At 65.2% G+C, this 57,671-nt stretch carries 43 protein-coding genes and 1 tRNA gene (2 of these 44 running past the window's edge); 17 read left to right on the top strand and 27 right to left on the bottom strand.

The features are described from left to right. From AOZ53_RS10605 to AOZ53_RS10595, 3 genes are all read left to right on the top strand, one after another. Positions 1-1,713 carry the 3' portion of a TonB-dependent siderophore receptor gene (locus tag AOZ53_RS10605; protein ID WP_054487769.1) on the top strand. 576 nt of this gene lie to the left of the window's left edge, so the window shows 1,713 of its 2,289 coding nt (coding positions 577-2,289); its start codon lies off the left edge, out of view; the stop codon is at positions 1,711-1,713. Between the two features lie 370 nt (positions 1,714-2,083). Next, on the top strand, positions 2,084-3,226 hold the full coding sequence (locus AOZ53_RS10600) for an STY4528 family pathogenicity island replication protein (protein ID WP_054487767.1): 1,143 nt from the start codon (positions 2,084-2,086) through the stop codon (positions 3,224-3,226). 601 nt (positions 3,227-3,827) lie between these two features. Then, complete coding sequence (locus tag AOZ53_RS10595; RefSeq protein ID WP_054487766.1) at positions 3,828-4,691, top strand: integrase domain-containing protein; 864 nt, start codon at positions 3,828-3,830, stop codon at positions 4,689-4,691. A 47-nt stretch (positions 4,692-4,738) separates the two neighbouring features. On the opposite strand, the gene AOZ53_RS10590 is transcribed toward AOZ53_RS10595, so the two are convergent. The 18 genes from AOZ53_RS10590 to AOZ53_RS10505 all read right to left on the bottom strand — a co-directional run bounded on the left by AOZ53_RS10590 (position 4,739) and on the right by AOZ53_RS10505 (position 31,483). Next, the gene (locus AOZ53_RS10590) at positions 4,739-6,454 is read right to left on the bottom strand and encodes a DUF262 domain-containing protein (RefSeq protein WP_054487764.1); all 1,716 of its coding nucleotides are present in this window, start codon (positions 6,452-6,454) and stop codon (positions 4,739-4,741) included. 55 nt (positions 6,455-6,509) lie between these two features. Further along, a complete protein-coding gene (locus AOZ53_RS10585; protein WP_054487762.1) occupies positions 6,510-9,242 on the bottom strand; it encodes a DEAD/DEAH box helicase family protein in 2,733 nt (910 codons plus the stop codon). Beyond that, the gene (locus tag AOZ53_RS10580; RefSeq protein WP_003808518.1) at positions 9,242-10,975 is read right to left on the bottom strand and encodes a site-specific DNA-methyltransferase; all 1,734 of its coding nucleotides are present in this window, start codon (positions 10,973-10,975) and stop codon (positions 9,242-9,244) included. The genes AOZ53_RS10585 and AOZ53_RS10580 overlap by 1 nt, the downstream gene beginning before the upstream one ends. A gap of 10 nt (positions 10,976-10,985) precedes the next feature. After that, the gene (locus tag AOZ53_RS10575; protein WP_054487760.1) at positions 10,986-12,779 is read right to left on the bottom strand and encodes an AIPR family protein; all 1,794 of its coding nucleotides are present in this window, start codon (positions 12,777-12,779) and stop codon (positions 10,986-10,988) included. A gap of 1 nt (position 12,780) precedes the next feature. Next, positions 12,781-15,867: a TrlF family AAA-like ATPase gene (locus AOZ53_RS10570; RefSeq protein ID WP_054487758.1), complete on the bottom strand. Its 3,087-nt coding sequence runs from the start codon at positions 15,865-15,867 to the stop codon at positions 12,781-12,783. Further along, positions 15,864-18,740, bottom strand: a complete 2,877-nt coding sequence (locus AOZ53_RS10565) for an SNF2-related protein (protein ID WP_082385589.1) — start codon at positions 18,738-18,740, stop codon at positions 15,864-15,866. Before AOZ53_RS10565 ends, AOZ53_RS10570 begins: the two co-directional genes overlap by 4 nt. Beyond that, positions 18,740-19,801, bottom strand: coding sequence for a Fic family protein (locus AOZ53_RS10560; RefSeq protein ID WP_054487756.1), 1,062 nt, complete (start codon positions 19,799-19,801; stop codon positions 18,740-18,742). The genes AOZ53_RS10565 and AOZ53_RS10560 overlap by 1 nt, the downstream gene beginning before the upstream one ends. Before the next feature lie 348 nt (positions 19,802-20,149). Beyond that, complete coding sequence (locus AOZ53_RS10555) at positions 20,150-21,361, bottom strand: tyrosine-type recombinase/integrase (RefSeq protein ID WP_054487754.1); 1,212 nt, start codon at positions 21,359-21,361, stop codon at positions 20,150-20,152. 196 nt (positions 21,362-21,557) lie between these two features. Then, positions 21,558-22,649, bottom strand: coding sequence for a redox-regulated ATPase YchF (gene ychF / locus AOZ53_RS10550; RefSeq protein ID WP_054428953.1), 1,092 nt, complete (start codon positions 22,647-22,649; stop codon positions 21,558-21,560). Between the two features lie 95 nt (positions 22,650-22,744). Continuing rightward, complete coding sequence (locus tag AOZ53_RS10545; RefSeq protein ID WP_054428954.1) at positions 22,745-23,524, bottom strand: CPBP family glutamic-type intramembrane protease; 780 nt, start codon at positions 23,522-23,524, stop codon at positions 22,745-22,747. After that, positions 23,524-24,120 carry an aminoacyl-tRNA hydrolase gene (pth, locus tag AOZ53_RS10540; protein ID WP_026384832.1) on the bottom strand — a complete coding sequence of 199 codons (597 nt, stop codon included), beginning with the start codon at positions 24,118-24,120 and terminating at the stop codon, positions 23,524-23,526. Before pth ends, AOZ53_RS10545 begins: the two co-directional genes overlap by 1 nt. Before the next feature lie 97 nt (positions 24,121-24,217). Then, a complete protein-coding gene (locus AOZ53_RS10535; protein ID WP_054428955.1) occupies positions 24,218-24,832 on the bottom strand; it encodes a 50S ribosomal protein L25/general stress protein Ctc in 615 nt (204 codons plus the stop codon). A gap of 127 nt (positions 24,833-24,959) precedes the next feature. Then, positions 24,960-25,910, bottom strand: coding sequence for a ribose-phosphate pyrophosphokinase (locus tag AOZ53_RS10530; RefSeq protein WP_006227587.1), 951 nt, complete (start codon positions 25,908-25,910; stop codon positions 24,960-24,962). Between the two features lie 135 nt (positions 25,911-26,045). Next, positions 26,046-26,122 (bottom strand) — tRNA-Gln (locus tag AOZ53_RS10525). Between the two features lies 1 nt (position 26,123). Continuing rightward, positions 26,124-27,053 (bottom strand): 4-(cytidine 5'-diphospho)-2-C-methyl-D-erythritol kinase, encoded by a 930-nt coding sequence (gene ispE / locus AOZ53_RS10520; protein WP_054487752.1) that lies wholly within the window; start codon positions 27,051-27,053, stop codon positions 26,124-26,126. 98 nt (positions 27,054-27,151) lie between these two features. Beyond that, a complete protein-coding gene (locus tag AOZ53_RS10515; protein WP_054428957.1) occupies positions 27,152-28,750 on the bottom strand; it encodes a methyl-accepting chemotaxis protein in 1,599 nt (532 codons plus the stop codon). Between the two features lie 235 nt (positions 28,751-28,985). Continuing rightward, a complete protein-coding gene (gene lolB, locus AOZ53_RS10510; protein ID WP_054429257.1) occupies positions 28,986-29,555 on the bottom strand; it encodes a lipoprotein insertase outer membrane protein LolB in 570 nt (189 codons plus the stop codon). A gap of 41 nt (positions 29,556-29,596) precedes the next feature. Further along, positions 29,597-31,483 (bottom strand): tetratricopeptide repeat protein, encoded by a 1,887-nt coding sequence (locus AOZ53_RS10505; RefSeq protein WP_054428958.1) that lies wholly within the window; start codon positions 31,481-31,483, stop codon positions 29,597-29,599. On the opposite strand from AOZ53_RS10505, the gene mutM reads away from it, so the two are divergent. From mutM to AOZ53_RS10485, 4 genes are all read left to right on the top strand, one after another. Further along, positions 31,482-32,309 (top strand): bifunctional DNA-formamidopyrimidine glycosylase/DNA-(apurinic or apyrimidinic site) lyase, encoded by an 828-nt coding sequence (gene mutM / locus AOZ53_RS10500; protein WP_054428959.1) that lies wholly within the window; start codon positions 31,482-31,484, stop codon positions 32,307-32,309. The genes AOZ53_RS10505 and mutM overlap by 2 nt on opposite strands. Before the next feature lie 226 nt (positions 32,310-32,535). Further along, the gene (locus tag AOZ53_RS10495; RefSeq protein WP_054428960.1) at positions 32,536-33,489 is read left to right on the top strand and encodes an MBL fold metallo-hydrolase; all 954 of its coding nucleotides are present in this window, start codon (positions 32,536-32,538) and stop codon (positions 33,487-33,489) included. 129 nt (positions 33,490-33,618) lie between these two features. After that, complete coding sequence (locus AOZ53_RS10490) at positions 33,619-35,298, top strand: FAD-dependent oxidoreductase (RefSeq protein WP_054487750.1); 1,680 nt, start codon at positions 33,619-33,621, stop codon at positions 35,296-35,298. Between the two features lie 17 nt (positions 35,299-35,315). Next, positions 35,316-35,534, top strand: a complete 219-nt coding sequence (locus AOZ53_RS10485; RefSeq protein WP_054428962.1) for a DUF2783 domain-containing protein — start codon at positions 35,316-35,318, stop codon at positions 35,532-35,534. Here AOZ53_RS10485 and AOZ53_RS10480 read toward each other — a convergent pair. Next, positions 35,500-36,417 (bottom strand): LysR family transcriptional regulator, encoded by a 918-nt coding sequence (locus AOZ53_RS10480; protein WP_054428963.1) that lies wholly within the window; start codon positions 36,415-36,417, stop codon positions 35,500-35,502. The two genes, AOZ53_RS10485 and AOZ53_RS10480, sit on opposite strands and share 35 nt — an antisense overlap. Positions 36,418-36,582: 165 nt before the next feature. Here AOZ53_RS10480 and hmgA point away from each other — a divergent pair, with 165 nt between their 5' ends. Next, the gene (gene hmgA, locus AOZ53_RS10475) at positions 36,583-37,881 is read left to right on the top strand and encodes a homogentisate 1,2-dioxygenase (protein WP_054428964.1); all 1,299 of its coding nucleotides are present in this window, start codon (positions 36,583-36,585) and stop codon (positions 37,879-37,881) included. A gap of 118 nt (positions 37,882-37,999) precedes the next feature. Next, the gene (gene fahA, locus AOZ53_RS10470) at positions 38,000-39,319 is read left to right on the top strand and encodes a fumarylacetoacetase (RefSeq protein WP_054487748.1); all 1,320 of its coding nucleotides are present in this window, start codon (positions 38,000-38,002) and stop codon (positions 39,317-39,319) included. Between the two features lie 10 nt (positions 39,320-39,329). Here the strand turns inward: fahA and AOZ53_RS10465 are convergent, their stop codons facing one another. The 3 genes from AOZ53_RS10465 to AOZ53_RS10455 form a co-directional block, all read right to left on the bottom strand. Beyond that, positions 39,330-40,244 (bottom strand): acyltransferase, encoded by a 915-nt coding sequence (locus tag AOZ53_RS10465; RefSeq protein WP_054429258.1) that lies wholly within the window; start codon positions 40,242-40,244, stop codon positions 39,330-39,332. A 179-nt stretch (positions 40,245-40,423) separates the two neighbouring features. After that, complete coding sequence (locus AOZ53_RS10460) at positions 40,424-42,319, bottom strand: LTA synthase family protein (RefSeq protein ID WP_054487746.1); 1,896 nt, start codon at positions 42,317-42,319, stop codon at positions 40,424-40,426. Between the two features lie 265 nt (positions 42,320-42,584). Continuing rightward, positions 42,585-43,313 carry a FadR/GntR family transcriptional regulator gene (locus tag AOZ53_RS10455; protein WP_054428967.1) on the bottom strand — a complete coding sequence of 243 codons (729 nt, stop codon included), beginning with the start codon at positions 43,311-43,313 and terminating at the stop codon, positions 42,585-42,587. Positions 43,314-43,442: 129 nt separating this feature from the next. Here AOZ53_RS10455 and AOZ53_RS10450 point away from each other — a divergent pair, with 129 nt between their 5' ends. From AOZ53_RS10450 to AOZ53_RS10430, 5 genes are all read left to right on the top strand, one after another. Further along, positions 43,443-44,282 carry an NAD-dependent epimerase/dehydratase family protein gene (locus tag AOZ53_RS10450; protein ID WP_054487744.1) on the top strand — a complete coding sequence of 280 codons (840 nt, stop codon included), beginning with the start codon at positions 43,443-43,445 and terminating at the stop codon, positions 44,280-44,282. 17 nt (positions 44,283-44,299) lie between these two features. Further along, the gene (locus AOZ53_RS10445) at positions 44,300-45,181 is read left to right on the top strand and encodes an SMP-30/gluconolactonase/LRE family protein (protein ID WP_054428969.1); all 882 of its coding nucleotides are present in this window, start codon (positions 44,300-44,302) and stop codon (positions 45,179-45,181) included. A 120-nt stretch (positions 45,182-45,301) separates the two neighbouring features. Continuing rightward, positions 45,302-46,279, top strand: coding sequence for a TRAP transporter substrate-binding protein (locus AOZ53_RS10440; protein WP_054428970.1), 978 nt, complete (start codon positions 45,302-45,304; stop codon positions 46,277-46,279). A gap of 9 nt (positions 46,280-46,288) precedes the next feature. Next, on the top strand, positions 46,289-46,852 hold the full coding sequence (locus tag AOZ53_RS10435) for a TRAP transporter small permease (protein WP_082380458.1): 564 nt from the start codon (positions 46,289-46,291) through the stop codon (positions 46,850-46,852). Beyond that, entirely contained in the window at positions 46,843-48,126 is a 1,284-nt protein-coding gene (locus AOZ53_RS10430) for a TRAP transporter large permease (protein WP_006391382.1), read from the top strand. Before AOZ53_RS10435 ends, AOZ53_RS10430 begins: the two co-directional genes overlap by 10 nt. On the opposite strand, the gene AOZ53_RS10425 is transcribed toward AOZ53_RS10430, so the two are convergent. From AOZ53_RS10425 to AOZ53_RS10405, 5 genes are all read right to left on the bottom strand, one after another. After that, a complete protein-coding gene (locus AOZ53_RS10425; RefSeq protein WP_054487743.1) occupies positions 48,078-48,869 on the bottom strand; it encodes a phosphatase PAP2 family protein in 792 nt (263 codons plus the stop codon). The two genes, AOZ53_RS10430 and AOZ53_RS10425, sit on opposite strands and share 49 nt — an antisense overlap. A gap of 117 nt (positions 48,870-48,986) precedes the next feature. Beyond that, the gene (locus AOZ53_RS10420) at positions 48,987-50,315 is read right to left on the bottom strand and encodes a sensor histidine kinase (protein WP_054487741.1); all 1,329 of its coding nucleotides are present in this window, start codon (positions 50,313-50,315) and stop codon (positions 48,987-48,989) included. After that, entirely contained in the window at positions 50,312-51,025 is a 714-nt protein-coding gene (locus tag AOZ53_RS10415; protein ID WP_054429260.1) for a response regulator transcription factor, read from the bottom strand. The genes AOZ53_RS10420 and AOZ53_RS10415 overlap by 4 nt, the downstream gene beginning before the upstream one ends. Positions 51,026-51,065: 40 nt before the next feature. Further along, positions 51,066-52,481 (bottom strand): FAD-binding oxidoreductase, encoded by a 1,416-nt coding sequence (locus tag AOZ53_RS10410; RefSeq protein ID WP_054428973.1) that lies wholly within the window; start codon positions 52,479-52,481, stop codon positions 51,066-51,068. 84 nt (positions 52,482-52,565) lie between these two features. After that, positions 52,566-53,195: a BPTD_3102 family carboxylase-like protein gene (locus tag AOZ53_RS10405; RefSeq protein WP_054487738.1), complete on the bottom strand. Its 630-nt coding sequence runs from the start codon at positions 53,193-53,195 to the stop codon at positions 52,566-52,568. 322 nt (positions 53,196-53,517) lie between these two features. Between AOZ53_RS10405 and AOZ53_RS10400 the strand changes: the two genes are divergently transcribed. From AOZ53_RS10400 to AOZ53_RS10390, 3 genes are all read left to right on the top strand, one after another. Next, the gene (locus AOZ53_RS10400) at positions 53,518-54,909 is read left to right on the top strand and encodes a phosphomannomutase/phosphoglucomutase (protein WP_006391388.1); all 1,392 of its coding nucleotides are present in this window, start codon (positions 53,518-53,520) and stop codon (positions 54,907-54,909) included. 12 nt (positions 54,910-54,921) lie between these two features. After that, positions 54,922-56,487, top strand: a complete 1,566-nt coding sequence (gene pgi, locus AOZ53_RS10395; RefSeq protein WP_054487737.1) for a glucose-6-phosphate isomerase — start codon at positions 54,922-54,924, stop codon at positions 56,485-56,487. Positions 56,488-56,585: 98 nt separating this feature from the next. Further along, a protein-coding gene (locus tag AOZ53_RS10390; protein ID WP_231689718.1) for a gamma-glutamyltransferase family protein crosses the window boundary here: on the top strand, positions 56,586-57,671 show its 5' portion. The gene runs 600 nt beyond the window's last position; the window shows 1,086 of its 1,686 coding nt (coding positions 1-1,086); its start codon is at positions 56,586-56,588; the stop codon falls past the right edge of the window.

Below are 57,671 nucleotides of genomic sequence, written 5' to 3'. Positions count from 1 at the left end.
GGCGCGAGCCTGATCCTGCGCACCGGCAGCTGGAACAAGAAGAATGCCGTCGGCGACATCAACATACCGCTGGCGGCGGACGGCCGCGTCCGCTCGCGCCTGGTGTTCAGCGGCGAGAACTCCGACGGATTCCGCGACCGCTCCGGCATCGAACGGCAGGGGTTCCTGGCCAGCGTCGCCATGGATGTCACCGCCCGCACGCAGGTGGGGCTGGGCTTCCAGTACGAACACAGCATCTTCCACGGCGCCTCCTGGGGCGCCAACGTGCCCGCCTGGTTCGCGGACGGCTCGCCGACCCATTTCCGCCGCAGCCTCAACCTCGCGGCGGACTGGAGCAAGAGCGACATGGAAGCGAAGACGCTGTTCGCCTCGCTCGACCATCGCTTCGACAACGACTGGAAGCTGCGCGCCGACTATGCCCACACCTCGCGCGCGGACCTGAGCAACAAGGGCGCCATCAAGGTCAACAACGGCAAGGTCCGCTGGCCCCATTGGAAGCAGGACGGCAGCGGCGCCTACCTCAATGCCATCCACTCGGAAACGGAAGGCGAAACCGACGCCTTCTCGCTGGATCTGTCGGGCCCGCTGGAACTGCTCGGACGCCGGCATGAACTGCTCGTCGGCCTGAACGGCTCCCGCATGGACGAACCGTCCTGGACCTTCAACAGCAGCAACTGCAGCATCGATGGCATCGCCGGCTTCAAGGGCCGCTGCCAATACCGCACCGAGTTGCCCGTGGCGGATTGGCGCGCCTGGCGCGGCGACGAATACGGCAACATCCGCGCGTTCCGCACCGACGCCCGCCGCGTCACCCGGACAACGCTATATGGCGGCTACGTCGCGGGCCGCTTCGAGCTCGCCGACGACCTGACCCTGATCACCGGGCTGCGCCGCAGCGTCTACCAGATCCACAGCGACAACTACAACGCGGCGGGTGTCCGCGGGGCGCGCACCGGCGAAAACGCCGCCCACGCCTGGACGCCCTACTACGGCCTGGTCTATGGGCTGACACCGAACTACTCGGTCTACGCCAGCTACACCGATGTCTTCACGCCGCAGACCGGCAAGAACGAAGGCGGCGACACCCTCAAGCCCATCACGGGCGCGAGCTACGAGGCCGGCATCAAGGGCGAATGGTTCAATGGCGCGCTCAATGCCGCCGTGTCGGCATTCCGCAGCCTGCAGAAGAACGTCGCCCTGAAAGACGGCGACAGCTTGACGCCCGATGGCGACCAGGCCTACCGGCCCGGCACCGGCGTCATCGTCAAGGGCGTCGACGCCGAAATCGCCGGCGCCATGACCGCCGCATGGAACGTCTATCTGGGCTACACCTACCTGGACGTCGGCAACAACGACACCGCCGACCGTCCCGACCCGCGCCATCTGCTGCGGCTGAACACCACCTACCGGCTGCAGGGAATGCTGCGGGGGCTGACCATCGGCGGCGGCCTGACCTGGCAAGGCAAGACGGTGTCCGAGCCCTATCCCGGCCAGCCGGATGGCCACGGCGGCTTCGACAGCTCGCCGATTCCGCTGAAGGGCTATGCGCTGTTCAACGCGATGGCGCGCTACGACATCAACCGCCATCTGTCGGCCATGCTCAACGTCAGCAACCTGTTCGACAAGACCTACTATCGGCAGTATGGGTTCTATAACGGCTTGATCTACGGCGAGCCGCGGCGGGTGACGTTGAGCCTGCAGGCGAAGTTCTAAATGAACGGGGCAGGCCCTTGTTGCCAAGGGCCTGCCCCGTTCACATTCATGAAGCGCGACCGAACGCGCTTGGGAACAACGATCAGACGTTGATCACACGTTTAAACGTTGATCGGTCGGCAAAGGGCCGTGAATGCTAGGTTTCGCGGGGAAATCGGGCCACGGCCTTTGCGGGAATCGCTGGAAGTACCCCCAGTTGTACCCCCATAGGGGTATCGGGATGATAGATCAGTCTGGATGCCGGTGCCAGCGCTGCGCCTGCCGGATAAAACGGTTGTGGCGCAGACCGCATTGTTGGCTGACGCCTGGAACGGTACGCGATGAGATGCAGGGGAACGGGCCGCTGTGGCCCAGACCCTGGAGAACGCTCATGGCAGACCATCACACCCGCCACAACCCGCTGGGGCAAGACTCCCTGTTCACCACGCCGGCATCGCTCATGCTCGATGCTCGCCTCACGCCGCTGGAGCGCAATGGTTGGCAAGTTCTGCGCATGCTGCGCTCTGCGGAGGGCATCAGCCCGCTGGCGAATCTGGGGCAGTTGCGCCGCTATCTCACCTCTACCCCGCTGGGGCACCGGGCCGGGTACGAGACGGCCCGGCGCGTTCTCGTCGTGCTTCGGCTGACGGGGTGGATCAGTCTGGTGGGCCAGCAACGCGATCCTCTGACCGGCCATGTGCTCAGCGAGCTGTATCAGGTGCACGAAAGCGCCCTCGTCTTCCAGCAGGCCTGCACGCTCGATGCCAGTCTGTCCGCGCTTCTGCAAGCCTCTATCGGCCACGAAAACAACCAGGTGGATCGGGTGGCCGTGCACATTCAGGCAACGCTGGCGCAGGCACCTGAAGCCGCCTCCATTGCGACCCACGATCAGCGCCACAATGACGATGATTTGCCCCCTACGCCGCCGTCGCAGGCGAGCGAAGCAGCCGACCCACTGCCATTGTCTGGCGATTCCGCTGGCAGCACCCTTGTTCCGCAACAGACCGGACACGCTCGTCACATGACGGCTGAGCCGGGCAGTACGTATAAGACGTATATGTATAAAAAAGAACGTACGTACCGCGCGCGCGAAGGCGATGGCGATCCGGCATCGCAGTCGGTGAGCTTGCCGCCTTGCCTGAGCAATGCCCAGGCAGATCAGCAAAAGGACGTGCAGGCCGCCTTGCGGCGGCTGCCGCCGCAGCATCGCCAGGAAGTACTCGATGAGTTGCAAGCACGCAGCCAGAGCGGCACCGTACGCAATGTCGTGGCCTACTTCTTCGCCTTGGTAAAACGCGTTTTTGCGGGCGAGTTCCGCTTGTGGGCAGGTCGTAAGGAGACGTCTGCCGCGAACCGGCCTACAACTCCGCCGCGCACCGAAGCCCGCCCGGAACCGACTGCGCCACCGGCATCGCGTGAAACTGCCCTGGCGCACATCGCCAACATCCGCAAGATGCTGAACGCCTCGACGAACGCTGGGGACATCGCAGCACAGGCAATGCAGGCCAAGGGATGGCAGCCGCATCCTGCGTAGCAAATGCTGCCGCGAAACGGGTCGTCACTGCACACCGCAGTGACGACCCGCGCAATGCCGCCAACAATGCGGGCGAAAGCCAGTTCCTATTGCGTGCGGCAGACATGATGATGGCCGCCCTACACTGACCGGGCAGTTGCCAAGACCGATGGGCTTCGTACATCGGCATCCCCAACAGCGCAGGTTCCTGCAAGCGCTGGCCCGACAGGGTGGAACCGCCCCAGGTATGCCCAGGCTCCGACCGCATACCAGCCCTACCCAGGGCGGAGCCTTCTTCGTCTGTTTGAACTCATCCCTACCGCGCCACCTGGCGCACTGCCCCTTGCGGTAATTACCTGTGCGCAACGCACAGGGTTCCCGCTGCATTTCTCATCCCACTCACTTCATAGGAGGATTTGTCCACGTTCGCATCACTTTCGTCTTGCAGTACCTCCGTCCGGGCTTCCAACAGGGAGCAAGACGGACGCCTCATTCGAGGCTCTGGTGTCTCCTGAACACCATGCCCTTGCCCTCACGGGATCTCGCCTTGGCGAGCTGGCACCAACACTAACCACTGAATTTCAGGACAACGCAGTACGGCGCTTTGCTTGGAGGCCGGACGATGGACGACTTGACCTACACCCTGCGGCAGCTTTGCCAGCGCAACCGTGACGGCAGCCACAACACACAGGCTGACCGGATGCGCTCGCTGTCGCTGGCCGCGCGGCAACTGCGCGAGGCCGGTTTCCGGCAGATGAAGGCGTCGTCACTCAAGGGCAAGCACGTCCAGGCGCTACTGGAGCGCTGGCAAAGCGAAGGTTTGTCGTCGGGAACCATCAAGAATCGGCTCTCTCACCTGCGCTGGTGGGCAGAGAAGATCAGCAAGTCTGGCATCCTGCCAGCGGACAACATGCAGCTTGGCGTGGCCGAGCGCCGCTATGTGACCAACGTCAGCAAAGCCAGGGAACTAGGCACAGGTCTTGAACAGATCTCCGATGCCCACGTGCGCATGAGCCTTCAGCTACAGGCCGCCTTCGGATTGCGTCGGGAGGAAGCGATCAAGTTCCAGCCCAGTTACGCAGATCGGGGCGACCACATCGCCCTCAAGGGATCGTGGACCAAGGGCGGTCGGGAGCGAACTGTGCCCATCACCACGACAGAGCAACGCGACGCGCTCCACGCAGCACACCGCCTGGCAGGCACAGGATCACTGATCCCGGCAAACAAGACCTACATCCAGCAGCGGCACGTCTACGATGGACAATGCAAGGCGGCAGGTCTGAGTCATATGCATGGCCTTCGCCATCAGTACGCGCAAAGCCGTTATGAGACGTTGACAGGGAGGCCGCCGCCAGCGGCAGGTGGACCGTTAGCCACGGAGTTAAGTCCAACCCAGCGCATAGAAGACCGCCATGCTCGTCAGACCATCAGCCGTGAGTTGGGACACGAGCGCGTTCAAATCACTGCCATCTACCTCGGTAGCTAGGTCAGGCAGTATGAGCCCCCTGGCTACATACACAGCCGTCCATCGGCTCAATCTGCAGGCCCAACAAACGTATTCAGCGCCGTTGCAATCCTCTTGCGTCGCTCAAGCAAGAAAGCCTTGTAGCTTTCCACATCCAGTAGCGATGCCTCAACCGGGATGCACTGTGCTGAGAACGCTGGCTCGCCAAGCTGGTCCACCAGCGGGGGCAGGTAAACCGCCGGGGCCTTATCGCTGATCGCGCGATTCGTCTTGCCGCCGATGAAGGCCAGATTGGCGATGTCATCCGCCTCGCGGGCAGTGAAGCTGGTCTTCAGTACGGCTTTGGGAAAGATGTGATGGAACTGCAAGCGATGCTGGGCGCCCGAATGATCCAGAGCAATGGTCAGATGGCTGCTCCAATCTTTCGCACCGGCAGCGCGGAAAGCCAGGAACATGGTCTTGAACAGCGCGCTGCGCTGGTTTCGGCCTTCCAGCTCCTCCGCGGTAATGTCCAGGCGGCCGAACTGCAAGCGCAATCGGTCGATCAGCTCGCTCACCGCTCCGCCCTGACGAATACTTGCCAAATCCTGATCCAGAATGGTTTCGCTGGAGCCTCGGGAGAAGCGGCCTTTGGCATTGGCCATCAGCGCCCAGTAGCGCAGCTGGCGGGCCTCATCGTTGCTCAGCGCATAGTTGCGGCTGTGTCCGAAATACGCCAGCACCACCAGCAGGAAGGGCGACGACAGCAGCGCCGGGCTATCGATGCCCAGATTGCTGCGCAGGAAGTTGAGCGCGAATTCCATGCCCTCGCAGGCTTCTTTCCATGCCTTCTGCAGCTTCTCCACATTCAGGCTACCCACGATCTGGAAACGTGATTGACCGGTGGCAAACGCCATCAGATTCTTCAAGTGCAAACCGAGGTCAAGATCAAAGCCCGTCTTGGCGCATGCCTTCTGGAAATCCTGGAACGTCTGCAGTGAGTGCCGCCACTTGGCGGTGATCTGAGCCAGAGCCAAGTCGGAACTGCGCAGCTTGGCTCCCAGTGAATTGACCCGGACGAAGATTTCCGTGACCTCATCGTAAGAAAGCGTGCGTTCCAGCACGTCCATCCGATAAACGTACTTACGGATGCCACGTAGCCGGGCCAAGCGCTGGCTGTACTTCTCGTACCGCGGATCGTCAAAACCACTGATACCGGCACGTTTGAGGAAAGGCGCATCGTTGTCGGTCTTGAACACTTCCGACACTTTCACCCAATGCGGCAACTGCTCCAGCTTCCTCGTGGCCACCACGAAAGTCATCTTGTTGAAGCGCTTGAGCAGTTCGTCCTCGGTCGAGTCCGTCTCATCGCCAATCAGTTCGCTATCGTCGTCGGCATCGTCCTCGTCGTCGCCGTTCTCTTCCACTTCGGTCACGACCGCCAACTGGTCGGGATGCTCCAAGTTGAACAGCAAGTCGATAGGCCGACGACGGCCGCGCACCGATACTGGCTCGCCACGAATGACGGCAGAGAGCGATGTCAGACGCTGCTGACCATCCAGCAGAAGCCGCGTGCTCTGGTAAGGATTCGTGCTCTGGCTGACCGCGAAATCCTGCAGCGGCACAGCTTCATCCGTTTCCCAAAGCAGGATTGCGCCGGATGGGTAGCCGCGATACAGCGAATCCAGCAGATCGCGCACTCGCGTGGAGCGCCACACATACTGGCGCTGCATCTCTGGCAAGCGCAGTTCGCCCCGCTCGATCATTGATACCAGTTCTTCAACGCTTGCTTCGGCCTTGGCCATGGTTATTCCTTATTGCGTCATCTGAAATGAGCAAGTCGCCAGATACGGTAGTGCCTCAAGCCTTCACAAACCTCAAAAAGTCGGCCAGCCGCCGCGACTCATTGACTTCATCGTGAGGTACGAGCAGATACCGCCACGGTTTTCCGCCGACGCTCACCGTGAAGTCCGACGCGTGCTGACACCACTGCAAGGCAGCAGCAGCTTTGGCCTGCACCTCTTGCGTGTTGATATCGCCGCGTGCTTTGGTTTCCACAATCAAGATCGTCGAGTCCGTTTCGGCGACGAAATCCGGGATGTACTCCGGCTGCTCGGTGCCAAGCTTGTAGTAGATCTGGAACTGCCCCTTCGCAGGCTTGAACCACTTCAGGGCATCGCGCTCCAGGATGATGGCGAAGCGCCGCTCAGTGTCCGAATCGAACTTCTGTAGCGGGTACAGACAACGCGCGAAGCCCCCGAAGAGCATCTGCTTGATGCGGCCAGTCTCTGCAACCGTCTCCCGGAAGTGATGGGCCGTCTGGCCCGCCGTGGCGGTGTAGTTGCACGGCTTGAGTTCGGTGAAGCCGCGACTGACCTGCACCTCGTACTCCGTCGCCTCTTCCCAGAAGTGGGCCATCATCTGCGCGTGGATCTCCCGTGCGATCAGGCGGCGGTCACGATCGAGGACGTTGACGGTCTCGTCCTCGGACAGATAACCGCGCAGATGCTGCACCATCTGGCCTGCGAGGTCGTAGAGCAGATCGGCGTGGGTGAAGTAGTCGATGTCGTCAAAGTCCACCAGCGCGTGGACGATGTAGTCCTCCGGCCGTTGCTCCTTGAGCCCAACTTCGGCGGCCAGAGTGTCCTGCTCATTGGTACGCAGGTTATGGATGACGATCTCGCGCTCACCCGGCTGGAGGTGGAGCTGGCTCACGTCCAGCTTGAAGGCGTGGAACCCCGTCGTGACCTCGCCAGTCGGCACCACCGCGATGCGCGGGATGTCGATGGTCTGCTGCACCACGATTTCGGTGGTCTTCGCCACCACGGCGGACAAGTCAAGTGCGGGGACGGATTCATCCACGCTCGCCAGCAATTCGCCTTGCAGGGGCTTCAACCGCTCCGCCACCTCCGCGAGGATTTCCTTCTGCACTTCGGGTTTCAGCAGCGCGCTGCTGGTAGGCACCAGATCGCGCTTGACCTCGTACTTGCCGATGACGTCCATGACCACGCGCGCGGCCTTCTTCTCCGCCTCCGTGGTGAACACCGGTTCGGGCACTGGGACTTCCGCTCCACTTTCGGCGGATGAAACCCCTGTAACCAAGACCGGTGCATCCGTCAGACCGAGACGCGCCGTCGCTCCGGACTCGACCTGTACGCTGACCTTCTTATCGTCGGCGCTCGGCGCATCAAGGATGACCTGCTTCAGGCGAATCGGCGAGTCGCCCCGGTTGGCCTCGTCGATGATCTCCTGGAACTTGTCGTGCGCGACGATGTTCAAGCGATCCACCGCCGCGACGCCCGTGCGCCTGCCGTAGGGCAGTCGCAGGCCACGCCCGATGGACTGTTCGATCAGCGTGCGGGCATTGGCGGCGCGCAGCGGCACGATGGTGTAGAGGTTAGTCACGTCCCAGCCCTCCTTGAGCATGTTGACGTGAATCACGATCTCGGTCGGCTCGTCCACGCTCTCCACGGCCAGCAGACGCGTGATCATCTCCTCTTCTTCCGCGCCGGTACGGCTGGAATCGACCTGAATCACCTTGCCCTGATAGCGGCCCTCGTAGAAGGCTTCCGACTCCAGAAGCGCGAGGAGTTGCCCTGCGTGCGTGGTGTCGCGAGCAATGACAAGCATGAAAGGCTTGATCAGCTTGACGCTGTTCTCGCGAGCGTAGGTGAGCAGCTCGACTTTGGTCGTCTCGTGCAGGCGCACACCGTCTTCCAGCTTGGTCTTCTCGATCTCCTCGGGCGTATGCGCCTTGGCGTCGAAGTTGCGCTGGGTGACCACGGCAGGCTCCTTGACGAAGCCATCCTCCATCGCCCGCGCCAGGGGGTAATCCATCACCACGTTCTTGAACGGCACCGGCCCCTTGCTGGATTCCACAAATGGCGTCGCTGTCACCTCCAGGCCAAACAGCGGCCTCAGCTCATTGATGGCGCGCACGCCCGCGCTAGCGCGGTAGCGGTGCGATTCGTCCATCAGCAACACAAGGTCAGGCAGGTTCGCCAGATGGTTGAAGTAGCTGTCACCCAGCACTTCCTTCATCCGCTTGATGCGCGGCTCCTTGCCGCCGCGCACCTCGGAGTTGATTTTGGAGATGTTGAAGATGTTGATGCGCACGTCGTGGGCGAAGCCCTGTGGCTGATCATCCACCGCCGCGCCGGTCTGGTCGTAGTTGTCACCGGTGATGATCAGCGGCGGTTGCTGTGCGAACTCGGCAATCCCCTTGAACACGTACTTCGGCGTGTTGCGCGTGAAGTCCGTGATGAGCTTGTTGTAGATCGTCAGGTTGGGCGCGAGCACGAAGAAGTTGTTGATGCCGTGGGCCAGATGCAGGTAGGCGATGAAGGCTCCCATCAGGCGCGTCTTGCCCACGCCGGTTGCCAGCGCAAAGCACAGTGACGGAAACTCGCGCTCGAAATCCTCAAGCGTGCTGAACTCGGCCTTCAGCGTGGAAAGAATCGCTGGGACATCTCGCTCGTGGCCTAAAAGTTCAGGCGCGGCATCAAGCGCGCGAACCAGTTTGATGAGCGAATCCGCCTGGGGCGGCCGAAGAGACAGACGACCGGTGACGGCGTGCAGGACACGGCTGTTCATTATTCGTTCTCCCCAAACAAACCGCCCTGATTCGAATTCGCAGCGGGCACTTTCCTGCTCTTGGCTTTCTTGTTCGCTTCGGCGGCTGCCGAAGTCTCAACGGGGTCGGGCTTTGCCATCGGCAGGTTCGCCACATTCAGGCTGTAATCGTCATGCCCCCATTCACAACGGGCCAGCACCATCTTCGGAATCTTCTTCAGCGTCAGGTTCGGCCAGCGTTCGTTTGCTTTGGCGGCAGTCACGCCGTGGAAAGCAGCGCAGCAGACCAACAGGCTGCGGTCGGAACCCACTTCATCGGACAGCGCCTGCAACTGGTCGGCAGACAGGTTCTGCGTGGTGACGTAGATGAAGTCACGCTCGCTGGAGTGACCATGCTGCCACCACTGCACCTCGGAAGGCGCGTAGCTGAAGCCTTCCAGCTTGGCCAGCGCCTCGGCCAGTTGCGCGGCGTTGTATTCGGGGTTGATGACCGGGTTGCCCCAGCGGTCGTTGATGATCAGACTGGGTGCGAGGCTGTAATAACGGAAGCCACCACCACCTTCCCAGCCGACGCTTTCCGTAACGCCTCCGCCATCCTCACCATCAATAACCTTCCGAAGGCGCGGAAGGATGTGCGTGTGGCAGTGCTCACCCAACTCGACCATGAGCCACCGTCGCCCCATCTTGTGGGCTACCGCACCGGTTGTTCCAGAACCGGCAAAGGAGTCGAGCACTATGTCGCCGGGATCGCTTGCTAGCGAAATGACTTGCGAAATTAGCTTCTCTGGTTTTGGGGTCGGGAAGTCCCCAACATCTAAGGCACGCAATTCTCGAATGCCATCTTGGTTGTGCCCGAACTCTGCGCCATCGGCCCATAGCGTTGTAGGCATGACGCCTTCCGCTGCTTCGCTGAGATACATCTTCAGCCGAGGGGCGTTCTCTCCACTTGTTCCCCAGTAGATGCGCCCCTCAGCATCTAGCTTCTTGAAACCACTTGGATTACGACTCCAGCAACGGTTCGGCGGAGGGAGGAACACCTTTCCGCTCGGCGACTTCACCTCAAAGATGTTCTCCGAAACTCCGGTTTTCGCGTACTGTCTACCGCGAGCTCCACCAACCAGACTAATTGTCATCGTGACAGACTGCCAAGGCCCTCTAGGATCGTTGTCGGGGTTGCTGTATCTCTCCGTCTGCTTTGCCGATCGGCCAAATTGGTTTAACCGAAGGTGCGCACGATCTTTGGCGTAAACCAGAATATGCTCGTGCGCTGATGAAAAGAACTGCGCGTTGCTCCGCACCGCATAGGATTTGTTCCAAACCACGTTGGCGATGAAGTTGTCTCGTCCAAAGATTTCATCTGCGAGCACTTTGCAGTACTGGGCTTCGTTGTCGTCAAGCTGAATCCAGCAACTACCATCTTTCGACAGTAAGTTTCGCAGAAGGGTCAAGCGCTCACGAATCAAGCCCAGCCAGATCGAGTGTTCAAGGCCATCTTCATACTGAGCAAAGGCGGAGCCAGTGTTGTAAGGCGGATCGATGTAAATGCACCTGACTCGCCCAGTGAATTCATACTCCAGCGCCTTCAACGCCAACAGGTTGTCCCCGAAGATCAGCCGGTTGTCGAAGATGTCGTTCTCCGTCACGCGCCGCTTGGCGTGGTACGACTTGTCCGGGTCTTCGAGCAGAATACGCGGCTCCAGCTTGGGCCGTTTCTCCTTTCCGATCCATGTCAGTTCTAGTTTTTGCTTGCTCATGGCATCGCTCTCATAGTTGGGGTGCCTTGCCCGACAAGTAGTCGAGCAGGCGCTTGCGCGGATACGCATCCGCCGCAGTGTTGATATTGCGCAGAGTGGGTAGCGTCGGGTCGGCAGCCAGGCCAAAGTGTGTGGCCATCAGGTCAGCCATGAACGAGACGACACTGCCCTGATTGCGGAAGTAGGCCAACGGCCCCTCGCCCAGCAGTTGCTGCTGCTTGAGGTCAAAGGTTTGCTGCCGCAGCTCGTCGAGAGACTGGCTGATCAAGCCGGGAATCGCTGCGGCGTCAATGACGGCTGCCGCCCCGATGCGTTGGCGCAGGCGCTTCATCATCACGGCCGTGATGACGTGAATGGCGTGGCGGTAGATCAGCCTTTCCTGGCTGCGCGCCGCCGCACGCTGCTCGTAGCTCACCACGAGCGTGCGGATGGCGCGGTGGCACAGCACGGCATTGACCATGGACACGCCGGTCAGCGTGGCAGGGAACAATGCCTGGTACTCGGCGGATTCCGGATTGGTCAGTCGCGCCAGTTCGCTCTTGAGCCAGACGGTGTAGCGCGGATCACCCTGCTGCGAGGCGAGCGCGCGCAAGGCTTCATCCAATGAAATAGACTGAGAATCCGTGGCCAGGGCTTCGGGGCGATAGTGGTACGTAAAACCGAGCAGGGCGACCTCCTGCCGCAGCCGCTCCTGGTTCTCATCCAGCGAGGCGAAATTCGCCGTCTGCACCGGGTTCTGGTGGTTGCGCGCCTTGGTGACTCGTTTGCCGAACGGACCATCCGCCGGAGCCTTGATCAAGGTGAGCATCACCTTGGCATCGTCGATGTTGCTGCCCGGATGCTGGGCCACGAACTCGGCGGCGGATGCCACCGTCTGCGCACCGTTGATGATGGACAAGCCGCGAACCTTGAATTTCCGGAAACCGTTCTTTGCGGCCTTGGGTTCGATCAAGTCGCAAACGGCAGTGATGCCGTTGTTGAGATAGAAAAAGTCTGCCGGGGCGTCGAGCAAGGTTGTCTTGATAGCCTTGTTGACATCCGATTTACTGCTGCCGAGGAAGTAGCGGATGTTGCGCTCGTACAGCGCCTTGCCTTCTTTCCTGTGCAGCGCCACGAGATCGGTCAGGCGGGCAATGCCGTAGTACGTTGTGCGCGGGGTTTCGACCTTCGCGTGCTTCTGCAAGCCGATGTCGGTATGAACGGGCTGGTAGACCTGTTCCGCCAGCAGGTCGCGGGTGACCTCGGCTGCGGTGTAGTACGCCACTTGCTTGTCGAGCCGCTCCTCGTCGAGGCTTTCATCGTCGAGCAGCGCCTGCAAGGCATCGCTGGCCGTTTTGGAAATGCCATCGCCCGTGTAGGGCACGACTAGTTTGATATGGCTGCACGCATCGAGCGCCGCTTCGATGTCCGCCTTCCGGTTCGTGAAGTTCCTGTTGAACCCGGCGAACTCCTGGCGGATCAACAAGCGGATGCCCTCACAGAACGGCAGCGCGTCTTCCTGCTTGAACTGTTCGGACTCCTTCAGCTTGGTTTGCAGCAGGTAAAGGGTTTCCGAATCCTCGTCGTAGTGGACAGCATCGATGCCTTTGTCGTTGAAATCATCTACGACCGACGCGGCGGCTTCCTGCGGTGTGATGTCGAGCAACTTGTGCAGCACGAAAGCGCTAAAGGCGCGTGAGAGCTGCTTGGCCTGTTGTTCCGCCGCAGGTTTGGCGGTGTCCAGAAGCGGCGGCAATGAGGGCACGAAGCGCTCCGCCAGAATCTTCTTCAGGACGGTCATGTGCTGTGGTTCAAGGGCTGCCATGTCAGTGGTACTTCCCGTATCGGTTCTCGAATGCGGGTTTCGTACCTTCCAGTATGGTCACGACGACTTCGTTCAGCCCCGTGTTCTCGATGGCGCCCGATTCATAGCTGATGGTGGAGTCCAACGCTCGGTCGAACCTTGCATGGATGATCTGCTCTGCATCGCACACAACAGCCAAGTTGGGGTTGTGCGTGACCATGATGATCTGCCGCTGCTTCTTGGCTTCCGAGAGAACAGGAACCAGCAAACGGAACACCGTCTCGTTGTCCAAGTTCTCCTCCGGTTGGTCGAGAATGATCGGCGTCTTTCCCTTGTCCACCAACAAGTAAAAAATCAGCAAGAGAGCGCCGCGCTGTCCAGGGGACAGTTGTTCGATCTGCGTGTCCTGGAAGAGCAGCGAGTAGCGAGGCTCAAGGAAGTTCAAGCCAAAGAGGAGGTCATAGACGGCCGCGGCCGGCTGCCCCTTCTTCAGCAAGCTGAATATCCCGACGTCTGAACCGGAGGCCTTGGACGCTGCCAAAACCTTCTCCTGCAAGGAAGCAATGAAAGCTAGCGCCCCATCTTTGGTGTTCAGGTCATGGTCATCGAACAATCTTCTGATGGTCGCCAGTGCTTCGTCCTGCCCGCGAAAGTCACCCCAGGTCTGCTTGATCAGAGCAAACAATTGGTCGGCGATAGCATCAGCGGATGCCGCCAGCGTTGCCTGGAACTGCAGCCTGTAGTCCTCGCGTATCAGGACATTCTTCTGAATCAGGTCCTGCACCGGCTTGAACAGTTCCGCGCGCGCGCGCCGCTGTGCATCGAGGGTGTCGAAGATTTCCCCGGACAACTGCAAACGCCTCGTTTCCAAATCCTTGAGCTGCTGCGGAAGCTCCTTGATCTGCTCGATCCTGGTTTCCAATCCGACCTTGGTCTCGGGCTCGGTGATTGAGCCGATGAGTTCGTCGCGCTTCGTGTTCCATTCCGCAAGTTGGCGCTGGTAGGCCTCATATTGCTGTTGCGGTGCGTTCAACTTTTCGGTGAAACCTTGTTGTGTTGCGGTCACGTCATTGAGGGCTTCCGCCAGCTTTTCAGCCTCGATCTTTATCTCGCCTTGCTTCGTCGTCAACTCGGTCGCTTTCTCGTCCAAGACGGCGGTCTTGATTTCGATGGCAGCGAGATCGCTCCAAGCGAAGCCAAGAATTTTGACATCATCGGAGACGGTCTTTTCGGCTTGATCAAAAGAACGTTGCAGCAATCTCAACTGCTCACGAATATTCCCTATAGCCTTCTGACGTTTGGCCAGTTCAGTGGTCTCGCCAGCGATCTCTTGGCTGCGCTTTCTGGCGGCTTCCGCCTGTTGACTTGCTGCCGCCAAGCCTTCAGCCGCTTGTTTCTGCTCGGGGCTCATTGCTTCAGTCGGCGCCGCGACCTCCGCAGGCTTCAGCTTGTCGTGTTCCTCGATCTGCTTGCCCTTAAGCAAGAGCAGATCGGTGAGTTTCTTCAGCTCAATGGGTTGGAGTTGCTCCTCGATGCGAACGATGTCTGCGTTGGTCGATGCCAATTCCTTACGGTACTCACCCAATCGATTCCTGAGCGACTGCTCCTGCTGCTCTGTCAACTGATCGAAGTCGAGCGCGCCAAGCCTCATTTCTTCGCTCGCATGGGAGAAAATCACTGACCTCAGTTCCTTCTCAAATGCGTTCGACTTACCTGATACGTGCTCATTGCAAAGCTCTTCGAAGTAGCCCTGCGGGATGTAGCGAACAAGCTCCGCCTTCTCCTCTGATGGCGTCTCATTCAACGGCCTGGACTCGGTGCTTTCGTCTCGCCAGGTCAGCGTTCCGGTGAAGTGGCGTGCGGGTTCGCCGGTCTTACCCCAAAAGCGATCCTTCTTCAAGAAGCTGAAGTGCTTGGATTGCTTGGAGTTGCCGAGCGTAGCGATGACATCCGCCAAAGCGCTCTTGCCGCTTCCCTTGTTCCCAATGACGGCGACAAGATCGGGATTCAGCGGGATATCACAGCCATGCAGCCACCGCCCGACACCGGCCTTGTTCCCTGTTTTGCTGATCTCGATCGACTCGATGTAAAAGGTCTTGTTGGACTCAACTTCTTGAACCTTGGGCGGCTTGTCACCAATGAAGGAGCGCTTAGCCGGCTCAAGAATGGCTTGCTTGAGGCCATGGAACGTTGGGTCGGCTTTGATCCACGTCCTCTTCCCGGAGGGGTAGTCGCCATAGCCCCGCTTGTTGTTGTCGCCAGTTGTTCCAACGAAGCAATGGGCATCGCTTCCTGAGACTGCCAAGCGCGGAATATTATTCAGGCCCGCTTGAAAGTTCTTGAACCACTTGGCGTTGCCGGCTGTCTGCTCACCAACAAATGCGCCGCGCAAGTCGGCGTCTCGTGTTTCGAAAATCGGAGAGGTTTGAAAGAGGTTCATGGCATAGGCGTAGTGCTCTTGCCATCCAACCTCTGCCAGTCCGTCATTCGTATCAAACGGCATAAGGCCGATCGCGTGCTCGTTCGGAACCTTCCGAATCGCGTCCCTGTACGAATCAGCGTTGATCTCCGCAATCACCACTCCAGCGAGCAGAGCTTTCTCGTCGGAAGCATCTACATCGGCTTTCTTGAAGCCATGATGCTTCAACTTGTCCTCGCCGACCTTCCTGGCAAGTTCTCTCAACGCAGGCTCAGAAAGCGGCCTGTCCACCAACTCAATGCGCAAGGCAGATATGAAATCCCTAAGCACCTGTTCATCGACCTCGTTCGAGAACAGTACGTGTGCGTTCAGTCGCCCCTTCATTGGCGCGGCAAGCCGAAGTTCGATTCCTGGAAGGACGAGCTTTTTTAGGGCAGGGGCGTCTTCGTCCTTGAGACGCCTTCGTAGTGCAAGCCAGCCGTCAAAGGTCCAGTAATCCATGATCGCGAACACAGCCGGTTCGGCATTGTTCATCGCTTCGATCATTTCATCGACCAGCCTCTTGCTTTTTGCCGAAGAGAGATCGACATCGAACCTATCTCCCGACCAATGGAACGATGCGGGCGTGTGGACATGCAGGTCCCATTGCCTCCAGATTGCCCCCCTAGAAATCTCTCTTTTTGTCGTCATTTCAGTTCCCACTCGATGGTGAACAGCATGTGCTCCTCCACTTGCTGCTGAAGCTGCAATTCCAACTGGCTGATGAGGTCGTTGCGCTGAGCTTCCACTTCGTCTTGCCGGGCGAACAATTCCCGCCGCAGCTTGCTCCGCTTGGCCTCAAGCTCCCGTTGCCTCTTCTGCCAGGCAAGCTTTTCATTCAACGTCGGCGCGGTGGCCGCAGTGCTGCGCACATCCTTGATTTGCCGGTCAGTCTCTTTAATTTCCTGCTCAAGGCCCAGCTTCAAGTCATCGGCCCACGCATCCAGCTTTTGGACTTCCTGCTCGAAGTAGCCGAGATTGCGCTGATTGATCTCGCGCAGCAGCTCAGCTTTGCGAATCTCAACGTTGGACGACAGCGCAGAGTGCGCCTCGGTGCTAAACAGGCTGGGCGGTTGGGCAACGGCGGGCAGGCGGAGGAGCTTCTCAGGATCGTTTTCTAGTAAAGCAATACCGTCCGACGTAACGGCCGTGACCAGCAGATGCTGCTCCTGGTTACCCAGCGCATCGACTTCAATGAGCCTCACTGTTAGCCAACCCGCCTTGCCGCGATAAGGCTCCAGAGTGCTCACCTTGGTGCCGTATGCGTCGTAGTCGAATACGAGCTTGGCGGCGTTAAGCATGCGGGCCTTGGCTTTCTCGGTAACCCACATGGCCAGCGGATGATGGACTCGGAACAGGTGCGCGTCGCCGGAGCGGCGGGGCAATTCATAACGTCCTAGTTCGATACCGGCACGTTCGCTAGTATTGATACCGTCCGGCACACGCTCCAGATGGAACCCGTCGTCATCGAAGCTCGCGAACTTGTCCAGTTCCGCTCGGCTCAGCTCCATCAGCATCCGCTCGAAACGACTCCGGGCGCTGCGGCTGTCTTCCGCGCGGACGCGGAGTTTGCCTCGTACTTCCTCGTCGAAGTTCTCTAAGAGGAGCTGGCGCGTCTTGACCATGGCTTCGCTGATTTCTCCCGAAAGGTCAAGTCGGAGTTGCTCGAAACTGGATTTAATTTCCTCGGGCTCTCGGCAGTTCTGATAGATATCAGCAATGCGCCGCTCGACATCGACGCCAGAACCGATGGCGCCCAACACTTCGTCGCTGGCGCCAAACACACCCTCGAAAAGCTGGAACTTCTGCGCCAGCAATTCGTAGACGCGCTTGTCCGCCTCATTGCTGAGATCAACGAAGTTCACAACTACCACGTCGTGCTTCTGACCGTAGCGATGGCAGCGCCCGATGCGTTGCTCGATGCGCTGCGGGTTCCACGGCAGGTCGTAGTTGATCACGAGCGAGCAGAACTGGAGGTTGATGCCCTCGGCTCCGGCTTCGGTGGCAATCATGACCTTGCCGCGCTCCTTGAAGTGCTCGACCAGTGCCGCACGGGTGTCGGCGGTCTTGGAGCCGGTGATACGGTCGGTGCCGTCGTGGCGCTTCAGCCAATCCTTGTAGATCGCCTGTGCACGCTGATCGCTGTTGGTGCCGTTGAAGAGCACGATGCCGTCGCCGTATGGCGTGTCAGCCAGCAAACTGAGGAGGTACTCCTGTGTGCGCTTGGACTCGGTGAAGATGATGGCCTTCCGTGCCGCGCCCAACCGGTCCAGTTCGGCGAAGGCGCGATCCAGCGCGGTGAGCAGCGCCTTGCCCTTGGCGTTGTCGCGGATGTTGGTTGCCAGCGCCTTGAAGTGGCGAAGCTCTTCGATTTCCTGCGCGATGGCATTTCGCTCTGAGCGGTTCGGTGCCGCAGAAGCGGAGTCTTGGTCGCTCCACTCATCGGCGGTTTCGTCCAGCGATTCGTAGTCCTCGTCGAGTTCCTCGGTCAGGTCGGGAACTTCGGTGGTTTCATCGAGCACGCCCTGAAGCCGTTTGGCCATCGTCTCCAGCGCGCCCGCGATCGCGTGCGAGCTGGACGCGAGCAGCTTCCACAGCACCAGTGAAATCAGTTGGCGCTGCCCCTCGGGCATGGCCTTCAGGTTGGGACGGCGCAAGTAATCAGCGACGAGTCCGGACAGTTCTTGCTCCTCACTCGACGGCGTGAACTCCTGGATGATGGCCTTGCGCGCGGTATACGACACATAGGGCTGGACTTGTTTGCGCAGAGTGCGCTTGCAGATGGGAGCCAGCCGGTCACGCAGGCCGTTGAAGGCCTGTTCCCGGCCAGCAAATTGCGAGCGAAAGCTGTCAAGGTCTCCGAACACGCGGTCATCGATGAAGCTGACCAGTCCATAGAGTTCGAGCAATGAGTTCTGCAACGGCGTTGCGGTCAGTAGTACTTTGGCGTGAACGTGCGATAGCGCCTCCTTGAGAGTCTTGGCAATGACGTTACTGGTCTTGTAGACGTTGCGCAGGCGATGCGCTTCGTCAAGGACGACCAAGTCCCAGTCGATGCTCTTTACATCATCAGCCTTGGATTTGGCGAACTGATAGGAACAGATGACCGGGCCAGAGGCAAAGAGGAACGGATTCTGTCGATCCTTCTTGCGGATCGCGTTATAGCTTTTGGCTTCGAGAATCAGCCCTTGAAGGCCGAACTTGTCCTGCAACTCCTGGTGCCACTGCTTGCGCAGGTTGGCCGGGACGATGATGAGAATCTTGCGCCGCCGTTCCGCCCAGCGTTGTGAGATCACCAAGCCCGCTTCAATGGTCTTGCCGAGACCCACTTCGTCAGCGAGGAGCACACCGCGCGAAAGGGGATTGCGGCATGCGAAGAGGGCCGCATCGACCTGATGCGGATTGAGATCAACCTGCGAGTCGACCAGCGTTGATGCCAGCGACTCCACGGAGTCGCCTGCCGCGCGGCGCGTCAGAAGCCATGCGTAGTACTGGCTTTGATAGTGCGTAAGGGGCTGTTGCATTAGTTTCCCCCCTCTACCTTGACGTGTTTCCACTTCGCTCCTCGCCCCTTGCCCATGGACTCGATCAATCCCTCTGACTTCATCGCCCGCAGTACCAACCGCACCATATCCCGGCTCACTCCTGGGCAGGCTTCTTCAATCTCGGAAATCGAAAACGGCAGACTGCGACCCAAGACGTCTGCGCGCACCCGGTCGCCCTTGCTGCCACGGCCTCGCTCGATGGTACCGACACGCTCCTCGAACTCACGATAGGCCCGTAGCAAGGCACCCCAGAAGTAGTCGAGCCAGGGTTTGACGTTGTGCTGCCCCTGGTGCCAACCCTGCGAGCTGGCTTCCAGCGTCTGGTAGTAGCCTTCCTTGGTGTCCTCGAAGATGCGTTCCAGGCTGATGTAGCGGCCCACCACGTAATCGAAGTGGTAGAGCAGCAGCAGGGTCAGCAAGCGGGACATGCGGCCGTTGCCGTCCGGGAAGGGGTGGATGCACAGGAAGTCGAGCATTGCCAGCGGCACTAGCACCAGTGGGTCGGCCAGGTGCTGATCCAGGGCGGTGGCGTAGTGCCGAGTCAGATCGGCCATGGCCATCGGCGTCAGGTGCGCAGCGACCGGCTGAAAGCGTAGCCGCGATGTGCCGTCCGGATGGCGTTCGATGATGTCGTTATTGGTGGCTTTCCAGCGCCCGCCCGCTTGCGGCATGTAGCGATACAGCAGGGTGTGCAGTTGCAGCACCACGCCTTCGCAGAAGGGCATGTGCGTAGCGGACTCGTGAATCAGCGCCAGGGCATCACGGTAGCCGGCGATCTCCTGTTCGGAACGGCTCTTTGGCGTTGCGTTGCGGATGACCAGAGACTTCAACCGCGAGGGTGCGACGACAACGCCTTCCAGCCGGTTGGATGACTCGGTGGACTCCACCACCGCGATCTGGCGTAGCCCCTTGAGGGCTTCGGGCGACTGCGCAGCGTAGAGTTGCTGCTTACCCTGGTACTCGCCAAGTGTGCGCAACGTGGCGGCCTGGGTGCCATCGAAGCGAAGCGCGGCAAGGTACTCAGGCGTGAGCGAGTGCATGAAAATGTAAGCCTAGGCTAGCTAAATGGGGTAATCATAGCCATTAAATGGGGCATTGTCTCTAAAAATGCCTCATTACCGGTGTTTGACTACCCCGTTTCCTGAACATTCGACCGGTCGTGAGGGGCTGGCACGGGCGACCAGGAAGGAAATGAGCGACATGAATCTCAAAAAGGGGCAGGCAATTCGCAATTACCCCATTTACTCCATTGTTTACCCCATTTCTAGCGCCTAGCCTTGGGCAAAGGCAAATGGCAAGGGAACAGCCCTCAAGAGACAACGGCCCTATCCAGAAAAGGAAAAGGCCACCCCTGTCCATTCGTTCTGCAACACCCGGCCAAATCGCCCCTATGCCGTGACGCTGCCTTCCGCAGCACTCAGATAGTCCGCCCAGTCCTGCAACAGCGTCCTTCTCTGATCCAGCAGCAACGCCTTGTTGTACGTGGCCCGAACCTTGTTGCTTTCCACGTGGGCAAGCTGCCGCTCAATCGCATCAGGCCGGTATCCGTTCTCATTGGCCCAGGTCGAAAAGGTCGTCCGCCAGCAATGCGGCGTCGTACCCCGGCCCAGGTTCATGTCGCGCATGGCGTAGGTGAGCCGATTGGGCGTGGTGAAGCCCTTTCCGCTTCGATGCGGGAACAGATAGCGTCCGCCACTCGTGATGTGCTGCAAATCTTTCAGCACCGCTATGGCCTGCGTGGATAGCGGGCTGACATGGTCGCGCCGCGCTTTCATCTTCGCCGCAGGCCGACGCCACAGCGCATCCTCAAAGTCGAACTCGTCCCACTCGGCATCCGCCGCTTCCCCTGGACGGCAGGCTGTCAGCGCAATCAGCCGCAGGCACAGCGAGGTTTCCGGATAACCCCGGTAGCCGCGCAACTCCTGATAGAACTTCTGAATTTGCTCTCGCGTCATCGCCGCCTTGCTTTCGCTGAACGGCACGCGCAGCAGCCCACGCAGGCTGGGGATCGGATTGGCCTCGACCAGCCCCCGCACCACCGCGAACTCGAAAATGGCCGACAGGTCGCCCTTGACGTGGATGGCTGCCCACGCGCCGTGGGTCTTGCACTCCTCCAGCAGCGGGCGGATTTGCTTCACGCCAATGTCGCTCATTGGCATGCTGTCGAACTTCGGCGACAGGTACTTCCTGATACGGGATTCTTTCGTGCGGTAGGAACTGAGCGCGAAAACTGGCTTGATCTCGGCCAGATACGCCTTCGCCACCTTGGCGAACGAGCTTTCACGAGCGCGCTTACGCTCCTCCAGCGCCTCCAGGTTGCGCTCCTTGACCTGCCGCCGCTCATGGGCGGGATGGATGCCTTGCTTGACCAAGGCGCGTGCCTTCTCACGGGCCGCACGTGCCTCCGCAAGACTTACTTGAGGAAAGCCGCCAATGGCAAAGAGATTCTCCTTGCCTTGCAGGCGGTACTTCCACCGCCAGAGCTTGCCGCCAGTAGGCTTGACCAGCAGGAACAAGCCCCCGCCGTCTGAAAGTTTCCAGTCTCGATCAGTCGATTTGGCCGACCTGACCTTGAGGTCGGTGAGTAGATTCTCGGGCATCGTTGGACTCCACTGCGGGGAGATGTACCCCCACGGTTGAACACGAGTACCCCCAACGCTACCCCCGAATTTTCTGGACCTCGATGAACAATAGGAACGCTCAGCAGACCGTATTGTTTACGCAACCCATTGATTTCAAATGGGCCAACCTGTCCACCAAGCGCTACTGAGCGCCACCGAGATCCAGCAAAACCCGTCAGACGTTGAACAAGAAATTCATCACATCGCCATCCTGCACGATGTATTCCTTGCCTTCCGCCCGCATCTTGCCCGCTTCCTTGGCGCCCTGCTCGCCCTTGTAGGCGATGTAGTCTTCATACGCGATGGTCTGCGCGCGGATGAAGCCGCGTTCGAAGTCGGTGTGGATCACGCCCGCGGCCTGGGGCGCGGTGGCGCCGATCGGCACGGTCCAGGCGCGTACTTCCTTCACGCCGGCGGTGAAGTAGGTCTGCAGGCCGAGCAGCTTGAAGGCGGCGCGGATCAGGCGGTTCAGGCCCGGTTCTTCCATGCCCATGTCCGACAGGAAAGCCTGGCGGTCGGCGTCGTCCAGGTCGACGATTTCCGATTCGATGGCGGCGCAGATGGCGACCACCGGCGCGTTGCGGGCGGCGGCGAATTCGGTCAGGCGGTCCAGCAGCGGGTTGTCGGTGAAGCCGTCGTCGGCCACGTTGCCCACGTACATCGCGCGCTTGGCGGTGATGAAGCAGAGCTGGGCGATGTCGGCCTTTTCCTCAGTGGACAGGTCGAGCGCGCGGATCGGCTTGGCTTCGTTCAGCTGCGCCACGCACTTTTCCAGCACGGCGACCAGGCGCTGCGATTCCTTGTCGCCGGAACGCGCGGTCTTCTGGTGGCGTTGCAGGGCCTTTTCGGCGGTCTGCAGGTCGGCCAGCGCAAGTTCGGTTTCGATGACTTCGATGTCGGCGATCGGGTCGACCTTGCCGGCCACGTGGATCACGTTGGGATCCTCGAAGCAGCGCACCACGTTGACGATGGCGTCGGTTTCACGGATGTGCGAGAGGAACTGGTTGCCCAGGCCTTCGCCCTTGCTGGCGCCCGCCACCAGGCCGGCGATGTCGACGAACTCGACCGTGGCCGACAGGATGCGCTCGGGCTTGACGATCTCGGCCAGCTTCTGCAGACGCGGATCCGGCACCTCGACCACGCCGACATTCGGCTCGATGGTGCAGAACGGATAGTTCTCGGCGGCGATGCCGGCGCGGGTCAGAGCGTTGAAGAGTGTCGATTTGCCAACGTTGGGCAGGCCGACGATGCCGCATTGCAGAGCCATGGGAATCCTGTGTAAGTACGGTATTGATCGTTAACGTTCTAGTTTACCCCGCCGGGCGACGCGCCATGATGACCGCGCCCAGGGGGACGGACGGCTCAACCGGCCGCCGTGGGAGCCCAGCGCATCACGGCCCAGATCAGCAAAATGGGGCCGGCGTTGAACATGGCGTGCAGCGCGATCGCCGCGCCGATGCCCCGGCGGATGCGGATCCAGCCCAGCACCAGGCCGGTGACCCATTGCGGCAGCACCAGCAGCGGCAGCAGCCAGTACGGCGTGTGATTGAAGACGAAGTTGGTCAGGTGCACGGCGGCGAAGGTCAGCGCCACCAGGTGGAAGACCCAGCCGAAGTGCTTCAGGTAATGGCGCCGCCAGGCGGTGTTCCAGCCCTTGAGCGGCTCCGAACGCGGGCGCAGCGACCAGCAGGCCAGCAGCACGAAGGCGGCCAGCAGCAGGCCGGTCCAGATGCGCGGCCCGTACAGCACCACCGGCAGCAGCGCCGGGCACAGCCACAGCGCCTGCTTGGGCCGGCGCAGGCCATAGCGGAACAGCATTTCCTCGACCAGCGGGGCCCAGATCACCGCCGTCAGCCAGGGGATGTTGGCCGGGTCCAGCCGATGCGTGACGCCGCCGGCGCCGGCCGCGGCGACCGCCACCGGCCCCAGGGCGAACAGATTGATCAGCCACAGCACCGCGGCCCAGGCCAGCAGGCGTCCGGGGCCGACGCCCGGCCACCAGTCCGACACCCAACCGATCGCCGGCGTGCGGCCAGGCAGGCGGCGCGCCGGATGCGGATGGCGCACGAAGCGCCAGAAGTCCGCCAGCTCGCTGCGGAAACGCAGCTTGCGCGGTTCGGCGAAAGCCGGAGCGCCGTCCATCAGGCGTCGTTGCCGCTGTGCAACTGGCGGGTGGCCAGCGCGAAGTCGCCAGCCAGCATGGCGGGCACCACGGCGCGGCAGCGGTCGATGACCGCCTCGATCTCCTTCTGTTCCTCGCGGCGCGGCGGATGCAGCACGAAGTCCGCCACCTGCTGCGCCAGGCCGAGCGTGCGCGGATGGCCGATGCCGATGCGCAGGCGCCAGAAGTTCGGGCTGCCCAGCGCGGCCTGGATGTCCTTCAGGCCGTTGTGGCCGGCGTGGCCGCCACCCTGCTTGAGTTTCACCTGGCCCGGCATCAGGTCGAGTTCGTCGTGCAGCACCAGCACCTGCTCCGGCGTCAGCTTGTAGAAGCGCGCCAGCGCCCCGACCGCCTGGCCGGAACGGTTCATGTAGGTGTTGGGCTTGAGCAGCAGGACGTTGTCGGCCCCCAGGCGGGATTTGGCCACCATGCCGAAGAACGACTTCTCCAGCGCGAACGAAGCGCGCAGGTCGTCCGCCAGGTGGTCGGCCAGCCAGAAGCCCGCGTTGTGGCGGGTGGTTTCGTAGTCGGGACCGGGGTTACCCAATCCCACGATGAGGCGTATGGGAATAGACATGATGGGGGGTGTTTAAACCAAAAAACCCTGCGCATGCAAATGCACACGCAGGGTTTCGGGCGCAAGCCGCGGGAAAGCCGAAGCTTTCCGGCAGGACTTAGGCGGCGGGAGCAGCCGGAGCGGCGTCGGCGTCGTCGGCGGCAGCGCCACCCTTGACGACAGCGGCGGCCAGCAGCGGGTTCTCTTCACCACCGTGCGGGACGTAGGTCACGCCCATCGGCAGCTTGATGTCGGCCAGGTGGATCGAAGCGCCGGCCAGGATGTCGGCCAGGTTGACTTCGATGAACTGGGGCAGCGCCGACGGCAGGCAGGTGATTTCCAGTTCGGTGGCGACGTGGCTGATGATCGCGCCGCTCAGCTTGACGGCCGGCGAGACTTCAGCGTTCACGAAGTGCAGCGGCACCTTGGTGCGCAGCGCCTGGTTGGCGTCGACGCGCTGGAAGTCCACGTGCAGGACTTGCGGCTTGTAGGCGTGCCATTGAACCGAACGCAGCAGGACCTGTTCGTCCTTGGCGCCTTCGAGCTGCATTTGCAGGATCGAAGCGTGGAATTCTTCCTTGCGCAGGGCGTGGTAGATCTCGTTGTGGTCGAGTTCGATGTTCAACGGGGCAGCCGTACCACCATAGACAATGGCGGGAACGCGGCCCGCGCGGCGCAGGCGGCGGCTCGCACTCGAACCCTGGACGCTACGCGCAGTGGCAGTAAATTTCATGGAAAACTCCAAAAACAAAAATTGGCGAAGCGGACTTCGCCGGTTGTGATCACGGCGCACAACAGGTGCGCCGTGTTGCTTGCGTCTTGCCGCGACCAGCAAGACACAAAAAACGGGGAGGCTGGCGTCAGTCGACGAACAGCGAGCTGACCGATTCCGCGTTCGAGATACGCAGGATGGTCTCGCCCAGCAGCGCGGCGCACGAAAGCTGGCGGATCTTGCCGCTGGCCTGGCCTTGCTCGGAGAGCGGAATGGTGTCGGTGACGACCAGTTCGTCCAGTTCCGACGCCTCGATGCGGTCGATGGCGCCGCCCGACAGCACGGGGTGCGTGCAATAGGCGTAAACGGCGCCGGCGCCGCGGTCCTTCAGGGCCTGGGCCGCCTTGCACAGCGTGCCGGCGGTGTCGACCATGTCGTCCATGATGATGCAGGTGCGGCCGTCGACTTCACCGATGATGTTCATCACTTCCGACACGTTGGCGCGCGGACGACGCTTGTCGATGATGGCCAGGTCGGCTTCGAGCTGCTTGGCCAGCGCGCGGGCCCGCACCACGCCGCCGATGTCCGGGGACACGACGACCAGGTTCGAGAAATTGCGGCGCCAGATGTCACCCAGCAGGATCGGGCCCGCGTAGATGTTGTCCACGGGAATGTCGAAGAAACCCTGGATCTGGTCGGCGTGCAGGTCCATCGTCAGGACGCGGTCGACGCCAGCCACTTGCAGCATGTTGGCCACGACCTTGGCCGAGATCGCGACGCGCGCCGAACGCGGGCGGCGGTCCTGGCGGGCGTAGCCGAAATAGGGAATCGCGGCGGTGATGCGGCCGGCCGAAGCGCGGCGCAGGGCATCGACCATCACCATGATTTCCATCAGGTTGTCATTGGTAGGCGCACAGGTGGGCTGCAGGACGAAGACGTCCTTGCCGCGCACGTTTTCGTTGATCTCGACCATCACCTCGCCGTCGGAGAAGCGACCGACGGTCATCTTGCCCAGGGACATATCGAGGTGGTTGACTACGTCCACGGCCAGCCGAGTATTGGCCGTGCCCGTGAAGATCATGAAGCTATCGTTTGCCATGATGGATGATGCGATGGTCGTTTCGAGACACTAACGAGGTGATGCGAGAACCTGCTGAAACCGGAAAATAAAAAAGCTGCTGAACCCGGGCCAGTGTCTTACAGGCGTGTTCAACAGCTTTGTTATGTATTCGGTTGGCTGGGGAGGAAGGATTCGAACCTTCGCATGCCGGAATCAAAATCCGGTGCCTTAACCAGCTTGGCGACTCCCCAACTATCTTGCAATCCAATTCCGCAACGGATGTTCAGTCAACCCAGGACATGCCTGCACTAACCGGAACCGTGGATGCGTTGTGCTGTTGGTTTTGCAGTTTGCTTCAACAGCGCCGCGCATTGTAGCGGTAATTTCCGTTTTCGCCAAAACGGCCTCCGAAAGTTCGGAAAACTCGGCGTATAAACACGCGCCAGATCCCGACATGCGAACTTGGGTTCCCGTGTCTTTCAACACACCCTGCTCTGCAAGCCACCGCGATGCCCTGAGAACCTCAGGATAAAGACGGTAGACCACCGGCTCCAAATCATTTTTCCCGAAGGAAAATGTAGGCGAAGCAAGAAAGTCAGCTATTGTGATGTAAGAAGAATCCCTTGTCAAATCGGGTGCGGAAAAAATTCCAACGGTCGGCACGCTCGCGTCCGGCTGCGCCACCAGATAGGCCCGCGCCGGCAGGTCCAGCGCCGTCAGTTTTTCGCCCACGCCCTCGGCAAAAGCGGACTGGCCGAACACGAACACCGGCACGTCCGCGCCCAGCGGCAGCGCCAGGTCCATCAGCTCGCGCCGCGACAGGCCGGTGCCCCACAGGCGATTCAACGCGATCAGCACGGTGGCCGCGTCGCTCGATCCGCCGCCCAGTCCGCCGCCCTGCGGAATGCGCTTTTCCAGCGCGATCTGCGCGCCCTGGCGCGTGCCGGTGGCCTGTTGCAGCGCGCGGGCGGCGCGCAGGGTGAGATCGTCCGCTTCGGACACGCCGGGCAATTCCGCGGCACGGCTGATGACGCCATCGGCGCGCGCCTCGAAATGCAGCGTGTCGCACAGGTCGATGAAGCGAAAGGCGGTCTGCAGCAGGTGGTAGCCGTCGGGACGGCGGCCCACCACGTGCAGGAACAGGTTCACCTTGGCGGGCGCGGGTACGTCGTAGAGAGTCACGGCGGATCGGGAAAAAGGACGATTGCGTCGATTTTAGCGATCCGCCGGACACGGCGGCGCCAGGCGCGGCAAAGAAGGACCGTCGGCACGGCCCCGGATCAGGCGATCTGCGGCGCGACGCGGCCGGCCAGGCGCTCGGCCGGCGCCTCGATCACCTGCCCCTCCGGCAGCTTGAACACGGCCACGGCGCCCGCCAGCTGGCGCGCCTGCTCTTCGAGCGCGCCGGCCGCGGCGGCGGCCTGCTCCACCAGCGCGGCGTTCTGCTGGGTCACGCCGTCCATCTGCGTCACCGCGCGGTTGACCTGGTCGATGCCGGTGGCCTGCTCTTCCGACGCGGCGGAGATTTCGCCCATCAGGCTGGTCACGCGCTGCACCGAATCGACGATCTCGCGCATGGTGGCGCCCGCGGTTTCGACCTGCTCGGAACCGACGCCGACCTTCTGCGCCGAGTCCTCGATGAGCTGCTTGATTTCCTTGGCGGCGGCGGCGCTGCGCTGGGCCAGCGTGCGCACCTCGCTGGCGACCACGGCAAAGCCCTTGCCCTGCTCGCCGGCGCGCGCGGCTTCCACGGCCGCATTGAGCGCCAGGATGTTGGTCTGGAAGGCAATGCCGTCGATCACGCCGACGATGTCGGAAATGCGCGACGAACTGCCCGAGATGGCGCGCATGGTCTCGACCACGCTGGAGACGGCCTCGCCGCCGCGTTGCGCCACGGCGGCCGAGGCGGCGACCATACGGTTGGCTTCGCGCGCGGTGTCGGCGTTCTGCTTCACGGTGGTGGCCAGCTCTTCCATGCTGGCCGCGGTTTCCTCGAGTGAGGCGGCCTGCTCTTCGGTGCGGCTGGACAGGTCCGCATTACCGGACGAAATCTCGCGCGCGCCGACGTTGATCTCATCGACGCCGCGGCGCACCGTGGACACCGTGCGCACCAGGCTGTCCTGCATCGCGCGCAGCGCGCTCAGCAGCGCGCCGATCTCGTTGCGGCCGCGATCGGCCACGCGGCGCGTCAGGTCGCCTTCGGCGATGCGGCGGAAGATCTCGCCGGCTTCCAGCAGCGGACGCACGATCATGCGGCGGATCAGCACATGCGCGCCCACCGCCATCAACAGGCCCAGCACCAGGATGCCGGCCAGCAGATACGAGAAAATCATGTGGAACAGCGAGATCTCGTCCATCACCTCCTGGCCGGTGGTCTCGGCGCGCTTCATGAAGGCGTCACGCTCGGACACCAACAGCTCCTGCACCTGCTGCGTGCCCTGCTTGAAATAGGCGTCCATGTCGCCGGCCTCGAGCACCTTGCCGACGCTCTGCAGGTTGTTGCTGAGGTTGGTGTAGGCCTCGATCAGGTCCTTGGAGACGACCTTCTCGTCGGCCGACAGGCCGCCGGCAAAGGTTTGGAAGGCGCGGTCGCCCGCGGCGATGCGCTGGCGCGCCAGGCGCAGCGCGGTGGTGTCGCTGGCATTGCCCTGCGCCACGCGCGTGGCGTAGCGGCTCAGGTCGGTGCGCGCCGCCACCAGCGACAGCGCGGCCGTGTTCACGGCGTTGACCTGTTGCGAGGAAAGGCGATAGAGCTGGCCGACGTCCTGATTGGTCTGCCGCAGCGCGACGAAACCCATGCCGCCCACCAGCAGCTGGAAAGTGAAAAACACCGCGATGATCCCCAAGAGCATCGTCGCGATCCGCGTATTCCTGAACATTGGCATTCTCCGTAAAAAAGCGGCGGTGCGATCCGCGACCACCGGCCTTGCATGCCGCGCGCAGGGGTCGCGCGCGCGGGTGTGGAAGAATTATTCAGGTTAAACAGAATCTATCAATCAGTAACAGAGTCGCTTTTGCAACGCTGATTTGCCGATTGAGGCGAAACGGACGTGCTACCGGCAGACGACACAACGGCCCCGAAGGGCCGTCGCGAACGTCACAGACCGGAAGCAATCAGGGCTTGTTGACGACCAACCGCACCATGATGCGGCGGCCGGGCTCCTGGCGCTCGAGCACCAGCATCTGCGGACCGAGCGTGTCATAGCGCGACAACCGCGCGCGCCAGCCGCCCTGCTCGAACGCCACGGGGCGGCCCAGCTCGTCGTTGGAGACGTCGGTGGCCTCGGGCTGGCCCGGCAGCCTGCCGCGCAGCCAGTCGCGCAGGCCGGACACCGGCATGCTGCTGCCCAGGGCGTCTTCGGCCAGGGCGTCGGGGTTGTCGGCCACCAGGCGGGTGCCGTCGGCCTTGGTCAGGCTGGCCGCGCCGGGCTGGCCCTCGACGCGCGCCTCGGTCGAGCCGAGCGGGTTGGTCAGGTCCAGCACATAGCGGCGGCCGTCGTCCGACCAGGAGAAGCCGCCCTGCACGGCATTCTGCTTGCCGCTTTCCTCGTTGACGGTGATGGCGAAACGGCCGATGCGCGAGAAGGCGTCGGCCGAGACGCCCTCGATGGGTTTGGGCGTGGTGGTGCAGGCCGCCAGCGCGAAGGCCAGCAGGGCCAGCAGGGCCCAGCGCATCCAGGCCATGCCGCCAGCCAACCCGCGAGGCGTCGTCGCGACCGCTGCCGTCACAGGCTGACTCCGAGGCGCTTGACGACCTCGAGCACGGTCTTGTTCTTGGGATCCTTGGCCAAGGCGGCGCGCAGCAGTTCGACCGCCTGGTCGCGCTTGCCCTGGGTCCACAGCACTTCGGCCAGGTGGGCGGCGATGTCGGCTTCCGGACGCACGCTGTAGGCGCGGCGCAGGTAGTCGGCGGCGGCGACCTGGTCGCCCATGCGGAATTTGACCCAGCCCATGCTGTCCAGGATGAACGGGTCGTTGGGCGACAGTTCCAGCGCCTGGGTGATCAGGTCCAGCGCTTCGGGCAGGCGCTGGTTGTGGTCGGCCAGCGTGTAGCCCAGCGCGTTGTAGGCGTGGGCATGCTCGGGATCGAGGGCGATGACCTGGCGCAGCATGCGTTCGAGGTCGGCCAGGCGGTCCTGGCGCTCGTACAGCATGGCCAGCTCGTACTTGATCTCGACGGTGTCGGGCAGCGCCTGGTCGGCCGCTTCCAGCACCGACACGGCCTGGCCGATGCGGTCGGCATCGCGCAGGATCTGGGCCTTGGTCAGCACGCCCAGGGTGCGCTCTTCCTCGTCCTGGGGCGCGGCGGCGTCGACCATCTTGATGGCGTCGTCGACCCGGCCGGACTTGGCGCGCAGGGCGGCCTGGCGCATGCGCGCCGAGAAGCGCAGCGACGGATCGTCGATGCGGCCCAGTTCGGCGATGGCTTCGTCGTACTGGCCCTGGTCTTCGGCGATGCGCGACAGCAGCACGTGGGCATCGGCCGCGGCGGCGCCGGCGTCGGTGGCGCCCGGCACGATGGCGCGCTGGCGCTGGTTCTGGACGTCCAGGTACTGCTGCAGCAAGGTCTTGGCCTGCGGCAGCTGGCCAGCCTTGTAGGCCAGCTGGGCCTGCATGAAGAGCAGGTCGAAGTCTTCCGGCGAGCGGCGCGACATGGCCTGCAATTCAGCCAGGGCGCCGTTGTAGTCGCCGGCGTCGGCCATCTGGCCGGCCAGCATCAGCCGGACCTTGCGGGCGTTGGGATTGCGGTTGATGTAGGCGCGGGCATCGGCCTGCGCGCGCTGCGGGTCGACCTTGGCGCCGTACTCGAGGACGCGCTGGGCGGCCGGTTCGGACTTGGGGTCGGCGGCCAGGGCGGCATGGGCCTCCTGGGAGGCGCGCGGGTAGTCGCCGGCGGCGGAGGCCACGTCGGCCAGCGCCAGGTGGGCGGCGGGCAGCTTGCGCACGCTGTCGCTCAGCGCTTCGTCAAGGATGCGCAGCGCCAGGCGGCGGTCGTTCAGGCGGCTCAGCACGGCCAGGGCCTGGCCGATGGCGGCCGGCTTGTCGCGCGAGGCCTCGATGCGGTTGCGCAGGGCCTGCGACAGCCCCTTGGTCTGGCCGTTGGCGGCGGCCAGCGCCAATTCGGTGGAGCTGGCCTCGAGATCGTTGGGCGACAGGCGGGCCCAGACGCGGGCGGCGTCCAGGGCGCCCGGCAGGTTGCCGCCGGCCAGCTGGAATTCCAGGCCGCGGCGCGCCAGGCGGGGATCGCCGGTGTCGCGCGCCAGGCCGACCATGGTGTTGGCGGCGGTGCCGTACATGCCGCGCTGGGCGGCGATTTCCGACGCCAGGACACGGTAGAAGATGTCGGCGGTCAGCGACACGTAGGGCAGCTGGCCCGGACGCAGGCGGATCACCTCGGTTTCTGGCTGGCGGTTCTGGGGCGCCATGCGGGGGCCGGTCGCATCCCGCGTCCGGCTGTCGGCGGCCTGGGCCTGAGGGGCCAGGGCGGAGGCCAACGCAAGCGCCAGCGCGGCAATCCCGATATTCATTTGTTTGAAAGACGACTTCACGCGGCCCGTCCGGTTGGTGGCACAATCTTCGTACACGCAATTGATGATCTTACACTGGCTCATGCCGGAACTGCCTGAAGTTGAAACCACGCGTCGCGGAATCGACGCCGTCATCACCGGCCGCCCCCTCACGCGGCTGGTCGTCCACGAGTCCCGGATGCGCTGGCCCATCCCGGCCGACCTGCCCGCCCTGGTGGGCGGCCGCACCGTGCTGGAATGCGGCCGCCGCGGCAAATACCTGCTGCTGCGCTTCGACCACGGCACCCAGATCGTGCATCTCGGCATGTCCGGGTCGCTGCGCAGCGTGGCCCCGGGCGAATTCCTGCGCAAGCACGACCACGTCGAATGGATCTTCGACCAGGCCGTGCTGCGGCTGCACGACCCGCGCCGCTTCGGCGCGGTGCTGTGGCACCCCGATGCGGACGGACCGGTCGAAAACCACCCCCTGCTGGCCAAGCTCGGCATCGAGCCGTTCGATCCGCGCTTTGACGGCGCCTGGCTGCACCACCACTTCAAGAACCACGGCGCCGCGATCAAGCAGGTGCTGCTGGCCGGCATGGCGGTGGTCGGCGTGGGCAATATCTACGCCTCCGAAAGCCTGTTCCGCGCCCGCATCAACCCCAAGACCCCGGCCAACAAACTGTCGCGCGCCCGCTGCGACCGCCTGGCGGACATGGTGCGCGCCACCCTGGCCGACGCCCTGACCTCCGGCGGCAGCACCCTGCGCGACTACGTCGGCGCCACCGGCGAACCGGGCGCGTATTTCGAGATCCACGCGGCGGTCTACGAGCGCGCCGGCCAGCCCTGCCGGGTCTGCGGCACGCCGATCAAGCGCATCGTCCAGGGCCAGCGGGCCACCTATTACTGCCCCAAGTGCCAGAAGACCTGAGCGCGCCGCTTGAAACATCCAAACCCCTGGGGCCGCCCGTGGCCCGAAAGGTTCCCGTCCGGGCCGCCCTGCGCGGCCCGGATGCATTTGGGCAAGCCCTGGAAATCCAAGGGAAATCCCTGCCAAAAAGGCGCGATTCGTTTATAGCAAACGTATTGCACAACCACTAACGCCAAGCTATAGTCCTTCCACACACCCTATTCCTATAAAAGTGGAAGGAGCCTCCATGAGCAAGCAATTCGCCTCGCACGCCGACCTGACCGACAAGGTCGTGTCGTTCGAAAAGCTGTCCGACAACGCCTATGCCTACACCGCCGAAGGCGACCCCAACACGGGCGTGATCATCGGCGACGAGGCCGTCATGGTGGTCGACACCCAGGCCACGCCGGTGATGGCGCAGGACGTCATCCGCCGCATCCGCGAAGTCACCGACAAGCCGATCAAGTACATCCTGCTGTCGCACTACCACGCGGTGCGCGTGTTCGGCGCCTCGGCCTACAACGCCCAGGAGATCCTGGCCAGCCGCGACACCTACGACCTGATCGCCGAACGCGGCGAGCAGGACAAGGCCAGCGAGATCGGCCGCTTCCCGCGCCTGTTCCGCAACGCCGAATCGATTCCCCCCGGCCTGGTCTGGCCCACCATGACGTTCAAGGGCGAGATGACCGTCAACCTGGGCAACCTGGAAGTCAAACTGCTGCAGGTCGGCCGCGGCCACACCAAGGGCGACACCATCGCCTGGCTGCCCGAGCAGAAGATCCTGTTCGCCGGCGACCTGGTCGAATACCAGTCCACCCCCTACTGCGGCGACGCCTACTTCCGCGACTGGCCCAGCACGCTGGACGCGCTGTCGGGCTTCGAGGCCGAAAAGATGGTGCCCGGCCGCGGCCCCGCGCTGAAGAACGCCACCGAAGTGCGCCAGGGCCTGGCCGGCACGCGCGCCTTCCTGACCGACCTGTACGGCGCGGTCAACCGCGGCGTGGCCGAGGGCAAGGACCTGAAGACGATCTACCGCGAGGTCTACGACTTCATGAAGCCGCGCTACAGCGACTGGGTCATCTTCGACCACTGCATGCCGTTCGACGTGTCGCGCGCTTACGACGAGGCCAGCGGCCACGTCCACCCGCGCATCTGGACCGACAAGCGCGACCTGGAAATGTGGGCCCAGCTGGAGGGCTGATCCCGCGCGGCCGGTCCGCCGGCCGCGGTTCCACCGATTGAAACGGCACCGCACGACCCGCCGGCCATGCGCCGCGGGCGACGCGCGGCGCCGCGCATAAGAACAAAATGACCCACACAGGAGACAACCGTGGGAGACATCGACTTTCAGGCGATGGAATTCGCCTATGAGAAGCACGCCGATCAGGCCGCCGCGACGCAGGCGCGCCACCCGGTGGTGGTGGTGGGCGCCGGCCCGGTCGGCCTGACCACGGCGCTGGATCTGGCGCGCCAGGGCGTGCGGGTGGTGGTGCTGGACGACGACTACCGCCTGTCCACCGGCTCGCGCGCCATCTGCTTTTCCAAGCGCACCCTCGAAATCTGGGACCGCCTCGGCGTCGGCCAGCGCATGGTCGACAAGGGCGTGTCGTGGAACGTGGGCAAGGTGTTCTTCCGCGACCAGGAGGTCTGGCGCTTCGACCTGCTGCCGGAACCCGGCCATCGCCGCCCCGCCTTCATCAACCTGCAGCAGTACTACGCCGAAGGCTATCTGTACGAACAGGCGCGCCAGGAACCGAACATCGACCTGCGCTGGAAGAACAAGGTGGTGGGCCTGGAACAGGCGGGCGACGGCGTGGTGCTGTCGATCGACACGCCCGAAGGCGGCTACGCGCTGCGCGCCGACTGGCTGGTGGCCTGTGACGGCGCCCGTTCGCCGGTGCGCAAGCTGATCGGCCAGGAAAGCCATGGCCGCATCTTCCGCGACCGCTTCCTCATCGCCGACGTCAAGATGAAGGCCGACTTCCCGGCCGAGCGCTGGTTCTGGTTCGACCCGCCCTTCCACCCCAATCAATCGGTGCTGCTGCACATGCAGCCCGACAACGTCTGGCGCATCGACTTCCAGCTGGGCTGGAACGCCGACCCGGTCGAGGCCGTCAAGCCCGAGAACGTGCTGCCGCGCATCCGCGCCCTGCTCGGCCCGGACGCGCAATTCGACCTGGAATGGGTCAGCGTCTACACCTTCGCCTGCGAGCGCATGGACAAGTTCCGCCACGGCCGCGTGGTGTTCGCCGGCGACTCGGCGCACCGCGTCTCGCCGTTCGGCGCGCGCGGCGCCAACAGCGGCGTGCAGGATGCCGAGAACCTGGCCTGGAAACTGCGCCTGGTGCTGGCCGGCCAGGCGCCCGAATCGCTGATCGACAGCTACGCCGCCGAACGCGAGCACGCCGCCGACGAGAACATCCTGAACTCGTCGCGCGCCACCGACTTCATCACGCCCAAGAGCGACATCAGCCGCAGCTTCCGCAACGCCGTGCTGAACCTGGCCCGCACCCATGCGTTCGCGCGCACGCTAGTCAACAGCGGCCGCCTGTCGCTGCCCGCCACCTACGCCGATTCGCCGCTGAACAGCCCCGACCGCGACACGTTCGCCGGCCGCATGCGGCCCGGCGCGGTGGCGCTGGACGCGCCGGTGCGCGGACCCGGCGACTCGCCGTGGTGGCTGTCGCAATTGGACGCGGGTTTCACGCTGGCCCTGTTCTGCGGCGACCAGCCGCCCGCGATCGACACCTTGCAGGCCCTGCGCGCGCTGCGCCTGGGCGCCGTGCCGGTGAAAGCCGTGCTGGTGGCCGGCCCCGGCTGCGATAGCGCCGGCTGGCCGGAAGACATGGCGCGCGTCGTCGACAACGAGGGTCTGCTGGCCCAGCGCTACGACGCGCTGTCCGGCACCGCCTATCTGATCCGCCCCGACCAGCACATCGCCGCGCGCTGGCGCGCCTTCCAGCCCGACGCGGTGACGTCGGCCGTCAACCGCGCGATTGGCCGCGCCTGAACCCGGAGGCCCTATCCATGCTGAACACCGAAACCAACCTGGCCGCGCCGGACGACTTCTACGAAGCGCTGATCGACGCCCATCGCGACCTGAGCAACGAGCAGAGCCAGGAGATGAACGCGGCGCTGATCCTGCTGCTGGCCAACCATCTGGGGGACATGGCGGTGCTGCGCGAGGCGCTGGCGCAGGCCCGCGCGTCGGTCACGCCGGCGGCGAACCCACCGCAAACGCATTGACGATCAGGGCGCGCAGCCACTGGTTGCCGCCATCACGGTCGTAGCGGCGCTGCCAGTACATATTGGTCTGCAGCGCCGGCACCTTGACCGGCGGCGTCATGTAGCGCAGGCCGAAGGGCGGCGCGGCGCTGGCCGCCAGTTTCTCGGGCACCGTGGCCAGCAGATCGGTGGCGCTGACGATGTACGGCACCGCCGAGAAATGCGGCACGCTGAAATGCTCGGCCAGCATCACCCCGGCCCGTTCCATCGACTGGACCACCTGGCCGTAGGGCGCGGCGCGCGACACGATCAGGTGGCGCTCGGCGCGGAACGCCTTCAGCCCCATGCCGGCATGGGCGGTGGGATGCGCCTGGCGGAACAGCGTGGCGTAGCCCTGCCGGAACAGCATGCGCTGCAAGGTGCCCGCCCCCATCTCGTCGAACGCGCCGATGGCCAGGTCGATCCGGCCCGCCTCCATCTCGCGCGACAGGTCTGGCCCCTGTACCCGCACCGAATCGATGCGCACCTGCGGCGCGACCTGCACGCAGACTTCCATCAGCCGCGGCATGAAATGGATCTCGCCGACGTCGGTCATCGCCACGCGGAAACGCCGCGTGCTGGCGGTGGCGTCGAACGCATCCTGATCCTGCAGGGCCTGCGACAGCATCGCCAGCGCCTCGCTCACCGGGCCGGCCAGGCGCTGCGCGCGCGGCGTCGGCAGCATGCCTTGCGCGGTGCGCACGAACAGCTCGTCGCCGAAGGCCAGCCGCAGCCGGCGCAGGGCATTGCTGACCGCCGGCTGCGACAGGTCCAGCCGCCGCGCCACGGCGGACAGGTTGCGGTCCTCCAGCAGGTGCTGGAACAGGATCAGCAGGTTCAGGTCGACGTCGCGCAAGTCCGCCATCAGGCACCCCTACTATTCACAAAATTTATAGTTGCTATTTTTGCATTCCCGTAGCCGTAGCGGGGGATTTTTCCGACAATGACGTATCGACGCCGGACGGCCCTATCCGGCGCGCCACGACCAAGACCGCGCGGCCACGCATCGCGCGCCACCCAGGAGGATTCCATGGAACTGCAATACCAGACCGGCTTCGGCAACGACTGTGCCACCGAAGCCCTGCCCGGCGCGCTGCCGCTGGGCCGCAATTCGCCGCAGCAATGCCCCTACGGCCTGTACGCCGAACAGCTGTCCGGCACCGCCTTCACCGCGCCGCGCAGCGAGAACCGCCGTTCGTGGCTGTATCGGATCCGCCCGGGCGCCCAGCACCTGCCGTTCGAGCCGTTCGGCGGCGCCGCCGGCTGGGAAAGCGCGTTCGGCCACGGCCCGGTCACGCCCAACCAGCTGCGCTGGAGCCCCCTGCCCATCCCCGCCACGCCCACCGACTTCGTCGAGGGCGTGAAGACCTGGGGCGGCAACGGCGGCCCCGATGAACAGGGCGGCGTCGGCATCCACCTGTATGCCGCCAACCGCTCGATGCAGGGCCGCTATTTCTACAACGCCGACGGCGAGCTGCTGCTGGTGCCGCAGCAGGGCCGCCTGCGCCTGGCCACCGAACTGGGCCTGATCGACCTGGAGCCGCTGGAGATCGCCGTGATCCCGCGCGGCGTGCGCTTCAGCGTGCAACTGCTGGACGGCACCGCCCGCGGCTATATGCTGGAGAACTTCGGCGCCGCGCTGCGCCTGCCCGAACTGGGCCCGATCGGCTCGAACTGCCTGGCCAACGCCCGCGACTTCAAGACGCCGGTGGCCTGGTACGAAGACGTGGAAGGCGATTTCGAACTGATCGCCAAGTTCACCGGCGGCTTCTGGCGCGCCGCGATCGGCCACTCGCCGCTGGACGTGGTGGCCTGGCACGGCACGCACGCGCCGTACAAGTACGACCTGCGCCACTTCAACACCATCGGCTCGATCAGCTACGACCATCCGGACCCGTCGATCTTCACGGTGCTGACCGCGCCGTCCGACACCCCGGGCACGGCCAACATGGACTTCGCCATCTTCCCGCCGCGCATCCTGGCGATGGAAAACACCTTCCGTCCGCCCTGGTTCCACCGCAACGTCGCCAGCGAATTCATGGGCCTGATCCAGGGCGTGTACGACGCCAAGGCCGACGGCTTCGCCCCCGGCGGCGCCAGCCTGCACAACTGCATGAGCGGCCACGGCCCCGACGCCGAGACCTTCGAGAAGGCCTCGCACGCCGACACCAGCCACGCGCACTACATCCGCGAGACCATGGCCTTCATGTTCGAGACGCGGCGCGTGATCCGCCCGACGGCGCAGGCGCTGGCCTCGGTAGAATTGCAGGGCGACTATTACCGGTGCTGGCAGGGCCTGAAGAAGCACTTCGATCCCCGCAAGGCGTGACCGGCGTTTCCGCCGTCACGCCCGCCCACGGCGATGCGCGCAAGCGCATCGCCGTTTGGCTTTGGATTTTCCCGGCGCCCGCCGGCCCCTTACAAACACTGAACGAGACATTCCCGCCATGACCACTCCCATCAACGAAACCCACGACCCGTCCCTGAAGAGCTGGGTCGCCAGCGCCAACACCGGCGCGTCGGACTTCCCGGTGCAGAACCTGCCCTACGCCGCGTTCCGCCGCAAGGGCTCGCAGGAATCGTTCCGGCCCGGCGTGGCCATCGGCGACCAGATCGTCGACCTGGCCGCGCTGGCCGCGGCCAAGCCGTTCGAGGGCGCCGCCGCCGAGGCGCTGGCCGCCTGCCAGGGCGACAGCCTGAACGCGCTGATGGCCCTGGGCCAGGCCCACTGGAGCGCGCTGCGCCTGGCGCTGTCGCGCGCGCTGCGCGAAGGCGCCGCGCTGCGCGCCACGGTCGAGCCGCTGCTGGTGGCCCAGGCCGACGCCGAATACACCACGCCCGCCCGCATCGGCGACTACACCGACTTCTACATCTCGGTGCACCACGCCACCGCCGTGGGCAAGCAGTTCCGCCCCGACAATCCCCTGCTGCCGAACTACAAGTGGGTGCCGATCGGCTACCACGGCCGCGCCTCCAGCATCGGCGTGGACCAGAAGTTCGCCCGCCCGGTCGGCCAGACGCGTCCCGCCAATGAGGGCGAGGCGCCGCAATTCGGCCCGTGCGTACGGCTGGACTACGAACTGGAACTGGGCATTTTCGTCGGCACCGGCAACGCGCAGGGCGACCGCATCGCGCTGGCGGACGCCGACGCCCACGTGTTCGGCCTGTGCATCCTGAACGACTGGTCGGCGCGCGACATCCAGGCCTGGGAATACCAGCCGCTGGGCCCGTTCCTGGCGAAGAACTTCGCCTCGACCATTTCGCCGTGGATCGTCACGCTGGAAGCGCTGGAGCCGTTCCGCACGCAATGGAACCGCGGCCCGTCCGAGCCGCAGCCGCTGCCGTACCTGGCCTCCGACGCCAACCGTGCCAAGGGCGCCTACGACGTGCGGATGGAAGTGCTGCTGACGACCGAACAGTCGCGCGCCGGCAAGCAGGCGCCGGCCCGCCTGTCGGGCAGCAACTTCCGCGATGCGTACTGGAACGTGGCGCAGCTGATCACGCACCACACGGTGAACGGCTGCAACCTGCAGCCGGGTGACATGCTCGGCACCGGCACGCTGTCGGGCCCGCAGCCGTCGGAAGCCGGCTCGCTGCTGGAACTGAACCACGGCGGCAAGAACCCGATCGAACTGCCCTGGGGCGAGAAGCGCACCTTCCTGCAGGATGGCGACCAGGTCATCATGCGCGCCGAGTGCGTCAAGGCCGGCTACCCGCGCATCGGCTTCGGCGAATGCTCGGGCACGGTGCTGCCGGCGCGGGTCTGAGCGTCGCCTGTCACGATCGGGGCTTGGCGGCCGCATCGGCCGTCAACGCCTCGATCTCGTCGTCCTTGGCCTGCCACTGCTGGCCCAGCCAGTGGTGGAATTCGGTGCGGAAGGCCTTGTCGCGGCTGTAGTCACCTTCGCAGAAAGCCGGCGGCACCGGCACGTGATGCATGCGCACCCGCACCTCGCCCATGCGGCCGCAGGCCATGTCCCAGAAGCTGGGCACGCCCGCCGGATAGGCGATGGTGACATCGATCATCGAACGAAAGCGCGTGCCCATCGCGTTCAGCGACACCGCCAGCCCGCCCGCCTTGGGCTTGAGCAGGTGGCGGTACGGCGAACCCTGCGCGTCACGCTTGGCCGGGGTGAAGCGCGTGCCCTCGGCAAACACCATCACACTGGTCGGCACCAATGAGAACTTCTGGCAGGCGCGGCGCGCGGTTTCCTGGTCCTCGCGTCCCAGGGCCGGATTGCGGCGCAGCGCGGCCTTGCCATGGCGTTTCATGAACGGGAAATCCAGCGCCCACCACGCCAGCCCGATCACCGGCACGTAGATCAGCTGCTGCTTGAGGAAGAACTTCAGCAGCGGGATGCGACGGTTCAGCGAGCCTTGCAGCACGAAGATATCGACCCAGGACTGGTGGTTGCAGTTGACCAGGTACCAGTCGGCGTAGCGCAAGCCGGTATTGCCGCGCACGTCCCAGGGCGCGCGCTGGATGCGCGTGAACCAGGCGGTATTGACGCTGATCCAGGCCGTGGCGATGCCATTGAGGATCGGATCGATGCGGCGCCGGGCGGCGGCGAAGGGCAACGCCAGCTTCAGCAGCGCCATGGGGAACAGCAGCAGGCACCAGAACAGCGTGCTGACGCCGATCATGAGCGTGCTGAACACGCCGGTCAGCCAGGCCAGGCGGCCGCGCGGCACCGGCCAGCCGCGCCAGCGCGCGGCCGGGACGGACGCGGGCGCGTCGGTTGCATCAGGGGCGGGAGGCCGGACCGTGCCGGCGAGCGGATCGGGAAAAGTCATGAGCGCGAGTGTGCGAGGGCTGGCTTCGGGCCGGTTTGAGCGGGATCAAACCAGCCCCAGCCCCGGACGGGGTGAAGTCAAGGCAGGCGGTATTTTTCTTCGCGGTAGACCCAGCTGGCCCACAGCGCGTGCGCCAGCGCCTCCTTGCTCAAGGCTTCGTCCACCGGTTCGACCGGCTCGTAGGTCTCGTCCTGCCCGACCGGCGCGGCGCGGTAGCGGAATTCGCGCGGCGCCTTGGACGGCTCCAGCACCAGCAGCTTGTCGCCTTGCAGGTAGCCGAAATTGTCGGCGTACTGCATCAGCGCGCGGTTGGGATCGCGTTGCGTCAGGTCCGCGCCCAGCATCGGGTTGACATTGTCCAGCCCGATCAGCGACAGCAGCGTGGGCGCCATGTCGATCTGGCTCACGATGCGTTCATCCTGGCGCGGCGCGATGCCCGCGCCCAGGATCAGGGCCGGGATCTGGAAGTGCCGCACCGGCACCGGAATCGAGCCGTACACGCGGGAATCGTGATCGGCGATCACCAGGAAAACGGTGTTGTCCCAGTACGGCGCCTTGCGCGCCTTGTCGAAGAACTGGCCCAGCGCCCAATCGGCATAGCGCACCGTGTTGTCGACGCTGGCCGGATCGCCCACCGGCTGGATGCGGCCCGCCGGATACTCCCACGGCGAATGGTTGCTGACCGAGAACGCCAGCGTGAACACCGGCTTGTCGCCGTCGGCGCGCAGCAGGCGGTCGACCTGGGTGAACATGTCTTCGTCGGACGCGCCCCACGAGCCTTCGAACACCGGGTTCTCGAACTTCGGACGATCCACCACCTCGTTGAAACCGTTGCCCAGGAAGAAGGCGCGCATGTTGTCGAAGTGCGACTCGCCGCCATACACGAAGCGCGAGTGGTAGCCATGCTTGCCCAGCACCTGCGCCAGCGTGAAGAAACCGGTCTGCGAGCGCGGCAGCTTCACCACCGCGTCGGCCACGCTGGGCAGGAAGCCCGCCGTGACTGCCTCGATGCCGCGCACCGAGCGCGTGCCGGTGGCGTAGGCGCGGTGGAACATCCAGCCCTCCTTGCCAAGCCGGTCGATATTGGGCATGAGGTCCTTGCCGCCCAGGCTGCCGACATACTGCGCGCCCAGGCTTTCCTGCAGGATGATCACCAGGTTGAGCGGCTTGTCGCGCCGCACCGTGGCCTGCTGCTCGTGCAGGCTGGGGTAGCGCGCATCCAGCGGCGCGCCTGTCAGGCCCGCCTTGTCGCGCACGATGGCGTTCATCTCATCAACCGGCATCTTCGGATACATCGCGGCCGACGAGCGCTCATCGCGCATGCGGTAGGCGGCGTCGAACACGCTGTAGAGCGAATTGAGCGCCAGCGAATTGACCATGGCGTCCGAGCTGAACGCGACCTTGGCCGGGTTGATGGGGCGATGCTCCAGCGTGCCGCGCGCGCCCAGCACCACCAGCGCCAGGATCACCAGCGACGCCAGCGGCCGCTTCCACCACGCCAGGAACGGATCGCGCACCCGCACCGGGAACAGCTTGACCGCCAGCCACGCGGCCACCAGCAACACCACCAGGGCGGCCAGCAGCACGCCCTTGTAGCCCTGCCACAACATCGAGCCGACTTCCTTCGGGTTGAGCAGGTAGATGAAATACAGGCGGTTCGGGCGCGTGTCGTATTCCGCGATGAACTGCGGCGTGGAGACTTCCAGCAGCACGTACAGCATCCACCAGACGCGGAACCACCAGGCGGTGACGCGCGCGGCCCACGGCCGATGCCCCAGCCACGGCGAGAACACCGCCGGCAGCGCGATCACCATGGACAGCAGGCAGACGTCGATGCGCAGGCCGCCGAACAGCACCGGCCACAGCCCGCCGGCCGCCTCGACCCGGTCCCACATCCACAACGACAGGCCCAGCCGGCTCAGCGTCAGCAGAACCAGCACGGACACGATGAAACGGAGCGTCAGGCGGCGCATGCGGCGGCCCTCCCCGGACGAATGAAATCCGTTGATGCGCCGCGCTTACCTTGCCCGCGATTACCCAGCCAAACCATGCCTGCCGTCCGGTGATTGAAAACGGCCAAGGTTAACGCGGATTGACGCGCCGCAGCGCCGGCGGCGGCGCGGCGCGAGGCCCCTATCAGACGAATGACACCCCTGTCATGTTGTACGACATCCGATTTCGACGCCAAAGCGCAACGCGAGGCGCCCGGCTACCGCCGCGCGCGCTCGCGGATCGGCGTCATTGCGCGCGGCGCAGGCGTTCGCGGCTGTTGCTCAGGTGGGTGCGCATCGCGGCGCGCGCGCCTTCGGCATCCTGGCGCAGGATCGCGCTGTAGATGTCCTCGTGCTCCAGGTTGACGCGGGCCAGGTAGGCGGCGCGGTCTTCGTGGGCGAACTTGGCGGAATTGATGCGGGTGCGGGGAATGATGGCCGAGCCCAGGTGCGACATCAGGTCGGCGAAATACCGGTTGTCGGTGGACTGCGACACCAGCAGGTGAAACTGGAAATCGGGCGTGATGGTGTCGCCGCCGCTGTCCAGCGCGCTCTTGAAAGCGTCCAGCGCCCGGCGCATCTCGGCCAATTGGGTCTCGCTGCGGCGCACCGCGGCCAGGCCGGCGGCCTCGCTTTCCAGGCAGATGCGCAGTTCCAGCAGCACCAGCACGTCGCGCACCGTGGCGATATCGGCCGGATCGACGCGGAAATCGCCGCCGCCGCTGGGCTCGAGCGCGTAGGTGCCGACGCCGTGGTGGGTTTCGACCAGGCCCGAGGCCTGCAGCCGCGACAGGGCTTCGCGCACCACGGTGCGGCTGACGCCGAACTGCCGCATGATCTCGGATTCGGTGGGCAGCTTGTCGCCGGGGCGGATGTCGCCGCCGCGGATGCGTTCGGAGATGCTCTCGACCAGGCCCTGGGCCAGGTTCCGAGGACGACGCTGCGGCAAGACGGGGGTATCGACAGGAGCGTTCATCAGGGATTATCCGAGAGCGGTTGCGTGGCGCTTGACTGCAAAATTTCGGGCTTATTATACTTTGGACAGGTTGTACGATAACGTACCAGGTAAGTCCACTCCACCGCGCCATCCACCGAGCGTTGCGCCATGAGCCTAACCGTCGACCGCATGCCTGCCTCCCCCCGCTGTCATCGCCTGTTATTGACCGGCGCGGCCGGCAACCTGGGCCGGGTCCTGCGCCCGCGGCTGAAAGCCCATGCCGACGTGTTGCGGGTCTCCGACGTCGCGGCCATGGCGCCCGCCGCGGCCGGCGAGGAAGTCGTGCCGTGCAACCTGGCCGATCCCGCCGCCGTCTCCGAGCTGGTGCGCGGCGCCGACGCCATTGTGCACCTGGGCGGTGTTTCCGTGGAGCGTTCTTTCGAAGAAATCCTGCCGGCCAACATCCAGGGCGTCTATCACGTCTACGAAGCGGCGCGCATCCACGGCGTGCGGCGCGTGGTGTTCGCCAGCTCCAACCACGTCATCGGCTTCTACGAGCAGGGCGCGCAACTCGATGCCGACGTGCCGTTGCGGCCCGACGGCTACTACGGCCTGAGCAAGGCCTACGGCGAAAACCTGTCGCGTTTTTACTACGACCGCTACGGCATCGAGACGGTCTGCCTGCGCATCGGCTCGTCGTTTCCCGAGCCCAGGGACCGCCGCATGATGGTGACCTGGCTCAGCTACGACGATCTGACCGACCTGGTGGTCCGCTCGCTGTTCACGCCCAACGTCGGCCACCTGATCGCCTATGGCGCCTCGGCCAACCGCGACAGCTGGTGGGACAACCACGGCGCCGCCGCGCTCGGCTTCGCCCCCAGGGACTCCTCCGAGATATTCCGCGCGCAGGTCGAGGCGCAGCCGCCGCTGGCGGCCGACGACCCCGCCGCGCGCTACCAGGGCGGCGCGTTCGTCAAGGCCGGCCCGTTCCCCTTTCCTCCGCGCTGATACGCCACTTCCCCGCCATGGCGACCTCTGCCGAACGCATCGGAACCCTGCTCTGCGGCGTGGGCGAAAGCCCCGTGTGGCGCGCCGCCGACCAGGCCTTCCACTGGACCGACATCCCCGGCCGCGCGCTGTGGCGCTGGACGCCCGCCAGCGACCGGCTCGATCACTGGACGCTGCCGCAGATGGCCGGCTGCCTCGCCCCGCGCGGCGACGGCTGGCTGCTGGCGATGGAGGACGGCCTGTACGCCTGCGGGCCGCTCGTGGCCGGCCAACCCTGCCAGCCGCGGCCGCTGGCGCCGGTGCGCCATGGCGCGCCCGGCATGCGCTTCAATGACGGCCGCTGCGACCGCCAGGGCCGCTTCCTGGCCGGCACCATGGTCATGGACATGGGCCTGGCCCGCAACGCCGGCAAACTGTATCGCCATGCGCCCGGCCAGCCGCTGGAAGCGATCGTCGACGACCTGATCGTGCCCAACGGCCTGGCCTTCAGCCCCGACGGCAGGACCATGTACCTGTCCGACTCGCACCCGTCGCGGCAGGTGGTCTGGGCCTTCGACTACGACATCGACAGCGGCCTGCCGCGCAACCGCCGCGTCTTCATCCCTAAACTGCCGGCCGGCCGGCCCGACGGCGCCGCCGTCGACGCCGACGGCGGCTACTGGATCTGCGGCAACGAGGCCGGCCGCATCTACCGCTATACGCCTGACGGCCGCCTCGACCGCAGCCTGGACGTGCCGGCCGCCCGCGTCGCCATGTGCGCCTTCGGCGGGCCGGACCTGGACCTGCTGCTGGTCACGTCCATCCGCCCCGCGGACGCCGCCCCCGATTCCGCCGCCGGCGCCGTCTTTGCCCTGCGCCCCGGCGCGCGGGGCCTGGAGGAAACCGCAAGCGCCGGTTAGCACCCGACCGCGGCGCCCCAGGCGCCCACGCACGAGTAGTGAGCAGGTCCGTACACATCGAAGAGCTTCGGGGCCGCAATGGCCCTCAACGAAACGCCGTACTCCCAACCGGAGGTAGACATGTTGCGCCCGACCCTGACCCGCGCCATCCTGGCCGCGGCCGCTTTGCTGACGCTGATTCCCGCCACCCATGCCGCCGAGCTGCGCTCCGCGGACATCCATCCCGACGATTACCCCACCGTGCAAGCCGTGCGCCAGTTCGGCGAACTGGTCAAGCAGCGCACCAACGGCCGCATCACCGTCAAGGTGTACGCCGGCGGCGCGCTCGGCAATGAAGACGACTCGATCGAGCAGGTGAAGATGGGCGCGCTGGCCATGGCGCGCGTGTCCAGCGCGGCCATGCACAACATCTGCCAGACCACCCGCGTGCCGTCGCTGCCATTCCTGTTCCGCTCCAAGGATCATCTGCACAAGGTGCTCGACAGCGAACTCGGCGAACAGATCCTGAAGTCCTGCGAGTCGGCCGGCTTCGTCGGCCTGGCCTGGTATGACAGCGGCTCGCGCTCGATGTACACGCGCAACAAGCCGATCAAGACGCTAGCCGACGCCAAGGGCCTGAAGATCCGCGTGCAGCAGTCGGATCTGTCGGTGGCGATGGTGGAAGCCATGGGTGGCAACGCCACGCCGATGCCGATGGGTGAGGTCTACACCTCGCTCAAGACCGGCCTGGTCGACGCCGCCGAGAACAACTATCCGAGCTACGAGAGCGCGCACCACTACGAGGTCGCCAAGTACTACGCGCTGACCGACCACACCATGACGCCCGAGATGCTGATCTTCTCGAAGCGCCAATGGGACAAGCTGTCGGCCGAGGACCAGAAGATCCTGCGCGAAGCCGCGCGCGAGTCGGTGCCCTACATGCGCAAGCTGTGGGACGAGCGCGAGCAGAAGTCGCGCGCGGTGGTCGAGAAGGCCGGCTCGCAGATCGTCGAGGTCGACAAGGCCTCGTTCCAGTCGGCGATGAAACCGGTGTACGACCGCTTCGTCACCACGCCCGACATGAAAGACCTGGTCGCCAAGATCCAGGCCGTCCAATAAGGAATCCGCATGTTGGCTACCTCCACCCATGACCCGGATGTCGCGGCGGGGGGCCGGGCGCATGCCCCGGCTGCCCCGCTGGACGCCTATTCCCGCGGCTGCGCCCGGCTGGCGCGCCTGTGCATGTGGACCAGCGTGTTCGGGCTGGTCTGCCTGATCGTCGCGGTCACCCTGCAGATCTTCGGCCGCCACGTGCTGAACAGCACCCCCACCTGGGCCGAAAGCCTGGCGCTGTTGCTGGTGCTGTACGTCACCATGCTGGGCGCCGCCGTCGGCGTGCGCGACGCCGGCCACATCGGCTTCGAGTCGCTGGTCGACGCATTGCCGGCGGCCGGCCAGCGGCGCCTGAAGATCTTCATCCACCTGCTGGTGCTGCTGTTCGGCGCGCTGATGGCGTGGAACTGCGCCCTGCTGGCCGAATCCGTGTGGGCCTACAAGATCCCCAACCTGGGCATCTCCAACGGCTGGAAGTACGTGCCCGCGGCCCTCTCCGGCGTCCTGATCGCGCTGTTCTCGATCGAGCACATCATCGCCCTGTTGCGCAACCAAAAGGTGGTACCGGCATGGCGCTGACCCTCCTCTCCTTCACCTTCATGGGCTTCCTGGTGATCGGCGTGCCGGTGGCGTTCGCCATCGGGCTGTCGTCCATCACCGCGATCATGTACGAGGACCTGCCGCTGGCGGTGGCCTTCCAGCAGATGACCTCGGGCATGAATGCGTTTTCGTTCCTGGCCATCCCGTTCTTCATCTTCACCGGCGAGCTGATGCTGTACGGCGGCATCGCCGACCGCATCGTCGCCTTCGCCAAGTCGCTGGTGGGCCACGTGCGCGGCGGCCTGGGCATGTCCAACGTGGTGGCCTGCACGCTGTTCGGCGGCGTGTCGGGTTCGCCGGTGGCGGATGTGTCGGCGATGGGCTCGGTGATGATCCCGATGATGAAGCGCGAGGGCTATCACGCCGACTACGCGGTCAACGTCACCACCCACGCGGCGCTGGTGGGCGCGCTGATGCCGACCAGCCACAACATCATCATCTACACGCTGGCGGCGGGCGGCAAGGTGTCGATCGCGGCGCTGATCGCGGCCGGCGTGGTGCCGGCGCTGATCCTGACGCTGTGCAACCTGGCGGCGGCGTATTTCGTGGCGCGCAGCCGCGGCTATCCGGCGGGCACGTTTCCCGGCTGGCACATCGTGGCGCGCTCGCTGGTGGCCGCGACGCCCGGGCTGTTCGTGGTGGTGCTGATCATCGTGGGCATCCTGAGCGGGGTCTTCACCGCCACGGAATCGGCCGCGGTGGCCGTGCTGTACGCGCTGGCGCTGACGGTCTTCGTGTATCGCTCGCTGACCTGGGACCAGTTCGTGCGCGCCGCCAGCAAGGCGGTCAAGACGACCGGCGTGGTGCTGCTGCTGATCGGCATCTCGGCCACCTTCGGCTACCTGATCAGCTTCTACGGCGTGGCGGAAAAGACCGGCGAGCTGATGGCATCGGTGTCCACCAGCCCGTGGGCGATCTTCCTGATGGTCAACGTGATCCTGTTCGTGCTGGGCACGTTCCTGGACATGGCCGCGACCATCCTGATCTGCACCCCGATCTTCCTGCCGATCTGCATGCAGTACGGCATGGGGCCGGTGCAATTCGGCATGGTGATGCTGCTGAACTGCGCGCTGGGGCTGAACACGCCGCCGGTGGGCACCACGCAGTTCGTGGGGTGCGCCATCGGCGGGGTCTCGGTCGGCACGGTGATGCGGACCATCTGGCCGTTCTACGGCGCCTTGCTGGCGGCGCTGGCGCTGGTCACCTACGTGCCGGCGTTCTCGCTGTGGCTGCCGGGCGTGCTGCTGAATTGAACGCCGGGCATGCGGGCCGGACCGCGCGACGCGGCCGGGCCCCGCAGCACCGGCCAGAAGAACAGCGCGGCCAGCAGCCACATCAGGGCCGCCGACCACAGCGTCTGGCTCAGGAAATGCGCGCCCTGCAGCACGCGCACGATCGAGAACCCGACGCCCGCGGCGATGCCCACGGCCAGGCCCCACCAGCGCCATCCGGGCCGCTGCGCGGCCCAGCCGGCGAAATACAGGGTCAACATCGAGTAACCGGCGCCGGCGTGACCGCTCGGCAGCGCCCCGCCCGCCTTGGCGCGATCCCAGGTCCACCACGACAGCGGATACGGGGTGTATCCGCCCAGCGTCTCCAGGTCAAAGGGGCGTGGCAGGGTGGTGTGGTGCTTGAGCTGCGTGACGGCCAGCTGCCCCACGATACAGGTCGCCGCCACCGCCAGCGCGGCGCCGCGCAGGTGGCGCCACGCGGGAATGCGGTAGCTGGCCGCGGCCACGCCGATCGCGCCCAGCGCCATGCCGATGGGCAGGGCCAGCACCATGCGATGGCCGACCAGTTCGAGCCAGCGGTTGGTGTGCAGGGGGAAGTCGTCCAGCGGCACGCTGAACAGGGCGCGGGCGATGGCCAGGTCCAGGCCGGAGACGTTGACCCACCATGCCAGGCACGCCAGCATCAGCGTCACCCCGAGGACATGCGTGGAAAAGTAGAAAGCGGGCGTCGGCCGCACGGCCGCTGGCGGAGAAAAGGGTGACATGTAGCGCGAGGGGCGATGGCGATCGGCCGGAGCAAACAGCTTAGGCGGCCGACAGTCGAAAATTCGTCAAATTCGGCCTGGCCGGGACAGGGGCGGCTCACCCCCCTTGCGGTCGCCCTACGCCGCGCCCCCCGCCGCGTCCAGGCGCAAGGTGAAACGGGTGCCGCGCTGCGGCCCCTCGCGCGACGAATCCACCGTCAGCGTCCAGCCCTGCATGTCGCAGACCCGCTTGGCGATGGCCAGGCCCAGGCCGCGCGCGGTTTCATCGCGTCCGGCCATCCCCGAATCCCGCAACCGGCCGCTGTAGTAACGGCGGAACAGGAACGGCAGGTCGTCCGCCGCGATGCCCTTGCCGTCGTCGCTCAGCTGCAGCGCGCCGTCGGCGCCCAGGCTGGCCGTGAGCGTGGCTGGCGCCGCGTGCTCGACGGCGTTGCGCACCAGGTTGCGCAGGACGGTCAGCAAGGCATAGCGGTCGAGGATGCGGATGTGGTCCGCCGGGATGACATTGTCGAAACGCAGTTCGGCCATGCCGGCCTGGGTTTCGTAACCGCGCCAGGCGTCCAGCATGCATTCGGACAGGTCGACCGGCTCGGGCGGACGCATCTGGTCGCGGGCCATGGCGCGGGCGCTTTCCAGGCAGACGATGACGTCGTCGACGTTGTCGATCACCCGCGTCAGCCGCTGGCGCTGGTCGGGCGTCAGTTCCTGGGTCAGCAGCATCAGCTCGCTGTCGGATCGGATCGCGGCCAGGGGCGTGCGCACCTCGTGGCTGAGGTTGCCGGCGAACTCGCGTTCGCGCGCGATCGAGCGGTCGACCTGGTTCTGCACCCGGTTGAAGGCTTCGATCAGCCGGCCCGCCTCGTCGTCGCGGGTCACGGCCAGGTCCGGCGCGCCGGGGGCCCAGGTGGACAGGCGGTCGGTCAACTCCAACAGCGGCCCCACGGCCACTGCCGCCACCCGTCGCGACAGGGCGTAGGCCCCGACCACGCAGATCGCGCCGCCCCCCAGCACGATCAGGCCGAAATCGTGCACCCGCTCTTCGTTGTCGGTGGCGTCGTAAAGCAGGTAGACCTTGCCCGTGCCGGTGTCGGCCACCATCACGTGCCAGGTGTAGGCGCCGGGCTCGATCAGGTGCAGGCCGTTGTCGAGCCCGCGGATTTCCTCCGGCATGCCGACCGGGGCCTGGCCGTCGACACTGAGCCAGGCGCGCATGGAGCCGCCCAGTTCGCGGGCGCCACGGCGCGGCAGGAACTGGTCGCTGGTGCGGGCGTGCTGCACCAGGCGGTCCATTTCGGTATTGAGGATGTCGTTGACCAGATCGTCTTCCATCTGGTCGAACGTCAGGTAGGCGAGCAGGGCCAGCGCCGTCACGAACAGCGCCACGGTGCCGGTCAGCGCCCACACCACCCGTTGCGTCAGGGTCCCGCTGCCCGCGATCCGGCTCATGCGCTGCGCTCCCCCGTCACCAGGCGCCAGCCGGTGCCGTGCATGGTCTCGATGCCGTCGAAACCGGCATCCGCCAGGGCGCGGCGCAGCAGGTGCACCTGGCTGCGCAGGGCGTCGGACGACGGCGGCTCGCTGCCCCACAACTGCGATTCCAGCTCCTCGCGCGACACCACCCGGCCCGGATCGCGCAGCAGCGCTTCGAGGATGATGATGGCCTTGCGCGTCAGGTGCACCGGCTTGCCGCCGATCGACACCATGCGGCTGCGGGTGTCATAGGACAGCTCGCCGAACACCCGCACCGTGTCCACGGTCGAGCCCTTGGCGCGCTGGATCAGCGCCAGCAGGCGCGCCTCGACCTCGAGCAGCGCGAAGGGCTTGGTCAGGTAGTCGTCGGCGCCATGGGAGAAACCGGCCAGCTTGTCTTCGAGACTGTCGCGGGCCGTCAGGACCAGCACCGGCAGCGGCAGGCGCCGGTCCGCGCGCACCGTGTGCAAGACCGCATTGCCGTCCATGCCGGGCAGGCCGATGTCCAGGATCATCGCGTCGAACCGCTGTTCTTCCAGGCGCTTGAGCGCGGCCGGGCCGCTGTAGGCCACGTCCGGCAGGAAACCGCGCGCTTCCAGGAAGGTGTACAGATTGCCGGCGATGGTGTGATCGTCCTCGACGATCAGGATCCGGTGATTCGCACCCGCTGCGGGACTGGCCGCCATGTTCTCGTTCCCCATGGAAAGAAGGTTGTGTACGCCCCGCTCAGGCTTGCAGCACCTTGCCGGGATTCATCAGGCCTTGCGGGTCCAGCGCGCGCTTGATGCGGCGCATCAGGGCCAGCTCGACCGGACTCTTGTAGCGCGGCAGCTCGTCGCGCTTGAGCTGGCCGACGCCGTGTTCCGCGCTGATGGAGCCGGCATGCGCATGCACGCTGTCATGCACCACGCCGTAGATGTCGCTTTGCAGCGCCAGCAGCTCGGCCTCGGTCTGGCCCGGCGCGTTGGCGACGTTGTAGTGCAGGTTGCCATCGCCCAGGTGGCCGAAGATCACATGGCGCACGCCGGGAAAGCGCGCCTGCAGCAGGCCATTGGTCTGGTGCACGAAGCCGGCGATGGCCGAGATCGGGATCGAGACGTCGTGCTTGACCGACTTGCCCAGCTCGGCCTCGGCCAGCGGAATGCTCTCGCGCAGGTGCCACAACGCCTTGCTCTGCGCCACGTTGGCGGCGATGGCGGCGTCGTTCACCAGGCCGGCCTCGATGGCCTCGCCCAGCACCGTCTCGAAGCGCTCGCGCGCATGCGCCTCGCTTTCGCTGTCGGACAGCTCCAGCAGCGCGAACCACGGCGAGGCGGCGGACGCGCCCTCGAACGGCAGGCGCTGCTGCGGGAACAGGCGCACCACAGCCTGCAGGCAGTCGCCGCTCATCAGCTCGAAGCCGGTCAGCGCGGCGCCGAAGCCGGCGCGGGCCCGCGACAGCAGCTCGACCGCGTTGTCGATGCTGTCCAGCGTCAACAGCGCGGTGCAGGACGCGACCGGCCGCGGGAACAGCTTGAGCGTGGCCGCGGTGATGATGCCCAGCGTGCCTTCGCTGCCGATGTAGAGATCGCGCAGGTCGTAGCCGGTGTTGTCCTTGCGCAGGCCGCGCAGGCCGTTCCAGATCTCGCCCTCGGCGGTGACCACTTCCAGGCCCAGGGCCAGGTCGCGCGTGTTGCCGTAGCGCAGCACCTGGGTGCCGCCGGCGTTGGTGGCGAGATTGCCGCCGATGGTGCAGCTGCCCTCGGCCGCCAGGCTCAGCGGAAACAGCCGGCCGGCGTCGGCGGCGGCCTGCTGCACGGCCTGCAGGATGCAGCCGGCTTCCACGGTGATGGTGTCGTTGTCGGTATCGAGCGCGCGCACCCGGTTCAGGCGCGCGGTCGACAGCACCACGGCGCTGCCCGAGCCGTCGGGCGTGGCGCCGCCGCACAGGCCGGTATTGCCGCCTTGCGGCACCACCGGCACGCCATGGCGCGCGCACAGCTTGATGGCGTCGGCCACTTGCTGCGTGGACCCGGGGCGGACCACCGCCAGCGCCTCGCCGCGATAGCGGCGGCGCCAGTCCAGCGCGAAAGGTTCGGCATCGGCGCCGGTCAGCACATGGGACTCGCCCAGGAGGGACTGCAATTCGCTCAGCAAGGTCATAGGCGCCGCACGGAAAGATCGCGCCGGGCCGCGCCCGGGCGCTGTTCAAGGGTAGTGCGGACTATTGTAGAGGCTGAACCGGCCCTAGCCGACCGCCTGGTCCAGGCGCGTGCCCGTCAGGCCCGTGCAATAGGCGCGCGAGGCGATGCGGTTCAGCAGGAAGGCCCGGTCCACGCCGGCGGGGCCGGGCAGTTCGGACAGGGCGCGATAGGCGCGCCGCAGCGCTTCGCCGCGGGTGGCGCCGCACACCAGCAGGTGGGTGCACGGCATGTGGCGATCGGCGCAACCGTCGATGCGCACTTCCAGCGCATGGGCCGCAACCGGCTCGAAATCGGCCACGGCGGCGCCCGAACGCGGCTGCGCCTCGGCGCGGATCACGCGGAACACGCCGCTGCGGTCATCCAGCGAAAAGGCCACCGTGCCCATGCCCTGCCAGGCGCGATCCCGCGCCACGCTGGCGGCAACCCCGCGCAAGGCGCTTTCGACCGAGGCCGGCAGATGCGGCGCCGGGCATTCGGCGATCAGCACGCGGGCGTCGCGCCAGACGCAGCGCTCCCAGGCGCGGCCCGTCGCCAGCTCGCCCTCGGGCGATACGAATACATGAATGTCGAGCCGGCGTTCCCGCCCGGCCGACGGCCCGGCGAAGTCCGTGGGCGGCCCGCGCCTGCGCCTGGCGCCGCCTGATGACGTGACTGTGGATACTTTGGCTCCCATGGCCCCCTCCGGTCTTTCTGGTCTTTCCGCTTGCATGACAAGCGTATCACCTTCGGATGACCAGCAAGTTCCATGCCACCGCCCGCCAAGACAGGAAGGGTCCGCTTCCGTTGCGCCGACGCACCGGAACAAGGCGAAAAGGGATTCCTTTGCGCACCAGATCAGGGCGGCACACGGCCGCCCGATGGAGGATAATTCAACTCCGCCCCCTGGCCGGCATGCGCCGGCATCCGGGTTTACCAGCAGGCTGCCGGCATCCCGGGCGGTCCTGCCACGGCAAGCCGTAGCAAACAATAAGCGTAGCAAACAATAAGGATCCGACGTGGCCGACAACGCGCAATTCCCCTCTTCCGTCTTCAAGGCGTATGACATCCGCGGCACCGTCCCGGATCTGATCGACGCGCGCTTCGCCCGCTCGCTGGGCGCGGCGCTGGCCGCGGTCGCGCGTGACCAGGGCGTGCAGACGCTGGTGGTGGGCCGCGACGGCCGCCTGAGCAGCGAGATGCTGTCGCAGGCGCTGCAGGAAGGCATGCTGGAAGGCGGCGTCGATACCCTGGATATCGGACAGGTTCCCACGCCGCTGGTGTATTTCGCCACCCACATCATGCAGACCGGCTCCGGCGTGGCCATCACCGGCAGCCACAACCCGCCCAAGTACAACGGCTTCAAGATGATGATGGGCGGCCGCGCCCTGTATGGCGAGGACGTGCAGGCCCTGGCGCGCCGCATGAACGGCGCCCCGGACGCGCCCGCCGCCCGCACCGGCGTGCGCCGCGAGCTGGACCTGGTGGCCGCGTACATCGCGCGGGTCGCCTCGGGCGTGAAGCTCGCCCGCCCCATGAAGATCGCGATCGACTGCGGCAACGGCGTCGCCGGCGCCATCGCCCCCAAGCTGTTCCGCGCCCTGGGCTGCGAGGTCACCGAACTGTTCTGCGAGGTGGACGGCACCTTTCCCAACCACCACCCGGACCCGGCCGAGCCGAAGAACCTGCAGGACCTGATCCATTGCCTGGCCACCACCGACTGCGAACTCGGCCTGGCCTTCGACGGCGACGGCGACCGCCTCGGCGTGGTGACCAAGTCCGGCCAGATCATCTGGCCGGACCGCCAGCTGGTGCTGTTCGCGCGCGACGTGCTGGAACGCAATCCCGGCGCCACCATCATCTACGACGTCAAGTGCAGCCGCCATGTCGGGCTGTCGGTGCAGGCCGCGGGCGGCGAACCCTTGATGTGGAAAACCGGCCACTCGCTGGTCAAGGCCAAGCTGGCCGAAACCGGCGCGCCGCTGGCCGGCGAGATGAGCGGCCATATTTTCTTCAAGGAACGCTGGTATGGTTTCGACGACGGGCTCTACACCGGCGCCCGCCTGCTGGAAATCGTCTCGCGCCATGCCGACGCCGGCGCGCCGCTGGAGGCCTTGCCGCAGGACGTATCGACTCCGGAACTGAAACTGGAAATGGAAGAAGGCCAGCCTTTCACGCTGGTGCAGGCGCTGCAGGAACAGGGCCAGTTCCCCGGCGCGGTGCGCGTGGTCACCATCGACGGCGTGCGCGCCGAGTATCCCGACGGCTTCGGCCTGGCGCGTCCGTCCAACACCACGCCGGTCGTGGTGCTGCGCTTCGAGGCGCAGACCGCCGAGGCGCTGGCCCGCATCCAGGGTGACTTCCGGCGCGAACTGGCTAAACTGGCGCCCGACGCCTCCCTGCCCTTCTAAAAACAAAAAGACATGTCCCTGCTCAACAGCCCAGCCTGGAACCGCTTCGCCACCGCCGCACGCAACGCCGACCGGCGCGGCGAGCAACTGCGGCTGATCAATGCCCCCGGGCTGCGCCTGGACCTGACCGCGCAGGCGCATTCGCCGGCATTGCAGGAAGCCGCCGCCGCGCTGCTGGAGCAGCAAGGCTTCGAGGCCGCCCGCGCGCAACTGTTCGACGGCGGCAACGCCAACTGGACGGAACAGCGCCCGGCCTGGCATACCGCGCTGCGCGCGCCCCAGCCCCCGGCCCAGGTGGCCGCGGCCGTGCTGGCCGAGCGCGAACGCGTGCGCCAGTTCGTGCGCGAGGCCGATGCCGCCAAGCGCTACCGCTGCGTGCTGCACCTGGGCATCGGCGGCAGCGACTGGGGGCCGCGCCTGGTCAACCGGGCGCTGCGCTACGGCGGCATCCATCGCGAAGTCCACTTCGCCTCGAACGTCGATTCGCACTCGGTGGCCGATGCCATGGTGCGCCTCGATCCGCACGAGACGCTGGTGATCGTGGCGTCCAAATCGTTCACCACCACCGAACCGCTGGCCAATGCCGAGGTCGCTATGAACTGGCTGCGCGATGCCGGCGTGGCGGACCCGATCAAGCAGGTGGTGGCGGTCACCGCCAACGTCGAGGCCGCGCTCAACCTGGGCATCTCGCCGGACCACATCTTCCAGATCTGGGACTGGGTCGGCGGCCGGTATTCGCTCTGGTCGGCCATCGGCCTGCCGGTCGCGCTGGCGCTGGGCAACGACACCTTCGACCAGCTGCTGGCCGGCGCCGCCGCCATGGACGAGCACTTCCACCATGCGCCGCTGGCCGAGAACGCGCCGCTGCAACTGGCCCTGGCCGGCGTCGTCAACCGTAGCGTGCTGGGGTTCGACTCGCTGGTCATCACGCCGTACGATTCGCGCCTCTTCCACGTGGTGCCCTGGGCGCAGCAGCTCGAAATGGAATCGCTGGGCAAGGTGGCCACGGCGGACGGCAGCCCGACCGGCGTGCCGACCGGCCCGGCCGTCTGGGGCATGCCGGGCACCGACTGCCAGCACACCTTCTTCCAGTGGCTGCACCAGGATGCCGCGGGCGCGCCCGTCGACTTCATCCTGTGCGAGCAGCCCGACCACGCCTATGCGCGTCACCATGAACTGCTGATCGCCAATTGCCTGGCCCAGCGCGCCGCCCTGCTGCGCGGCAAATCGTTCGAGGAAGCGCTGGCCGAGACCTCGCAGGTCGAGGCCGATCCGGCGCGCGCGCGCCTGCTGGCCCAGCACAAGGTGCATCCGGGCGGCCGGCCGTCCTCGCTGATCGTGCTGCCGCACCTGGAGGCCTACACCCTGGGCGCGTTGCTGGCGCTGTACGAGCACAAGGTGTTCGCGCAGGGCGTGATCTGGGGCATCAACCCGTTCGACCAGTGGGGCGTGGAATTCGGCAAGGCGCTGGCCAAGAACATCATCCGCGAACTGGATGCGCCATCCCAGCAGGTCGCGCCGCAGGACCCTTCCACCCGCTTCTGGATCGACGCCATCGCGCGACGCCACCAGGACTAGGCCCCGGCCAAAGCGGCCGGCCGGCCCGCCCCGGGGCCGCTATGGACAGGACGCCATGACGGGCGAATAATGGCCCGTCGTCCTTCCCGGAGCGCCCCATGCCTACGCTAGCCCGCAGCCCCGCACGGTTCCTGGCCGCCCTCGCCTTGTGCGCGGCCGCCTCCGCCCAGGCCCAGACACAGCCCCAGGCCCCGGCCGGCATGGTCGCCGCCGCCAATCCGCTGGCCGCGGCGGCCGGACTCGATGCCCTCAAGCGCGGCGGCAGCGTGGTCGACGCCGCCATCGCCGTGCAGATGGTGCTGACCGTGGTGGAACCGCAATCGTCCGGCCTGGGCGGCGGCTCGTTGATGCTGGTGTGGGACCAGGGCAGCGCCACGCTGTCGGCCCTGGACGGCCTGGCCGCGGCGCCGGCGCGCGCCACCGCCAGCCTGCGCACCGACGTCAACGGCGAAACCCTGCCGCTCAAGGATGTGGCGCGCTACGGCCGTCCGGTCGGCGTGCCCGGCACCGTTCGCGTCATGGCGCTGGCGCACCAGCGCTACGGCAAGCTGCCATGGGCCAGCCTGTTCCAGGCCGGCATCCGCAGCGCCGAAGACGGCTTCCCGATGTCGCCCTATCTGCACGACAGCCTGCAGCGGCTGCCGCAGCTGGCCGAGAATCCGGCGATCCGCAAGGTCTTCTACGACACGCAGGGCCAGGTGCTGCCGGTCGGCGCCACCGTCCGCAATCCGCTGCTGGCCGACGCCCTGCGCAAGGTCGCGGCCGATCCCGACGCCATCAACCACGGCGCGCTGACCGCCGACGTCCTCGCCGCGGTGGGCGCGGGCAAGTACCCCAGCCTGATCCAGGCGCAGGACCTGGCCGCCTATCGCCCGGCCGAACGCACGCCGATCTGCGGCCCCTTCCTGTCGTGGAAGGTCTGCACCTTCCCGCCCCCCAGCTTCGGCGGCGTGTCCGTGCTGCAGCAGCTGGGCATGCTGGCCGCGCGCCGCATCGATACGCTGGCGCCCGGCTCGGCCGCGGCCGACCACCTGCTGATCGACACCGCCCGCATCGCCCGCGCCGACCGGCTGGCCTATATCGGCGATCCGGACCAGGTCAAGGCGCCGGTGCGCCAGTTGATCGCGCCCGACTACACGCGCGAACGCGCCGCGCTGCTGTCCGCCAGGGCCGTGACGCATCCG

It is taken from the genome of Achromobacter sp. 2789STDY5608621, from assembly GCF_001299375.1.
GTDB lineage: Bacteria > Pseudomonadota > Gammaproteobacteria > Burkholderiales > Burkholderiaceae_B > Achromobacter > Achromobacter insuavis.
This window is presented reverse-complemented; position numbering and strand designations above follow the sequence as displayed.

Bases quoted from the DNA above. Each gene is read 5' to 3' on its own strand.
- AOZ53_RS10600 (WP_054487767.1), top strand. From the start codon at position 2,084: ATGGCAGACCATCACACCCGCCACAACCCGCTGGGGCAAGACTCCCTG.
- AOZ53_RS10595 (WP_054487766.1), top strand. From the start codon at position 3,828: ATGGACGACTTGACCTACACCCTGCGGCAGCTTTGCCAGCGCAACCGT.
- AOZ53_RS10590 (WP_054487764.1), bottom strand. From the start codon at position 6,454: ATGGCCAAGGCCGAAGCAAGCGTTGAAGAACTGGTATCAATGATCGAG.
- AOZ53_RS10585 (WP_054487762.1), bottom strand. From the start codon at position 9,242: ATGAACAGCCGTGTCCTGCACGCCGTCACCGGTCGTCTGTCTCTTCGG.
- AOZ53_RS10580 (WP_003808518.1), bottom strand. From the start codon at position 10,975: ATGAGCAAGCAAAAACTAGAACTGACATGGATCGGAAAGGAGAAACGG.
- AOZ53_RS10575 (WP_054487760.1), bottom strand. From the start codon at position 12,779: ATGGCAGCCCTTGAACCACAGCACATGACCGTCCTGAAGAAGATTCTG.
- AOZ53_RS10570 (WP_054487758.1), bottom strand. From the start codon at position 15,867: ATGACGACAAAAAGAGAGATTTCTAGGGGGGCAATCTGGAGGCAATGG.
- AOZ53_RS10565 (WP_082385589.1), bottom strand. From the start codon at position 18,740: ATGCAACAGCCCCTTACGCACTATCAAAGCCAGTACTACGCATGGCTT.
- AOZ53_RS10560 (WP_054487756.1), bottom strand. From the start codon at position 19,801: ATGCACTCGCTCACGCCTGAGTACCTTGCCGCGCTTCGCTTCGATGGC.
- AOZ53_RS10555 (WP_054487754.1), bottom strand. From the start codon at position 21,361: ATGCCCGAGAATCTACTCACCGACCTCAAGGTCAGGTCGGCCAAATCG.
- ychF (WP_054428953.1), bottom strand. From the start codon at position 22,649: ATGGCTCTGCAATGCGGCATCGTCGGCCTGCCCAACGTTGGCAAATCG.
- AOZ53_RS10545 (WP_054428954.1), bottom strand. From the start codon at position 23,524: ATGGACGGCGCTCCGGCTTTCGCCGAACCGCGCAAGCTGCGTTTCCGC.
- pth (WP_026384832.1), bottom strand. From the start codon at position 24,120: ATGTCTATTCCCATACGCCTCATCGTGGGATTGGGTAACCCCGGTCCC.
- AOZ53_RS10535 (WP_054428955.1), bottom strand. From the start codon at position 24,832: ATGAAATTTACTGCCACTGCGCGTAGCGTCCAGGGTTCGAGTGCGAGC.
- AOZ53_RS10530 (WP_006227587.1), bottom strand. From the start codon at position 25,910: ATGGCAAACGATAGCTTCATGATCTTCACGGGCACGGCCAATACTCGG.
- AOZ53_RS10515 (WP_054428957.1), bottom strand. From the start codon at position 28,750: ATGTTCAGGAATACGCGGATCGCGACGATGCTCTTGGGGATCATCGCG.
- lolB (WP_054429257.1), bottom strand. From the start codon at position 29,555: ATGGCCTGGATGCGCTGGGCCCTGCTGGCCCTGCTGGCCTTCGCGCTG.
- mutM (WP_054428959.1), top strand. From the start codon at position 31,482: ATGCCGGAACTGCCTGAAGTTGAAACCACGCGTCGCGGAATCGACGCC.
- AOZ53_RS10505 (WP_054428958.1), bottom strand. From the start codon at position 31,483: ATGAGCCAGTGTAAGATCATCAATTGCGTGTACGAAGATTGTGCCACC.
- AOZ53_RS10495 (WP_054428960.1), top strand. From the start codon at position 32,536: ATGAGCAAGCAATTCGCCTCGCACGCCGACCTGACCGACAAGGTCGTG.
- AOZ53_RS10485 (WP_054428962.1), top strand. From the start codon at position 35,316: ATGCTGAACACCGAAACCAACCTGGCCGCGCCGGACGACTTCTACGAA.
- AOZ53_RS10480 (WP_054428963.1), bottom strand. From the start codon at position 36,417: ATGGCGGACTTGCGCGACGTCGACCTGAACCTGCTGATCCTGTTCCAG.
- hmgA (WP_054428964.1), top strand. From the start codon at position 36,583: ATGGAACTGCAATACCAGACCGGCTTCGGCAACGACTGTGCCACCGAA.
- fahA (WP_054487748.1), top strand. From the start codon at position 38,000: ATGACCACTCCCATCAACGAAACCCACGACCCGTCCCTGAAGAGCTGG.
- AOZ53_RS10460 (WP_054487746.1), bottom strand. From the start codon at position 42,319: ATGCGCCGCCTGACGCTCCGTTTCATCGTGTCCGTGCTGGTTCTGCTG.
- AOZ53_RS10455 (WP_054428967.1), bottom strand. From the start codon at position 43,313: ATGAACGCTCCTGTCGATACCCCCGTCTTGCCGCAGCGTCGTCCTCGG.
- AOZ53_RS10450 (WP_054487744.1), top strand. From the start codon at position 43,443: ATGAGCCTAACCGTCGACCGCATGCCTGCCTCCCCCCGCTGTCATCGC.
- AOZ53_RS10445 (WP_054428969.1), top strand. From the start codon at position 44,300: ATGGCGACCTCTGCCGAACGCATCGGAACCCTGCTCTGCGGCGTGGGC.
- AOZ53_RS10440 (WP_054428970.1), top strand. From the start codon at position 45,302: ATGTTGCGCCCGACCCTGACCCGCGCCATCCTGGCCGCGGCCGCTTTG.
- AOZ53_RS10435 (WP_082380458.1), top strand. From the start codon at position 46,289: ATGTTGGCTACCTCCACCCATGACCCGGATGTCGCGGCGGGGGGCCGG.
- AOZ53_RS10430 (WP_006391382.1), top strand. From the start codon at position 46,843: ATGGCGCTGACCCTCCTCTCCTTCACCTTCATGGGCTTCCTGGTGATC.
- AOZ53_RS10425 (WP_054487743.1), bottom strand. From the start codon at position 48,869: ATGTCACCCTTTTCTCCGCCAGCGGCCGTGCGGCCGACGCCCGCTTTC.
- AOZ53_RS10420 (WP_054487741.1), bottom strand. From the start codon at position 50,315: ATGAGCCGGATCGCGGGCAGCGGGACCCTGACGCAACGGGTGGTGTGG.
- AOZ53_RS10415 (WP_054429260.1), bottom strand. From the start codon at position 51,025: ATGGCGGCCAGTCCCGCAGCGGGTGCGAATCACCGGATCCTGATCGTC.
- AOZ53_RS10410 (WP_054428973.1), bottom strand. From the start codon at position 52,481: ATGACCTTGCTGAGCGAATTGCAGTCCCTCCTGGGCGAGTCCCATGTG.
- AOZ53_RS10405 (WP_054487738.1), bottom strand. From the start codon at position 53,195: ATGGGAGCCAAAGTATCCACAGTCACGTCATCAGGCGGCGCCAGGCGC.
- pgi (WP_054487737.1), top strand. From the start codon at position 54,922: ATGTCCCTGCTCAACAGCCCAGCCTGGAACCGCTTCGCCACCGCCGCA.